General features: G+C 65.7%; 39 protein-coding genes. 12 read left to right on the top strand and 27 right to left on the bottom strand.

Going from position 1 to position 41,119, the window contains the following annotated elements; genetic code table 11:
• Together FJ311_06505 and FJ311_06500 are read left to right on the top strand one after the other, a co-directional pair.
• Nucleotides 1-115 (top strand): IS5/IS1182 family transposase (locus tag FJ311_06505; GenBank protein ID MBM3951088.1); only part of this gene is annotated, 115 nt, incomplete at its 5' end.
• Nucleotides 116-160: 45 nt separating this feature from the next.
• Entirely contained in the window at nt 161-1,288 is a 1,128-nt protein-coding gene (locus FJ311_06500) for an MFS transporter (protein ID MBM3951087.1), read from the top strand.
• On the opposite strand, the gene FJ311_06495 is transcribed toward FJ311_06500, so the two are convergent.
• From FJ311_06495 to FJ311_06480, 4 genes are read right to left on the bottom strand one after another with little or no spacing between them, the layout of a single operon-like run.
• A complete protein-coding gene (locus FJ311_06495; protein ID MBM3951086.1) occupies nt 1,285-1,485 on the bottom strand; it encodes a heavy-metal-associated domain-containing protein in 201 nt (66 codons plus the stop codon). The two genes, FJ311_06500 and FJ311_06495, sit on opposite strands and share 4 nt — an antisense overlap.
• A gap of 27 nt (nt 1,486-1,512) precedes the next feature.
• The gene (locus tag FJ311_06490; protein MBM3951085.1) at nt 1,513-2,601 is read right to left on the bottom strand and encodes a divergent polysaccharide deacetylase family protein; all 1,089 of its coding nucleotides are present in this window, start codon (nt 2,599-2,601) and stop codon (nt 1,513-1,515) included.
• Nucleotides 2,598-3,020 (bottom strand): Cu(I)-responsive transcriptional regulator, encoded by a 423-nt coding sequence (gene cueR / locus FJ311_06485; GenBank protein ID MBM3951084.1) that lies wholly within the window; start codon nt 3,018-3,020, stop codon nt 2,598-2,600. The genes FJ311_06490 and cueR overlap by 4 nt, the downstream gene beginning before the upstream one ends.
• Nucleotides 3,021-3,033: 13 nt before the next feature.
• On the bottom strand, nt 3,034-5,268 hold the full coding sequence (locus tag FJ311_06480) for a copper-translocating P-type ATPase (GenBank protein MBM3951083.1): 2,235 nt from the start codon (nt 5,266-5,268) through the stop codon (nt 3,034-3,036).
• Between the two features lie 159 nt (nt 5,269-5,427).
• Between FJ311_06480 and FJ311_06475 the strand changes: the two genes are divergently transcribed.
• The 7 genes from FJ311_06475 to lexA all read left to right on the top strand — a co-directional run bounded on the left by FJ311_06475 (nt 5,428) and on the right by lexA (nt 12,463).
• On the top strand, nt 5,428-7,347 hold the full coding sequence (locus FJ311_06475) for a potassium transporter Kup (protein MBM3951082.1): 1,920 nt from the start codon (nt 5,428-5,430) through the stop codon (nt 7,345-7,347).
• Between the two features lie 89 nt (nt 7,348-7,436).
• Entirely contained in the window at nt 7,437-8,021 is a 585-nt protein-coding gene (locus FJ311_06470; protein ID MBM3951081.1) for an aminodeoxychorismate/anthranilate synthase component II, read from the top strand.
• A complete protein-coding gene (gene trpD, locus FJ311_06465; protein ID MBM3951080.1) occupies nt 8,018-9,064 on the top strand; it encodes an anthranilate phosphoribosyltransferase in 1,047 nt (348 codons plus the stop codon). Before FJ311_06470 ends, trpD begins: the two co-directional genes overlap by 4 nt.
• A gap of 8 nt (nt 9,065-9,072) precedes the next feature.
• Entirely contained in the window at nt 9,073-9,894 is an 822-nt protein-coding gene (trpC, locus tag FJ311_06460; GenBank protein ID MBM3951079.1) for an indole-3-glycerol phosphate synthase TrpC, read from the top strand.
• A 4-nt stretch (nt 9,895-9,898) separates the two neighbouring features.
• Entirely contained in the window at nt 9,899-10,378 is a 480-nt protein-coding gene (moaC, locus tag FJ311_06455; protein ID MBM3951078.1) for a cyclic pyranopterin monophosphate synthase MoaC, read from the top strand.
• Nucleotide 10,379: 1 nt separating this feature from the next.
• Nucleotides 10,380-11,582: a molybdopterin molybdotransferase MoeA gene (locus FJ311_06450; protein ID MBM3951077.1), complete on the top strand. Its 1,203-nt coding sequence runs from the start codon at nt 10,380-10,382 to the stop codon at nt 11,580-11,582.
• Between the two features lie 182 nt (nt 11,583-11,764).
• Nucleotides 11,765-12,463: a transcriptional repressor LexA gene (lexA, locus tag FJ311_06445; GenBank protein MBM3951076.1), complete on the top strand. Its 699-nt coding sequence runs from the start codon at nt 11,765-11,767 to the stop codon at nt 12,461-12,463.
• Between the two features lie 348 nt (nt 12,464-12,811).
• Here the strand turns inward: lexA and FJ311_06440 are convergent, their stop codons facing one another.
• Nucleotides 12,812-15,019, bottom strand: a complete 2,208-nt coding sequence (locus FJ311_06440; GenBank protein MBM3951075.1) for a ComEC family competence protein — start codon at nt 15,017-15,019, stop codon at nt 12,812-12,814.
• An 80-nt stretch (nt 15,020-15,099) separates the two neighbouring features.
• On the opposite strand from FJ311_06440, the gene FJ311_06435 reads away from it, so the two are divergent.
• The 3 genes from FJ311_06435 to msrB are packed head-to-tail and all read left to right on the top strand — an operon-like array spanning nt 15,100 to nt 18,373.
• Entirely contained in the window at nt 15,100-16,533 is a 1,434-nt protein-coding gene (locus FJ311_06435) for a glutamate--tRNA ligase (protein MBM3951074.1), read from the top strand.
• A 38-nt stretch (nt 16,534-16,571) separates the two neighbouring features.
• Entirely contained in the window at nt 16,572-17,891 is a 1,320-nt protein-coding gene (gltA, locus tag FJ311_06430) for a citrate (Si)-synthase (protein MBM3951073.1), read from the top strand.
• Between the two features lie 44 nt (nt 17,892-17,935).
• Complete coding sequence (msrB, locus tag FJ311_06425; protein MBM3951072.1) at nt 17,936-18,373, top strand: peptide-methionine (R)-S-oxide reductase MsrB; 438 nt, start codon at nt 17,936-17,938, stop codon at nt 18,371-18,373.
• A 1-nt stretch (nt 18,374) separates the two neighbouring features.
• Here the strand turns inward: msrB and gloA are convergent, their stop codons facing one another.
• The 22 genes from gloA to FJ311_06315 form a co-directional block, all read right to left on the bottom strand.
• A complete protein-coding gene (gloA, locus tag FJ311_06420) occupies nt 18,375-18,782 on the bottom strand; it encodes a lactoylglutathione lyase (protein MBM3951071.1) in 408 nt (135 codons plus the stop codon).
• Nucleotides 18,783-18,792: 10 nt separating this feature from the next.
• Complete coding sequence (locus FJ311_06415) at nt 18,793-20,814, bottom strand: lipid-A-disaccharide synthase (protein ID MBM3951070.1); 2,022 nt, start codon at nt 20,812-20,814, stop codon at nt 18,793-18,795.
• 10 nt (nt 20,815-20,824) lie between these two features.
• Nucleotides 20,825-21,625, bottom strand: coding sequence for an acyl-ACP--UDP-N-acetylglucosamine O-acyltransferase (lpxA, locus tag FJ311_06410; protein ID MBM3951069.1), 801 nt, complete (start codon nt 21,623-21,625; stop codon nt 20,825-20,827).
• Nucleotides 21,622-22,092, bottom strand: coding sequence for a 3-hydroxyacyl-ACP dehydratase FabZ (gene fabZ, locus FJ311_06405; protein ID MBM3951068.1), 471 nt, complete (start codon nt 22,090-22,092; stop codon nt 21,622-21,624). Before fabZ ends, lpxA begins: the two co-directional genes overlap by 4 nt.
• An 18-nt stretch (nt 22,093-22,110) precedes the next feature.
• Nucleotides 22,111-23,124: a UDP-3-O-(3-hydroxymyristoyl)glucosamine N-acyltransferase gene (gene lpxD / locus FJ311_06400; GenBank protein ID MBM3951067.1), complete on the bottom strand. Its 1,014-nt coding sequence runs from the start codon at nt 23,122-23,124 to the stop codon at nt 22,111-22,113.
• 7 nt (nt 23,125-23,131) lie between these two features.
• Nucleotides 23,132-23,761 carry an OmpH family outer membrane protein gene (locus FJ311_06395; protein ID MBM3951066.1) on the bottom strand — a complete coding sequence of 210 codons (630 nt, stop codon included), beginning with the start codon at nt 23,759-23,761 and terminating at the stop codon, nt 23,132-23,134.
• A gap of 15 nt (nt 23,762-23,776) precedes the next feature.
• Nucleotides 23,777-26,050, bottom strand: coding sequence for an outer membrane protein assembly factor BamA (gene bamA, locus FJ311_06390; GenBank protein MBM3951065.1), 2,274 nt, complete (start codon nt 26,048-26,050; stop codon nt 23,777-23,779).
• Nucleotides 26,051-26,067: 17 nt separating this feature from the next.
• Nucleotides 26,068-27,213: an RIP metalloprotease RseP gene (gene rseP / locus FJ311_06385; GenBank protein MBM3951064.1), complete on the bottom strand. Its 1,146-nt coding sequence runs from the start codon at nt 27,211-27,213 to the stop codon at nt 26,068-26,070.
• Nucleotides 27,214-27,229: 16 nt separating this feature from the next.
• Nucleotides 27,230-28,447: a 1-deoxy-D-xylulose-5-phosphate reductoisomerase gene (locus FJ311_06380; protein MBM3951063.1), complete on the bottom strand. Its 1,218-nt coding sequence runs from the start codon at nt 28,445-28,447 to the stop codon at nt 27,230-27,232.
• On the bottom strand, nt 28,441-29,289 hold the full coding sequence (locus FJ311_06375; GenBank protein MBM3951062.1) for a phosphatidate cytidylyltransferase: 849 nt from the start codon (nt 29,287-29,289) through the stop codon (nt 28,441-28,443). Before FJ311_06375 ends, FJ311_06380 begins: the two co-directional genes overlap by 7 nt.
• The gene (locus FJ311_06370; GenBank protein MBM3951061.1) at nt 29,252-29,989 is read right to left on the bottom strand and encodes an isoprenyl transferase; all 738 of its coding nucleotides are present in this window, start codon (nt 29,987-29,989) and stop codon (nt 29,252-29,254) included. The genes FJ311_06375 and FJ311_06370 overlap by 38 nt, the downstream gene beginning before the upstream one ends.
• 4 nt (nt 29,990-29,993) lie before the next feature.
• Nucleotides 29,994-30,563 carry a ribosome recycling factor gene (locus FJ311_06365; protein MBM3951060.1) on the bottom strand — a complete coding sequence of 190 codons (570 nt, stop codon included), beginning with the start codon at nt 30,561-30,563 and terminating at the stop codon, nt 29,994-29,996.
• Nucleotides 30,564-30,588: 25 nt separating this feature from the next.
• Nucleotides 30,589-31,305 carry a UMP kinase gene (locus tag FJ311_06360; protein ID MBM3951059.1) on the bottom strand — a complete coding sequence of 239 codons (717 nt, stop codon included), beginning with the start codon at nt 31,303-31,305 and terminating at the stop codon, nt 30,589-30,591.
• A 202-nt stretch (nt 31,306-31,507) separates the two neighbouring features.
• Complete coding sequence (locus tag FJ311_06355; GenBank protein MBM3951058.1) at nt 31,508-32,434, bottom strand: elongation factor Ts; 927 nt, start codon at nt 32,432-32,434, stop codon at nt 31,508-31,510.
• Nucleotides 32,435-32,449: 15 nt separating this feature from the next.
• Nucleotides 32,450-33,256 carry a 30S ribosomal protein S2 gene (gene rpsB / locus FJ311_06350; GenBank protein ID MBM3951057.1) on the bottom strand — a complete coding sequence of 269 codons (807 nt, stop codon included), beginning with the start codon at nt 33,254-33,256 and terminating at the stop codon, nt 32,450-32,452.
• Nucleotides 33,257-33,483: 227 nt separating this feature from the next.
• Complete coding sequence (gene dnaE, locus FJ311_06345) at nt 33,484-36,996, bottom strand: DNA polymerase III subunit alpha (GenBank protein ID MBM3951056.1); 3,513 nt, start codon at nt 36,994-36,996, stop codon at nt 33,484-33,486.
• Between the two features lie 48 nt (nt 36,997-37,044).
• A complete protein-coding gene (locus FJ311_06340) occupies nt 37,045-37,725 on the bottom strand; it encodes an ABC transporter ATP-binding protein (protein MBM3951055.1) in 681 nt (226 codons plus the stop codon).
• Nucleotides 37,718-38,962 carry a lipoprotein-releasing ABC transporter permease subunit gene (locus FJ311_06335; GenBank protein ID MBM3951054.1) on the bottom strand — a complete coding sequence of 415 codons (1,245 nt, stop codon included), beginning with the start codon at nt 38,960-38,962 and terminating at the stop codon, nt 37,718-37,720. Before FJ311_06335 ends, FJ311_06340 begins: the two co-directional genes overlap by 8 nt.
• Before the next feature lie 20 nt (nt 38,963-38,982).
• Nucleotides 38,983-40,299 (bottom strand): proline--tRNA ligase, encoded by a 1,317-nt coding sequence (locus FJ311_06330; protein ID MBM3951053.1) that lies wholly within the window; start codon nt 40,297-40,299, stop codon nt 38,983-38,985.
• A gap of 3 nt (nt 40,300-40,302) precedes the next feature.
• Nucleotides 40,303-40,725 (bottom strand): hypothetical protein, encoded by a 423-nt coding sequence (locus FJ311_06325; protein MBM3951052.1) that lies wholly within the window; start codon nt 40,723-40,725, stop codon nt 40,303-40,305.
• 47 nt (nt 40,726-40,772) lie between these two features.
• Entirely contained in the window at nt 40,773-41,012 is a 240-nt protein-coding gene (locus FJ311_06320) for a DUF1467 family protein (GenBank protein ID MBM3951051.1), read from the bottom strand.
• 6 nt (nt 41,013-41,018) lie between these two features.
• A partial coding sequence (locus FJ311_06315) for a methylmalonyl-CoA epimerase (protein ID MBM3951050.1) occupies nt 41,019-41,119 on the bottom strand: 101 nt, incomplete at its 5' end.

Raw genomic sequence — 41,119 nt, 5'->3', positions numbered from 1 at the left:
CATGTTCTGTCGTCTCAAGGACTTCCGGCGGATCGCCACCCGTTACGACAAACGCGCCGACGTCTTCCTCTCCGGCGTGTTCTTGGCCGCCGCCGTAGTATGGTGGGCCAATTGAGTCCGGACCCTAGGGCTCACCCAGATCATCGGCTGGGGCACCACCATGTATGCCCCGGCGATCCTGGCGACGCCGATCGTCGCCGATACCGGCTGGGGGCGGACCGAAGTGTTCGCCGCATTTTCCGCGAGTCTGGTGATCGGCGCTCTGGTCGCCCGCCCGGCCGGGAAGCTGATCGACCGGACGGGCGGCCGCGCCGCATTGGCCACCGGTTCGGGTCTGGCCGCGCTTGGGCTCGGGGGCGCGGCGCTGGCGCCGACGCTGCCGCTCTATTTTTTGGCGTGGGCGGTACTCGGCTTCGCCATGCGCTTCATGCTCTACGAGGCCGCGTTCGCGACGCTCGCCTCGGCCGGCGGCGCGGACGCGCGACGCGCGATTTCGGTGCTGACGCTCTACGGCGGCCTCGCCACCACGGTGTTTTGGCCATTGGGGGCTGAACTGCTCGCCGCCTTCGGCTGGCGCGCGACCTTCGGGATCTACGCCGCGCTCAATTTGTTCGTCTGCCTGCCGCTGCACGCGCTCTTTCTGCCAAAGTCGGCTCCGACGGTCGCGATGTCCGAAAAGACCGCCGCTGCGGCCGATAGCGGAGCCGGTCTGCTGGTCGGGCGTGAGCGTACGGTCGCGGTGATCGGGCTGACGCTCGCCTTCGTGCTGCTGATGTACGTCAATTCGGCGCTATCGGCCCACGCCGTCGATATCTTGATCGCGTTCGGGCTCTCCCACGACGCGGCGGTCATGGCCGCGTCCTTGAAAGGTATCGGTCAGGTGACGGGCCGGGTATGGGAAATCGTTTTCGGCGGCGCGCTGCATCCGCTGACGCTGACCATGATCGCTATCGGGCTCACGCCGCTGGCCCTGGTCGCGGTGTTGCTGCCGTTCGGGCTTGTCGCCGGTTTCGCGTTCGCGTTCGGCCAGGGCGCTTCCAACGGCCTCGTCACCATCGCGCGCGGGGTGGCGCCGCTGGTGCTGTTCGGCGCGGCCGGCTACGGCGCGCTGATCGGCGCCATGACCGTGCCGGTGCTGATGGCGATCGCGCTCGCGCCCGCGCTCTATGCCGTAATCGTCGAAGCGTGGGGGCACGAAGCCGCCATGCTCTCCAACATCGTCGCTGCGACGGTGGGGTTCGCGATCGTCGTCTGGTTGGCGCGCCGGGTACGGCGGCGAACCGGCTAGGCCTTGCCGACGTAGGTGAACCCGGCCCCCTGCACCGCGACACGCACGGCGTCGACGGCGACGACGTCATCGACCGTCACCGTCTTGGCGGCGAGGTCGACCGCGACTTTGGCTTTTGGCGCGGCGGCCTGAATCGCCTTGGTCACGGCGTTGGCGCAACCCTGGCAGGTCATGCCGTCGATTCGGTAAGTGGACATGGGCGTTTCTCCTTTGCTGTGTTCGGTTCAACGTTGGACCGTACGCGCGCCTTCTGGGGCGCGGGCAACCGCGCTCGCGGGTACGAGAACCAAGCCCTTGGCGTCGAGGGTCGGCAGCCACGCGGCGAGCGCGTCCAAGGTCCGGTCCTTGGGATGTCCGATGGCAATGGCTTGGCCGTGGCGGCGCGCGAGGGTTTCCAGTTCCTTGAGCCGGGCCTCCGCCTCGCCCGCGCGGTCCTCGGCATCGAGGAAAACATTGCGCTCCTCGAACGGCACGCGATGGCGCTGGGCCAAGTCGGCGGCGACAGTCTTGCCCGAGGTGCGGGAATCCAGGAACAGCAACCCCCGCCGTCCCACTTCCTCCATCACCACATTCATGCCGTCGATGTCGCGGGTGAAGCGGCTGCCCATGTGGTTGTTGATGCCGACGTAGCCTTCGAAACGGCCGAAGCCCCAGATCAGGCTCTTGCGGATTTCCTCGGCGCTCTGGCCGACGAGCAGGACATTGGGGCCGGGATCGACGGACTTGTCGTTGGGCTCCATCGCCACGTGCAGCATCAGCTCGTGGCCGTTGGCGCGGGCGGCACGGGTCTGTTCGGGGAGATCCTGGGCATAGGTGAGAAAAGAGAGCGTGAGCGGCCCGGGCAGGAGCGCGGCGCGGGCCGAGCGCGCGCGGTCTATACCCAAGTCGTCGATGACCACGACCACGCGCGGCTTGCCGTGGGCCTCGGGTGCCGGTTGGGCGTAACGTCGCCACGGCGGCAGTGACGGATCGTCGGGCACGGCCGGGAGCGCGCGCGCCGCCGGTCGTGATGTCGGCACATAGGTGCGCCGCACCTCGCGCGCAAGCGCTTCTTCGTAGGCGTGTCCCTTTTCGCGCACGCCGTCGTCGTCGGGCAGGATCGGCTTGTCCGGCGCCGTCACCAGCATCGAGGGCGGCCGCTGGGTCAGATACCAAGGCACCGGCCGCGCGCCCGCGTCGGCGCGCACCGGTTCGGGCTCGGGGCGCGCTTGTTGCCACAGCCACGCCGCGCCGGCCACGATCGCGAGCGCGGCGGCGGCCAACGCCCACCGCGTTAGGCGGCGCGAACCGGATTTGCGCCGCAATGTGTTCATGTCTTCTCCGGTGCGGACGCGATGTCGGCGAGGATCGGGCAATCGGGCCGGTGGTCGCCGTGGCAGCGCGCGGCGAGCGCCAGGATCGTTTCGCGCATGGTCTTCAGCTTCGCGATCCGTTCGTCGAGCGCCTGCGCGTGTTCAAGGGCGAGCGCCTTCACGTCGGCGCTGGCCCGGTTCTTGTCCCGCCAGAGCGCGAGCAGCTTGGCGACCTCGTCGAGCGAAAAACCGAGATCGCGGGCGCGGCGGACGAAGCGCAAAGTCTCGATCTCCTTTTCGCCGTAGCGGCGGTAACCGTTGTCGGCGCGCGGCGCCGGCGGCAGGATGCCGATGCTCTCATAATAACGAATGGTCTTGGCGGGCACGCCGGTCGCTTGGGCGCACGCGCCGATATCGAGAGGCGTTGCGAGCGTATCCATCGTCTGTCCTTTCCTAGCGTTGCGGGCGCCAGCGGCGCAGCAACAGCGAACTGACGACCACCGAAACGCTGCTCATGGCCATCGCCGCTCCGGCGATCACCGGTGTCAGCAGCCCGAGCGCGGCGGCCGGGATGGCGACGATGTTGTAAATAAATGCCCAGAACAAGTTCCAGCGGATTCGCGACGAGGTCGCGCGCGAGATGTCGATCGCGTCCGCCACCAGCCGGGGATCGCCGCGCATCAGGGTCACGCCGGCGGCGTGCATGGCGACATCGGTGCCCGAACCCATGGCGATGCCGACATCGGCGGCGGCAAGCGCGGGCGCGTCATTGACACCGTCGCCGACCATGGCCACCGCGTTCCCCCCGGCGCGAATCTTCGCCACTTCGTTCGCCTTGTCGCCGGGCAAGACCTCCGCGCGCAACGATTCAATTCCGATCCGTCCGGCGACGGCGCGTGCGGTACGCGCATTGTCGCCGGTCAGCATGACAGGCTCGATTCCCTTCGCCTTGAGCCGGATAACGGCCTCGGCGGCGGTTTCGCGCGGCGCGTCGCCAATGCCGATCAGACCGAGCGCGCGCGACGAGTGGGTATCGGCGATCCAGATGGCGGTGCGGCCCTCGGTCTCGATCGTTTGGGCCGCCGGCTCGAGCGCGTCGATGGCGACGCCCAGTTCGTTCATCAGCCGGCGGCTGCCGATGGCAATGGCGCGCCCGGCGACAGTGGCGCGCAGGCCCCGGCCGGGAAGAGCGACAAAATCCTTGGGCTCGGCCAGCGCCAGTCTCGCCTCGACTGCTTTCGCCACTACGGCGCGGCCGAGGGGGTGTTCGCTGCCGCGCTGGGCCGAAGCGGCCAAGTGCAGCAGCGCGTCCGGGTCTTCGCCGCCGGCGGGAACGATTTCGAAAACCTTAGGCTTGCCTTCGGTCAGGGTTCCGGTCTTGTCGAAGACGACCGTGCCGATTGCCTTTGCCCGTTCCAACGCTTCGGCGTCCTTGATCAAAATGCCACGACGCGCGGCGAGCCCGGTTCCGACCATGATCGCGGTCGGCGTCGCCAAGCCGAGCGCGCACGGGCACGCGATTACCAGCACGGCGACGGCATTCAAAATCGCCGCTTCGATTCCGGCTCCGGCCATCAGCCAACCAACCGTCGTAACGGCCGCGATGACGACGACTATGGGCACAAAGATCGCCGCGACCCGATCGACGAACCGCTGGATCGGCGCCTTGCTTGCCTGCGCGTTCTGAATCAGGGCGATAATACGCGCGATGGTCGATTGCACGCCGACCTTGGTCGCGCGCACCCGCAGCAATCCGCTGCCGTTGATCGACCCGCCGGTAACTTTGTCGTCCGGGTTTTTGGCGACAGGCAGACTTTCGCCGGTTATCAGGGATTCGTCGATTTCGCTGACGCCCTCGATCACCACGCCATCGACCGGCAAGCGTTCGCCCGGGCGGACGACGACAACCTCGCCGCTCGCGACCGACGCGGCGGGCACCTCAACCTCGATTCCATCCCGAACAACCCTCGCCGTTTCCGGTCGAAGCTTCATCAGGGCGCGCACCGCCGCGGTGGTCGAATGCATGGCGCGGGTTTCAAGGAACTTGCCGAGCAGGATCAGGGTGATGACCACCGTCGCGGCCTCGAAATAAAGTTCCTCGGGTCCTGCCGGTTCGGGCCGGAACATCAGCCAGACGCTGAGGCCGTAGGCGGCGAGCGTCCCCAGCACCACCAGCAAGTCCATGTTGCCGGTTCCGGCGCGCAGCGACCGCCACGCGGGACCATAAAAACGCGCTCCGGCGCCGAACTGGACGACGCTGGCGAGGCCAAGCTGCACCCAAGCGGGAAACAAAAACAGGTGCGTGTCGGTGACGGCGCCGATCATGTGCGCGACGAACGGAACGGTAAGGATCGCGGCGAGCATGAAGGTCCACCCTTCCCGCCGCACCCGTTCGCGCACTTTCGATTCGTCGTCGGCGACATCGATCTGCGCGGGTGCGACGGTGGCGCCGTAGCCTGCCTTGACAACCGCTTGCAGCAGGTCGGCGACGGCGGCGTCGTTTTGGACCGCGACGCGGGCCTCATTGGTCGCCAGATTGACCTCGGCGCGGCGGACGCCGGGAACGGCGCCCAACGCCTTCTCGACCCGGGCGACGCAGGAGGCACAAGTCATCCCTTCGATCGCGAGCGTATAAAGACTCGCCTCGGCGGGTTCAAAGAGGTCCTTTTGGGTCACGGCGTCGGGCATGGCGGTAAACCTTACAGTTAACTGTAACGTTGATATGGCCCCTCCGGGGTACCCCGGTCAAGGGGTGAAAAATGCGATTCCGCCTGATTTTTGCTTTCCCCGGCTTGCCCTGCGGGGGGTATCAACCCACCGGCACGTCCCCCGCCCTGTACGCACCGCATGTCCGCACCCGCGCCCGCCGCTTCCGGCGACGGCTTGGCCGCACCCGCCAGGATCGCGTCTTCCGGCGTCGGCGCGCTCATGTTCACGGCGCTCGGCGTCGTGTTCGGCGATATCGGAACCAGCCCGCTCTACGCCATCAAGGAAACGTTCGCCGGCGCGCACCCTTTGCCTATCGATCGCATGCACGTGCTGGGGGTGCTCTCGCTCGTCTTCTGGTCCGTCACCTGCGTCGTCTCGATCAAGTACGCGATCGTCCTGATGCGCGCCGACAACCGCGGCGAAGGCGGCAGCGTGGCACTGCTCGCGCTGGTGACCCAGGCGGCGGCGGCGCGTCCGATCCTGACGCGCGTCGTCGGCACCCTCGGCATTTTCGCGGCGGCGTTGTTTTACGGCGACGCCATGCTGACACCGGCGATTTCGGTGCTAAGCGCAGTCGAAGGTCTCAACGTCATGGGCCCGTGGTTCGAGCCGGTTGTCCTGCCGTTGACCGCGATCATTCTGTTCCTGTTGTTCCTGATCCAGCGCCAAGGCACCGCCAAGGTCGGCGCGCTTTTCGGTTCCGTGGTTTTGGTTTGGTTCGTGGTGCTGGCGATCCTCGGGGTCAAGAACATCGCGGCCTATCCCAAGGTACTGTCGGCTTTGTCGCCGCACTATGCGGTTTTGTTTTTGTGGAACGACGGGTTGACTGGATTTCTGGCGCTCGGCTCGGTGGTGCTCGCCGTAACCGGCGCCGAAGCGCTTTATGCCAATATGGGGCATTTCGGGCGCCTGCCGATCCGGCTCGCCTGGTATCTGGTCGTGCTGCCCGGCTTGCTGCTTAATTATTTTGGCCAGGGGGCACTGTTGCTCGTCCGTCCCGGCGCCATCGAAAACCCGTTCTTCCGGATGTCGCCCGAATGGGCGCTGGCACCGATGATCGTGTTGGCGACACTGGCGACCGTGATCGCCTCGCAGGCGACGATCTCGGGTGCGTTTTCCGTCACCCAGCAGGCGATCCAACTCGGCTACATCCCGCGCATGAAGATCCCGCACACCTCGGCCCGCGAGATCGGCCAAGTCTACATCCCCTTCGTCAATTGGCTGCTGATGATTTGCGTGCTGGCGCTCGTATTCGGATTCCGGAGCTCGAGCAATTTGGCGGCAGCCTATGGCGTCGCGGTCACCAGCACCATGATGATCGAAACGCTGCTGATCGGTGCGGTCATGCTGGCGTTGTGGCGATGGAGCTGGCGCAAGATCGCGCTTGCCCTCGCCGTGTTTCTGCTGCTCGACGTCGCGTTTTTTGGCGCGACCGTCACCAAGGTCACTCACGGCGGCTGGTTCCCGCTCGCGATCGGATTCGTGATGTTCCTCGTCCTCACCACCTGGAAGCGAGGTCGCGGCTTGCTGCTGGCGCGGCGTACTCAGGCGGCTCTGTCGATCGACGAATTCAAGAAAAGCCTTTCGGGCGTGGCGCGTGTGCCAGGCACGGCGATCTTTCTCACCCGGGCGGCGGAAGGCGTGCCAACCGCGCTATTGCACAACCTCAAGCACAACAAGGTCCTGCACGAGCGGGTGGTGCTGCTGACGGTGGCGATCGAGGAAGTGCCCTCTGTGTCCGCCGAGCGGCGCGTGACCCACAAGGATTTCGGCGACAACATCAGCCAGGTCGTTCTCCATTTCGGGTTCATGGACACGCCCGATATTCCGAAGACGTTGGCCAACGCCTCCCTCGCCCAACTCGGTTTTTTCTACGACGTGTTCCAGATCACCTATTTCGTCAGCCGGGAAACCGTAATTCCGGTCGATACCCCGGACATGGTTATCTGGCGCAAGCATCTTTACGCCTGGATGACGCGCAACGCGTCCGGCGCGGCGGAATTCTTCCAACTGCCCCGCAATCGGGTGGTCGAGCTCGGCGCCCAGGTCGAGGTCTAAGAAGTCGTTTTCGGCCGGTAGCGCGAACTTTCATTATCGGGAGGGGGGCGGTATGATCCGCCCCCGGCTTTTTTATTCTGGCTCGATCCATGCTGCTGCTCATCGATAATTACGACAGTTTCACCTACAACCTGCGCCATTACCTGGGCGAACTCGGCGCCGAGGTTCTGGTCAAGCGCAACGACGCGCTCACGCCCGACGAGGCCCTGGCGCTGGCGCCCGAAGGAATCGTGATTTCCCCCGGGCCGTGCGATCCGGACAAGGCGGGCATCTGCCTCGATCTCATCCGCGGGAACGCCGGGCGGATTCCGCTGCTCGGCGTCTGTCTCGGCCACCAGGCCATCGGCCAGGCCTACGGCGGGCGCGTGGTGCGGGCGCCCAAGCCGATGCACGGCAAGGTCAGCGAAATCCGCCACAACGGGCGCGGCCTGTTCGCCGGCATTCCGTCGCCCTTGCACGCGACGCGTTACCATTCGCTCACGGTCGCGCGCGAGGGATTGCCCGACATTCTCGAAATCACCGCCGAAAGCGACGACGGCGTGATCCAGGGCCTTTCCCATCGCACCCAGTCGGTGCATGGCGTCCAGTTCCATCCCGAAAGTATCCATTCGGAACACGGGCACGCGATCCTGCGCAATTTCCTGGCAATCGCCCGCGCGCGGAAAGCGGCATGAGCGAGCATCCCCCTTCCCCCCGTTCGTTGAAGCCGCTGCTCGCCAAGGTGGCGGACGGCAAGGCGCTGAGCGAAGCGGAAGCGGCGGCGGCGTTCGACATCATCATGTCGGGCGAAGCGACGGCGGCGCAGATCGGCGGGTTCCTGATGGGCTTGCGCGTGCGCGGCGAAACGGTCGAGGAAATCGCGGGCGCGGTCACGGTCATGCGCGAAAAGATGACGCGCATCACGGCGCCGCCCGGAGCCATCGACGTGGTCGGCACCGGCGGCGACGCGCAGGGCACGTATAACATTTCCACGGCGGCGGCGTTGATCGTCGCCGGCGCGGGCGTGCCGGTCGCAAAGCACGGCAACCGCGCCGTATCTTCCAAATCGGGCGCGGCCGACGTGCTCAAGGCCCTCGGCGTCAATCTCGATTGCGATTTCGCCCTGGTCGAGCGCGCCCTCAAGGAAGCCGGCATCGCGTTCCTGATGGCGCCGCGCCATCACGGCGCCATGCGCCACGTCGGCCCGGCGCGCGGCGAGCTGGGCGTGCGCACGATCTTCAACATCCTCGGGCCGCTCTCCAACCCGGCCGGCGTCAAGCGCCAGATGACCGGATGCTTTTCGCGCGCCTGGATCGAGCCGATGGCCGCCGTGCTCGGTCGGCTCGGCTGCGAGCGCGCCTGGGTGGTGCACGGCAGCGACGGCCTCGACGAATTGACCACCACCGGGCCCTCCTTCGTCGCCGAATGGAAAGACGGCCGCGTGCATACTTTCGAGGTGTCGCCCGAGGACGTCGGCCTCGCCCGCGTCAATCCGGCGCTGCTCAAGGGCGGCGACGCGGAAGTCAACGCGCGCGCCATCCGCGAGATATTGGACGGAAAATCAAATCCTTTCCGCGACATCGCCGAATTCAACGCCGGCGCCGCGCTGCTGGTCGCCGGCAAGGCGAAGAACCTAGCCGACGGCGTCAGGCTCGCCGCCCAATCGGTCAACCAGGGCCGCGCCAAGGCGGCGCTCGATGCCCTGGTGCGGATCACCAACTCGGACGCGGCGCAGTGAGCGCCCCGATGGCGAACGACATTCTCGCGAAAATCTGCGCCGACAAACGTCGTCACGTGGCGGCGCGCAAACAGGCCGTGCCCGAAAGCGAACTGCGCGTCCGCGCCCAAGCGGCCGAACCACCGCGCGGCTTTCATAAGGCGCTTGCCGCCGCTCGGGCCGCCGGGCGTTTCGCCCTGATCGCCGAAATCAAGCGCGCCTCGCCTTCGGCCGGGCTGATCCGCGCCGATTTCGACGTTGCTTGCCTGGCCCGCGCCTACGCCGAGGGCGGCGCCGCGTGCCTCTCCGTGCTGACCGACGCGCCCTATTTCCAGGGTGCGGACGAATTCGTGGCCGAGGCGCGGCAGGCGGCGCCGCTGCCGGTGCTGCGCAAGGACTTCATGCTCGATCCCTATCAGATCGTCGAATCCCGCGCGATCGGAGCCGATGCCGTGCTGCTGATCCTGGCGGCGCTGACGGACGCCGAAGCGGCGGCATTGGAAAGCGAGGCGCTTCGCCTCGGCATGGACGTAATGGTCGAAGTCCACGACGACGCCGAACTCGATCGTGCCCTCAAGCTGAAATCGTCCCTGATCGGAGTCAACAACCGCGACCTCAAATCCTTGAAGGTCGATCTGGCGACCGGCGAGCGCCTGATCCCGCGCATTCCCGCCGGCCGTTTTTCCGTCGCCGAAAGCGGGCTCGCGGCCCCGGCCGATCTCGCGCGCATGGCGGCCGCCGGCGCGGGCGGATTCCTGGTCGGGGAATCGCTGATGCGGGCGAAAGACGTCGCCGCCGCGACCCGCGCGTTGCTTGCGCCTCCTGCCGCAAAGCGCGCGGCGAAAGGATAGCCCCATGGCGCGTAGGCTCACCCACATCGACGCCAAGGGCAACGCGGTGATGGTCGACGTCGGCGCCAAGCCCTCCACCGCGCGCGTCGCCACCGCCAAGGGCAGCGTCTACATGCAGGCCGCGACCTTGAAGCGGATCATGCAAGGCGGCGTCAAGAAGGGCGACGTGCTGACCGTCGCCCAACTCGCCGGCATCATGGGCGCCAAGCGCACGCCCGACCTGATCCCGCTTTGCCATCCGCTCGGGCTCACCTCGGTCACGGTCGAATTGACGTGCGATCCGAAACGCACGGCGGTCGATATCGCCGCCACTTGCGCCGTTACCGGGCAAACCGGTGTCGAGATGGAAGCGATCACCGCCGTCGCCGTCGCCGCGCTCACCGTTTACGACATGTGCAAGGCGATCGACCGCGCCATGCGGATTTCCGACATCCGGCTCGTCTACAAGGCGGGCGGCAAGTCGGGCGTGTTCCGGGGAAAATAAGATGATTTCGGTCGACGAAGCGCTGGCCAAGGTGCTGGCCGGAGTCGAGACCGTTCCGGCGGAAACGGTCGGGCTGTCCGCCGCGCTCGGGCGCGTGCTCGCGGCCGACGTTGCCGCCCGCGTCTCCCATCCGCCCAAGGCGGTTTCGTCCATGGACGGCTACGCGGTGCGCGCGGCCGATACGGCAACGGTGCCAACGACATTGCGGGTGGTCGGCGAATCCGCCGCCGGCGCGGGATTCACAGGAACGGTCGAGTCCGGAACAGGCGCGCGCATTTTTACCGGCGCGCCGGTACCCGATGGCGCCGACGCCATTGTTATCCAGGAGGACACCGCGCGCGACGGCGACAAGGTGACCATCCGGGTCTCGGCCAAGCCGGGCGAATGGATCAGGCCCCAGGGCCTCGATTTCCGCGCGGGCGAGGTGTTGCTCAAGGCCGGCACGCGGTTGACCGCACGCGATTTAGGCTTGGCGGCGTCCATGAATGTACCTTGGCTCCAGGTCCGGCGCCGGCCACGTATCGCGCTCCTCGCGACCGGCAACGAGGTGGTGTGGCCGGGCGATCCGCTCGGACCCGACCAGATCGTCAGTTCGAACAGCATCGCGCTCGCCGGGTATGTGCGCGAAATGGGCGGCGAGCCGATCAATCTCGGCATCGCGCCGGACGAACCGAAGGCGCTGCTTTCCATGATCGAAGCCGCGCGCGGCGCCGATCTGTTGGTCACCAGCGGCGGCGCCTCGGTCGGCGATTACGACTTGGTGCGCGAGGCGTTGGGGCGCTCCGGTTTCGATCTCGGCTTCTACAAGGTCGCCATGCGGCCGGGCAAACCGCTGATCTTCGGGCGGCTCTCCGGCATTTCCGTGCTGGGGCTTCCCGGCAACCCGGTCTCGGCCGGGGTATGCGCGGCCGTGTACCTGAAACCGGCGATGGCAAAAATGCTCGGACTTACCCACGGCGCTGGGCCCGAGCCGACCGCGATCCTGGGGCGCGATCTTCCCGCCAACGATCACCGCGAGGACTATCTGCGCTCGGCGCTCGCCTTCAACGGCGCGGGCGAGGAAGTGGCGACGCCGTTCGAGCGCCAGGATTCTTCGATGATGGCCAACTTCGCCCGCGCCGATTGCCTGGTGATTCGTCCCGCCAAGGCGCCCGCGATCCGAAAAGGCGAGCGGGTGCGCATTCTGCGTCTGCGCGGGGATTGAGCGGCGAGCAGCCGGAATTACCGAAAAAAGGCCGTGAAACCCTAATGTGGGTCTGATCCCAATGGGGTCTGACCATTATAATTGTTGACACGTATAGTGAACCAAACTAGAACAATGGCGAACGTACCGCCTTTGTTCCATATCTTGTGCCATCGCCGTCCCGATGGCTCCGGAGGGCAAGCATGTTAACCCGAAAGCAGCACGAGCTGTTGGTGTTCATCGACCGGCGGTTGAAGGAAACGGGCGTTTCGCCGTCCTTCGACGAAATGAAGGAAGCGCTCGATTTGAAATCCAAGTCGGGCATCCATCGCTTGATCACCGGGCTCGAGGAGCGCGGCTTCATCCGCCGCTTGGCCCACCGCGCCCGCGCGCTGGAAGTTCTGCGCCTGCCGGAAAACATGGAAGGAGCGCCCGCGCAAGGCGCCGGGTTCGCGCCCAAGCTGATCAAAGGCGATTTCCGCCTTCCCCCGGCGGCGCAAGCGGCCGCCGCGCGCAACGCCATGCAGATTCCCATGTACGGGCGCATCGCCGCCGGCACGCCGATCGAGGCGCTGCGCGACACCGCGACCGTCGAGGTGCCCGCCGCGCTGCTCGGCGCGGGCGAGCACTACGCCCTCGAGGTTCAGGGCGATTCGATGATCGAAGCCGGGATTTTCGACGGCGATACCGCCGTCATCCGCCGCTGCGACACCGCCGATAACGGCGCCATCGTGGTGGCGCTGATCGAGGGCGACAACGAAGTCACCTTGAAGCGAATCCGCCGCCGCGGCGCCTCGATCGCGCTGGAACCCGCCAACCGTACCTACGAAACCCGCATCTTCGGACCCGACCAGATCAAGGTGCAGGGCCGCCTGGTCGGCTTGCTCCGGAAGTACGACTGAACTAGGCTTTGTCCATGAAACGCGAGCCGTGTAAATCGATATACTTTCTTCGCACCAGCACACGCGTTGACTTCTTCGATTCTTTTGAGGAAGCCGCAAATGCGGGCATGGGCGACGAAACAGCTTTAATTGAGAGATATTCGTCGCACCCTTTGATACCGATTCGAACTTGGCGTTATGATTCCGAAGTTAATAGTTTGGTCGAGTGCGCATAGAAATTTTCTTACGTCTTCCGTTCTGATGGTCCCCCCACCCTGTCCCTCCCCCGCAAGGGGGGAGGGAAATCCAAATTTATCCCCTCCCCCTTGATGGGGGAGGGTTAGGGTGGGGGTGAACTGATATTTCTATTCACTCATTTTCGTCTTCTTCAGTCTCCGGCAGCGGCGCGTCGGTCGCCCGAACACGCCCCGGCCTTTGCACCCACGGCCGGTTCCCGCGCCCATCGTTGACCGCCTCAACCTTGATTCCTTCCGCGCGGATCCAGATCGCGTGCGCGCCCTTGGCGCGGAGATCATTGCGGTCGATCAGCGACGTCCCCGCGCATAGGCGCCGGGCCGGGATTGCGCTCACCACCAGATCGGCCCGGCCGCAATCCTCGATCAGCGCGCCGCGTTCGCGTACCAAGGCTACGGCGCGCCCCCGCGCGCGCACCACGCAGCCCATGGAATCGCATCCCAGGCGATCGGCGCTTTCCGCTTCTCCCGGGCGCGGCCAGGGGGAGGCCTCGCCCTCCTCCACGCCCGCGAGCCGTAGCCACGCTTCGCGGCTCAGGCGATTGCCGCGCGGGGCCGAGAGCGCGAGCCCGCCCGCCTCGGTGCGCACGGCGAGCAGTCGGCCTTCGCCGTCGATCAGGATATCGGGCGGCGTAGTAACAAGCGCGCTCGCGAGGCCGACGGCCGCGACCGGAACTCCGGCCAGCCGCCGTTTCCCGCGCATCAGACACAGCCATAGGCCGCCCAGGGTCGCGAGCACCAGACCCCACGTCGGCATGGTGGGCGCGAGGATGCCGGCGCCGGGCCAGGCGGCGACCGTTTCGGCGATGGCGATCAAGAATTCGGTGCCGAGGCCCATGGGCGCGAGCGCCGCCGCCTCGAGCCCGAACGGCATCAGCGCGAACGCCAATACCGCCCACGGCATGATCCAGAAGCTGGTCAACGGTACCGCGACCATGTTGGCGGCGATGCCGTACACGGCGAAGCGGTTGAAGTGGTAGACGGCGTAAGGCGTGGTGGCGAGGGTGGCAACGAGCGAGGTCACCGCAATGGCGGCGAACATGCCGGCGGCGCCGCGAATCCATCCGCCTCGCTCGGACGGCGCGCCGTTCTCGCCCTTCCATTCGTAGGCGGCGATCAGGGCGGCGACCGCCGCGAACGACATCTGGAATCCGGGGTTGAGCAGGCTTTCCGGTTGCACCAGCAGGATTGCCGCCGCGGCCCAGGCGAGCGTGCGCATGGTCAGCGCGCGCCGGTCGACCAGCACTGCGATCATCACCAGGCCGACCATGATCATGGAGCGCTGGGTCGGTGCCGCCATGCCGGCGAGCGCGGCATACGCCAGCGTGCCGGGGATCGCCGCCGCCGCCGTCCATTTCTTGATCGGAAAATTGAGCGCAATCGGCGGTATCAGCGCGAGCACGGCGCGCAAGCCGACGAACAGGATCGCCGCGACCAATCCGACGTGCAGGCCGGAAATGGAAAGCAAATGGACGAGGCCGGAATCGCGCATCGCCGCGTTGACCGGCGCCGGAATCGCCGAACGATCTCCGGTCATCAGCGCCGCGGCGACCGCCCCGCCCGCGCCCGGGAGGGCAGCCTGAACGCGACCGGTCAAGTCCTGGCGCAGCCGTTCGAGGCCGCGCCAGAAAGCGCCCTCGCCGCTTGCGTTTTCCTCGGCGCGCGCGGTGCGCGTCATGCCGCCGACGGTGAAACCGACTGCGCCGAGCGACCGGAAATAGGCGTGACGCTGAAAATCGTATGCGCCGGGCGCCGCCGGCGCGGGCGGCGGGGCGAGCACGGCCCGCGTCGCGACCCAGTCGCCGGGCACCAGCGGTTCCGGCGGGAGTTTCCTCAAACGGAGACGAATGAACTCCGGCGTGCGTTCCGGCGCCAGTTGGCTGGCGCGGACGCGATCAAGAGTGACGCGCGCCCCCTCTCCCGCCGGCAGGATTTCGACCTGCACGATCCGTCCTTGAACGCTGACCGGACCGATTTTCGATTCCAGGACCGGCGCGGCGACCACGATTGTGCGCACTTGCGCCGCCATAAATCCCGCTGCGATGGCAACCAGCGCGCCCGCCGCGACGCGGCCGAGGCTCGCTGGCGTCGGCCGACGCAATCCGGCGAGAAGTCCGACGCTCAAGGCCAGCGCCAAGACACCGACCCACCACGCGGGTTCGGCCGACAGCACGAAATAGAGTCCGACCCCGGCGCCGAGGCATACCGGCAACCAGAGGGCGAGTCGATCCTGCTCCTCGGCCACCAGCCGCTCCAGACACGCGCGGCTTTCGACAAAAGGGTTAACGCCGGATCGCGAGGGAATAATACGGGTTTCCCCCATGCTGCATGTGCTAAGAAGTTATGATATGCATTGTCGGACTGCTGGGCCCCGATTTTAACCGAGAATTGCCTCCGCGCGCCATGAAGGTCGTGACCCGTTTCGCGCCGTCGCCCACCGGATTCCTGCACATCGGCGGGGCCCGGACGGCGTTGTTCAACTGGTTGTTCGCCCAACACCAGCGGCGTTACGGCGAGGGCGGCACCTTTTTGCTCCGCATCGAAGATACCGACCGGGCGCGCTCGACGCCGGAAGCGGTCGCCGCCATCATCGACGGCCTGAAGTGGCTCGGGCTCGATTGGGATGGCGAACCGATCTCCCAGTTCGCGCGGCGCGAGCGCCACGCCGAAGCCGCGCGCGAGCTGCTCGCGGCCGGGCGCGCGTACCGCTGCTACTGCACCCCGGCCGAGTTGGAGGAGATGCGCGAAAAAGCCCGGCGCGAAGGCCGCCCGATCCGCTACGACGGACGCTGGCGCGACCGCGACCCAGCCGAGGCGCCCGTCGGCGTCGATGCCGTGATCCGGCTCAGGGCGCCGACCGAGAGCGACACGGTGGTGGAAGATCTCGTGCAGGGCGAAGTGCGTGTCGCCAATGCGCAACTCGACGACATGGTGCTGCTGCGCAGCGACGGCACGCCGACCTACATGCTGGCGGTGGTGGTGGACGACCACGACATGGGTATCACCCATGTGGTGCGCGGCGATGATCATCTCACCAACACCTTCCGCCAGGTGCAGCTTTATCGCGCCTTCGGTTGGGAGCCGCCGCGCTTCGCCCACATTCCGCTAATTCACGGGCCCGACGGGGCCAAGCTCTCCAAGCGCCACGGCGCGCTCGGCATCGAGGCCTATCGCGACATGGGCTACCTGCCGGAAGCCTTGCGTAATTATCTGCTGCGCCTCGGCTGGGGCCACGGCGACGCCGAGATCATCGACGATCATCAGGCGATCGAATGGTTCGATCTTTCCGGCATCGGCCGCTCGCCCGCGCGCTTCGATTTTGCCAAGCTCGATTCGCTCAACGGCCATTACCTGCGCCAAACGGACGACGCGCGGCTTGTGGAGCTGGTCGCGCCGTTGGTCGAAAAGATTGTCGGCGCGTCGCTCGCGCCCGAGGCGCGCGCCCGGCTCGCGCGCGGCATGGGCGGGCTCAAGGAGCGCGCCAAAACGCTCCGCGACCTCGCCGCCGGCGCCGCGTTCTACGCCCGTCGCCGGCCGTTGCCGATCTCGGCCAAGGCCACGGAGATTCTCGATGGCGCCGAGGAACGGTTGCGCCGCCTCGCCGCCGTGCTGCGCGACGAAACCGATTGGTCCGGTGCCGCGCTCGAAGCCGCCGTGCGCCGTTTCGCCGAAGCCGAGAACGCCAAGCTCGGCCAGGTGGCGCAACCCTTGCGCGCCGCACTTACCGGCGAAGGGATCTCGCCGCCGATTTTCGAGGTGATGTCCGTGCTCGGGCGCGACGAAACCCTCGGCCGCATCGAGGATGCGCTCGACAGGAAACACGCCGCCGTCGCCTGATTTTCCGCTTTCACCGATCGTTGCAAAGGAGTCGATCCATGAACGAAGCAACCAGCAAGGCCAAGTCGGACACCATCACGGTGACCGACAACCGGACCGGGAAGTCGTTCGATTTTCCCATCCTCAAGGGCAGCGTCGGGCCGGACGTGTTCGACATCCGCAAGCTCTATGGGCAAACCGGGTGCTTCACTTACGATCCGAGCTTTACCTCGACCGCCAGCACCGAATCGAAGATCACTTTCATCGACGGGGACCAGGGCGTTTTGCTTTATCGAGGCTACCCGATCGACCAGCTGGCCGAGAATTCGGATTTCATGGAGGTCTGCTACCTCCTGCTCAACGGCGAACTGCCCAACGCCGCGCAGAAGAAGGAATTCGTGCATCACATCACCTACCACTCGATGATCCACGAGCAGGTGAACTACTTTTTCCGCGGGTTCCGGCGGGACTCGCACCCGATGGCGGTGATGTGCGGCGTGGTCGGCGCGCTCGCGGCGTTTTATCACGACAATCTCGACATCAACGATCCGCGCCATCGCGAGATATCGTCGCACCGATTGATCGCCAAGATGCCGACCATCGCGGCGGCGGCCTACAAGTATTCGATCGGCCAGCCGTTCGTGTACCCGCGCAACACGCTCGGCTACGCCGAGAATTTCATCCACATGCTGTTCTCGACGCCGTGCGAGGAATACAAGGTGAGCCCGGTGCTGGCCAAGGCGATGGACCGGATTCTGATCCTGCACGCCGATCACGAGCAGAACGCCTCGACCTCGACCGTGCGGCTCGCGGGATCGAGCGGCGCCAACCCGTTCGCCTGCATCGCCGCCGGCATCGCCTCGCTGTGGGGCCCGGCGCATGGCGGCGCCAACGAGGCGGTGCTGACCATGCTCGCCGAGATCGGCAACAAGAAGAACATCCCCGAGTTCATCAAGCGCGCCAAGGACCCCAAGGATAACGTTCGTCTGATGGGCTTCGGCCACCGGGTCTACAAGAACTACGACCCGCGCGCCAAGATTATGCAGAAGACCTGCCATGAGGTCTTGGGCGAGCTCGGCATCAAGAACTCTCCCGACCTGGAGATGGCGGTCGAACTCGAGCGCATCGCCCTCGAGGACGATTATTTCGTGCAGCGCAAGCTCTACCCCAATGTCGACTTCTATTCCGGCATCATCTTCCGGGCGATGGGGATTCCGACCGCGCTGTTCACCGCGCTGTTCGCGGTTGCGCGCACAGTCGGTTGGATGGCGCAGTGGGACGAGATGATCGGCGACCCGGCCCAGCGCATCGGCCGGCCGCGCCAGCTCTACACCGGCGCGACCGAACGCAAGTTCGTGCCGCTCGATAAACGGAAGTGACGAATACGCCCTTTCTCACGTTACAAGCCGAAACAAGGCGCCCCATGTGGCCCAAGAAACCGGCCGACCACGAAGCGTCTGGGGAAAATTTCGCGGTGACCAAGACCGACGCCGAGTGGCGAAAGACGCTCACTCCGGCGCAATATGAGGTGCTGCGCCAGCACGGCACCGAGCGCCCGCGTTCGAGCCCGCTCGATAAGCAATATGGCCCCGGCCGCTATCATTGCGCCGGTTGCGATCAGCCTTTGTTCGATTCATCGGCCAAGTTCGACAGCGGCACCGGCTGGCCGAGTTTCCACACCCCGCTTACGGGCGCGGTCGGCAGCCGCGAAGACACGTCCTTCTTCATGCGCCGCACCGAGGTCCATTGCGCGCGCTGCGGCGGGCATCTGGGGCACGTGTTCCCCGACGGCCCGGCGCCCACCGGGCAGCGCTATTGCCTGAACGGCGTCTCGCTCCGCTTCGCGCCCAAAGAAACGTGAATTACTTCCGCTCGATCAATTCGATCTTGTAGCCGTCCGGGTCCTCGACGAAGGCGATCACCGTGGTGCCGTGCTTCATCGGCCCCGGCGGGCGGGTGATCTTGGCGCCGGCGGCCTTGAGGGCGTCGCAGGTGGCGTAGATGTCGGTAACGCCGAGGGCGATGTGCCCGTAGCCGGTGCCGATCTGGTAGGGCTCCTTCTGGTCCCAGTTGTAGGTGAGCTCGATCGCCGCCATCTCCTCTTCCGGCCCATAGCCGACGAAGGTATTGGTGAATCGCCCTTCCGGGTACTCCTTCTGGCGAAGCACGCGCATGCCCAGCACGCGGGTGTAGAAGTCGAGCGAGCGTTTCAGGTCGAACACCCGGATCATGGTGTGCAGCATCCGGGGTTGAGGTGCGGTGGCAGTCATGGCGTTCTCCTTAAGGCGTTCGAGAATACTCGGCGATGGCCTCCAGCACCACCTCCGCCGCGCGCTCCGATGGTATTCCCTGTTCTTGGCCGAGGCGGCGGAGGGCTTCGGTGAAAGCGTCCGTTTGCGTCTTGCGCGCGTCCTTATCACGCAAGAGTCTCAATGCGGTTTCGGCGAGCCGCTCGCCGGTGCAGTCCTCCTGCAGCAATTCCGGCACTGCCGCACGCTCTAAAACCAAATTGACCAGGTTGACGAAGCGCACCCGGATCAGGCGCCGCGCGATCCACGCGGTTATCGGATTGACCTTGTAGGCGATCGCGTGCGGGAGCCCGGCCATCGCCAGTTCGAGCGAAACGGTGCCGGACGCCGCGAGGGCGGCGTCGGCGGCGGCGAACGCGTCGTACTTCTCGTGTTCTCCCTCGACGACCCGAATGCCCGGCCACGCGGCGGTGGCCGTGCGCACGTCGTCGGCGACCGTCGAAAGAGTCGGCACGATCACGCGCAGGCCCTCGACGTCGCGAGCGACGCGCCGGACCGCGACGCCCATCGGCGCGAGCAAGGCGCGGACCTCCGAACGGCGGCTTCCCGGCAGCACGCACAACACCGGCGCGTCGGTCGGAATGTCGTGACGCGCGCGGAACCCCTTGCCGTCGCCCGTTCCCGCTCCGCTTTCCAGGACCGGATGGCCGACGAAGGTGCAGGCCAGCCCCTCGCGCTCGAAATAAGGCGGCTCGAAAGGCAACAGCGCGATCAGGCGGTCGAGGAAGCGGGCGATCTTTCGCGCGCGTCCCGGCCGCCATGCCCACACGGTCGGTGCGACGTAGTGGATAAGCGGAAAGTCGAGGCCCTTGAGGCGCCGGGCGACGCGGAAACTGAAATCGGGCGAATCGATGGTGACGACCGCGTCGGGATTGTAATGCTCGGCGCGTTCGACGGTTTCATCGATACGGGCGAGGATATTGGGTATCCGCGGCAGGACCTCGAGCAGGCCCATCACCGCGATTTCGCGCATGGGAAAGAGGCTGACCAGGCCCTCGGCCGCCATTTTTTCCCCGCCGACGCCGGCGAAGCGGACGCGGCTTCCGGTTTTGCTCTTGAGCGCGGCCATCAGGCGCGCGCCGAGGGCGTCGCCTGAGGGCTCGCCCGCGACCAGGAAGATCAGCGGGCCTTCCGGTGGCGGCGGCGGGCGGATCGGATGCGCCGGGGGGTGCGTCACGCGCATCCCGGTGACGAAAACCCCGCTCTCATCGGCGGCGCGAGCGAGTTCGTCCGGCTCGACCACCAGGGCGCCGCCTGCCTCGATGACGATGCCGCTGAGGCCCGCGCGGGCCGCGAGACGCACGGTTTCCGGCCCGATGGTCGGCAGGTCGATGCGCGCTTCCTGGCCGGGTTTCTTGACCTTCGCCAGGACCCCCTTGGGCTGGGCCGGCGGCGGCTCTTCGGCCAGCCGGGCCAGCATGGCGTCGGTGCCGTCGGCGTGTTCGAGGGTGACGACGTAGCCGTCGCGCGCGACCGCCGCTTGGCCCTGGTCGCGCGCGCCGAGATCGAGGGCGGCGGCGATCGCGGCGGCGATGTCGGCGTGATCCTCAGGCGTGGGCGCGAGGCGGCCGTAGGCGCCTTCGCGCGCGAGCAATTCGGGAACGATGGTTTCGGGGGCGACGACGCGAAACCCTTCCTCCCGTTCGAGGGCGCCTGCGAGCGCCGCGAGCAGCCCGTCGTCGCCGAGCGCGAACGCGCCGGTACGGGCGAGAAACCAGGCGGTCCAGCCGTCCGGGCGAAGATCGGCGAGCGAGGGCCGGCGTACTGAACCCGCGAACACCAGTTCGGCGCACCCTTCGGCGCGCAGACGCGCGATCGCCTCGCCCGCGGCGCCGAGGCGGACCCAAGCGTGCGGCGCATCGGCGACGACCGCCGGATCGGCTTGGCCTTCGAGGGCGACGACGAAAAACGGCCGATCGGACGCGCGGCAGGAATCGATCAGGCGCTTGGGCAGCGTTCCGCCGCCGGCGACGATGCCGAGGCGCGCGGCCACCGCTTCCCCCTCACGCCGCGTCGTCGAGGGCCGGGTGGCAGATCGCGCGCGAAGAATCCGCCTGGATGAACGTGACGATATCCATCACCGGCTCGTTGTCATGGAACATTTCGGCCACGTCGGCGAGCCGTTCGGCCATGGTGCCTTCCTGGGCGAACAGCAGCCGATAAGCGTTGCGCAGCGCGTGGATGGTGTCGCGCGAGAAGCTGCGCCGCTTGAGCCCGACGATGTTGAGGCCCTGCAGGCGCGCGCGATTGCCGGTAACCGAGCCGTAGGGGATGACGTCGTTTTCCACGCCCGACATGCCGCCGACCATGGCGTGCTTGCCGATGCGCACGAACTGGTGCACCGCCGAAAGCCCTCCCAGGATCGCCCAATCCTCGACGTGGACATGCCCGGCGAGGGTGGCGTTGTTGACCAGGATGACGTGATCGCCGATCCGGCAATCGTGCGCGACGTGGGCGCCGACCATGAACAGGCAGTCGTCGCCGGTCTGGGTCAGCATGCCGCCGCCCTCGGTGCCGGGATTCATGGTGACGTGTTCGCGGATGACGTTGCGCCGGCCGATGGCGAGGCGCGATTTCTCGCCCTTATATTTCAAGTCCTGGGGCGGATGGCCGATGGACGCGAAAGGATAGATGACGCTTCCTTCGCCGACCGTGGTCAGGCCCATGACCACCGCGTGCGATACGAGGCGGACATTGTCCTTCAGCTCCACGTCGGGGCCGACGCAGCAATAAGGGCCGATCGCCACGCCTTTGCCCAGGCGGGCCTTGCCGTCGACGACGGCGGTGGGATGAATATCGGTCATTTCGGCTCCACGATCATGGCGGTGAACACGGCCTCGGCGTTCAAAACGTCGCCGACTTTGGCTTGGCCCTCGAATTTCCAGACGGCGCCGCGATGCTGGCGCTTGGCGACATGGATGCGGAGCGTGTCGCCGGGCACCACCGGCTTGCGGAAGCGCGCCTCGTCGACCGACATGAAATAGACGACCAAGCCCTCGTCGGCGGTGCGTTTCAGGGTTTCCATCACCATCACCGCCGCGGTCTGGGCCATGGCCTCGACGATCATCACGCCGGGCATGATCGGATGGCCGGGAAAGTGCCCCTGAAAGAACGGCTCGTTGTAGGTGACGTTCTTGATGCCGGTGGCGCTGACGTCGGGGACCAGGTCGGTGACCTTGTCGATCAGCAGAAACGGATAGCGGTGCGGAATCAACCGCATGATGCGGTTGATGTCGATGACCGTTCCGGCGGCGCTGGATTGTTCGTTCATGCTCGGTGTCTCCTGGCCTCAGTCCTTACGCGTCATCCGTTCGATCATGGCGACGCTTTTGAGCCATTGCCGCTGCGGCACGGCGGGCGAGCCGCCGACGGTGACGCCGGGCTCGATATCCCGCATCACGCCCGCTTGGGCCGCGACCTTGGCGCCGTCGCCGATCTCGAGATGCCCGGTTAGGCCGGCCTGGCCGCCGAGCATGACGAAATCGCCAATCCGGGTGCTGCCCGAAATGCCGACCTGGGCGACGATCACGCAGCCGCGGCCGATGCGGACATTATGGGCGATCTGGACGAGATTATCGATCTTGGTTCCGTCGCCGACGACCGTATCGGGCCCGGCGCCGCGATCGATGGTGGTATTGGCGCCGATTTCCACATCGTCGCCGATCAGGACTCGGCCGAGCTGCGGCACCTTGAGATGGCCTTGCGGACCGAGGGCGAAACCGAATCCGTCCTGGCCGATGCGCGCTCCGCCGTGCACGATCACGCGGGCGCCGAGAACGGCGTGGGATATCGAGGCGCCGGGGCCGATCCAGCCGTCGTCGCCGATGGCCACGCCCTCGCCGATCACGGCATTGGCGGCGATATGGCAACGCCGGCCGACTTCGGCGCGCTCGCCGATTACCGCACCGGCTTCGATCCGGCAACCCTCGCCGATCCGCGCCCCGTCGCCGATGTGGGCGGCGGGGTGGATGCCGGGTTCGAACGCGCGCGGCGGATGGAACGCGGCCGCGACCTTGGCGTAGGCGCGATACGGGTCCTTGGCGATCAAAAGACTCATGCCCGCGGGCGCGGCTTTGGCGGCGTCGGGCGCGACCAAACAGGCGCCGGCGCGGCTTTGACGAAACGCGTCGAGGTAGCGCCGATTGTCGAGGAAACTGATCTCGTCCGGCCCGGCCGTGCCGAGCGGCGCGACATCGACGAAGCGTCGCGTTTCGTCGCCGCCCGCGATTTCCGCGCTCGCGATCGTCGCCAATTCCCGAAGCGTGAAAGGCCCGGCGGCGGCGAAAAATCGCGGGTCGGCCATGCCGAGGCTATTGCTTTTTCTTCGCCGGCTCGGCCTTGGCCTTGGCGGGTCCCTTGGCCTTGGCCGCGCCCTTGAGGCTCGCCGGCTCGGCGATCTTGATGGACGGAAGTTTCTTGTTGAGCCGCTCCAGCACCATCTTGGTGATGAGAAACGGTTCGGCCGCAAACACCGCTTGATCGAGGCGCAGAATCAGGGAATAGCCTTGTTCCTGGGCGATTTCAATGACCACTTCGGCCATCGCCTCGTTCATCCGGCGCATCACGTCGTTTTGGAGATCGTCGAGCTCCTGGCGGCGTTCCTGCACCTTGCGCTGGACTTCGACCAGGCGCGTCTCGAACTTGCGCCGTTCCTCGTTGAAGGCTTCGGGGGCGAGCACGGTACGCTGGCGGGCGAGTTCTTGGTTGGCTTGGCGCAGCTCGTTCTCTTCCTTCTGGATTTCCGTCTGGACCATGTTGTGGAAGCCGGTGATCTGGTTGCGGGCGTCCTGAACCGCGGTCGCCTCGCGTCGGATCTGTTCGATGTCGATGACACCGATCTTGAGTACCGGGGCGGCCGCGGGCGCGGGTTGTTGCGCGAAGGCGGTGCCGGCGAAGACAGCGGTAGCCAACAGCGCGAAAAAGATAACCCTCGGGTGCATTTTCAAAACGATCTCCTAGAATTTTGTGCCGAAGTTGACGCGAACGAGCTCGGTCTTGTCGAAGCTTTCCTTGAGAACCGGGACGCCGAAATCGATGCCGATCGGCCCGAACGGGGACGCCCAGTTGATGCCGGCGCCGACGGAGGCGCGCAGGCTGCCGGTGTCCCGGACCGTGGCGCTGGTCGGGTCTATTTTGCCGGCGCTGCCTAGGTCGGTGAACATCTTGCCCTTGACGCCGAACTCGGGCGGCAGGCCGAGCGGGAACAGGACTTCGGCGGTGCCGGCGTACATCCATTCGCCGCCGAGGGTGTCGCCGGTGCTGTCGCGCGGGCCGATGCCGCCGGTGCGGAACCCGCGGATGTCGTCGCCGCCGACCATGAATCGGTCGCTGATGCGGACGTTCTTGCCGTTATAGGCGGTGATATAACCGCCGGTCGCGCGTAGCCCCAGGACCCAGTCGTCCTGCAAAGGGAAGTATTTGCCGCCGCTCAACTTGTTGCGGACGTGGAACACGTCGCCGCCAAGCCCGGCAATATCGTTGTTCATGCGCACGAAGTAGCCGCTGGTCGGGCTAACGGTGCTATCAAGGCGGTCGTAGCCGAGGGTATGACCGACTTCGGACGATATGAAGGTCGGATCTTCGGCCCGGATGAGCGGCGAAATGCCGGTGCGGAAGTTCTGCAACTCGGCGCTACGCAGAGTGTAGCGCCAGCCCTGGCTCAGACGTTCGGTGATAAGGTAGCCGAAGCGCACGCCGCCGCCGGTCGACTTAAATTTATAGCCGCTGATGTCGACCAAGTCGCGGGTAACGTGGAACGCATCGAATCCCGCGCTCAGTTCGCGATCGAGGAATGCGGGCTCGGTGAAGCCGAAATCGATCTGGGTACCGCGCTGGGCGACGCGGCCGCCGATGCGCACGTCCTGGCCGCGGCCGAGGAAATTGCGCTCGCGCAACGTGACGTCGGTGAGCGCGCCGTTGGAGGTCGAGTACCCGACGCCGAGCGAGATCGAGCCGGTCGACTTCTCCTCGACCTCGGTCTTGAGGATGGTCTTATCCGGGGCGCTGCCGGGAAGCTGTTCGACGTTCAACTTTTCGAAATAGTCGAGGTTCTTGATGCGCTCGCGCGAACGTTTGAGTTTAGCGGCATTGAAGGCATCGCCCTCGGCCAGCCGGAATTGGCGCCGAATGACCCGGTCCTGGGTTCGCACGTTGCCGACGATTTCGATGCGCTCGACAAACATGCGCGGTCCTTCGCCGATTTCGAAAGCGACGTTGATGACGCGCTTCTCGCGGTCGCGGTCGATGCGCGGCCGAACGTCGACGAACGGATGGCCCATGCCCGAAACGCGCAGGATCAAATTGTCGACGGCGTTCTCCAGTTCCTTGCCGCTGTACCAATCGCCTTGTTCGACTTCGATCGCGTCGGCGATATCGGCGGGTGTCACGCCGCGCAAGACGCTTTCGATCTCAATCTTGCCGAAGCGGTAACGCGCGCCCTCGTCGATCGTGAAGGTGATGAAGAAATCGTTGCGGTCGGGCGTCAGTTCGGCGACCGCCGACAGGACGCGGAAGTCGGCGAATCCCTTGCTGAGATAATATTGGCGCAGAAGCTCACGATCGAGCGTCAGGCGGTCCGGATCGTAAGTGTCGTCCGACGACAGGAATCGGTACCAGCGGGTTTCCTTGGTGCGAATCACATCGCGCAACTTGCCGTCGCCGAATTCCTTGTTGCCGACGAAGCGGATGCGTTGCACGGCGGTCGGCGCGCCCTCGTCGATCTCAAACACCACATCGACGCGGTTCTGCGGCAGGCGGATGACCTTGGGCTCGACGGTCGCCGCGAAGCGGCCGTTGCGGCGATAGAGCGTAAGAATGCGCTGCACGTCATTCTGGATCTTGGTGCGGGTGTAAATATTGCGTGGACGCAGCGTCGTTTCGGCGGTCAGGGTCTCGTCCGACAGCTTCTTGTTGTTCTCGAAGGCGATGCGGTTGACGACCGGATTCTCCACCACCGCCACGATCACGTTGGCGCCTTGACGCCGGATGGTCACGTCGGCGAACAAGCCGGTGGCGAACAAGGTTTTGATCGAGCTATCGACGCGCGCCGGATCGTAAGACTCGCCGCGCTGGAAGGTCAGGTAGGAACGGACCGTCTCGGGCTCGATGCGTTGGGTGCCTTCGACATGAATCTCGCGCACGATGTCGCCTGCGCCGCTTTGCGCGCGCGCGAGCCCGCCCGGCGCGAGGAGCGCGAGCAGGAGCGCGAGTGCGGGCGCAAAGCGGCGCATGGCGTCGTTCATCCTCCTCATGTGATCAACTGTCGGAGAAACTCGATGACCTTGAGGTTCACCAAGTCGTTCCAGGTCGCGAACACCGTCAGCATAAGTACCAAGGCCAACCCGAAGCGGAAACCGTATTCTTGGGCCCGCGGCGACAGCGGCCGGCCACGCAATGCCTCGGCGGCATAGAACAAGAGATGTCCCCCGTCGAGCATGGGGATCGGAAACAGGTTGATCAGGCCCAGGTTGACCGACAGTACGGCGGTGAACAGCAGCAGGCTGACCAAGCCACCGTCCTGGGCAACCTCGCCCGACATCTGGGCAATCCTGAGCGGCCCGCCCAGGTCACGGGCATCCTGGCGTCCGGCAATGATTTGGCCGAGATAGGATAAGATTTGTCCGGTGAGCGACACGGTTCGCTCCGCCCCCATCCACAACGCGGTCAACGGATTTTGACGCTCATAGGCGACTTCGGTCGCGTCCGGCTTGATACCGATGCGTCCGATCCTGGCGCCGTTCTTGGCGTCGGCGACGGGTGCGGACTGGGGGGTGGCGACGACGACGATTTCGGCGTTGTCCCGGGCGATGCGCAGACGCACCGGTACGTCGGGATGCGCGCCGATGATGCGCCGCACGTCCTCGAACGTGGTCACTGTTTCGGATTCGATCGCGAGAATTTTGTCGCCCGGGCGAATATCGGCGGAGGCCGCGGGCGTGCCGGGCACCACTTCGCCCACCACGGCAAGCGGGACCGGATTGCCGAATACCGAAAAGACCGCGGCAAACACAAAAACGGCGAACAGGAAATTGGCGATCGGCCCGGCCGCGACGATGGCGGAACGTTGGCCGAGGCGCTTGTGGGTGAAGGATTCGGCTTTTTCTTCGGGCGTCAATGGGCGTTCGTTCGCGCCCTCGCCCTCGCCTTCCCCGGGCATGATTTCGCCGAACATCTTAACGTAGCCGCCGAGCGGAATCGCGCACACCTTCCAGCGCGTACCGTGACGGTCCGTGCGGCCCCATAGTTCCGGGCCGAAACCGATGGAAAAAACCTCGACCCGGACCCTGTTCCGGCGCGCGACCCAATAATGGCCGAACTCGTGCACGTAGATCAGCACCGACAGAACGGCGAGGAAGGTCAGCACGTAGTACCAGGTAAATCCGAGAATGGTCATGGACTGTCGATTCCGTTCACGTTTTTTTGGCGGTCATGCGCCGAACGGCGGCTTGGGCGGCGCGCCGTCCCTCGGCGTCGGCGTCATGGACCGCGGCGAGGTCGACGAGCGAACGTGCCGGCACTTGGGCGAGAGCATCTTCCACTACCGCCGCAATATCAAGGAAGCCGATGGCGCGATCGAGGAACGCGGCGACGGCGATTTCGTTGGCGGCGTTCAGCACCGCGGGTGCGGAGCCGCCGGCGGCGAGCGCCGCGCGCGCGAGCCGAAGGGCGGGAAAACGGTTCTCGTCCGGCGTTTCGAAGGTCAGCGACCCGACGCGCACCAGGTCGAGCCGTTCGACCGGCGCCGCCATGCGGCGCGGCCAGGCGAGCGTGAAGGCGATCGGCGTGCGCATGTCGGGCGTGCCCATTTGCGCCAGCACCGAGCCGTCCGCGTACGCAACCATGCTGTGCACGACCGATTGCGGATGCACCACCACGTCGAGTTGATGCTTTTCGATCGGAAACAGATGGTACGCCTCGATCGTTTCCAGCCCCTTGTTCATCATGGTGGCGGAATCGACCGAAATTTTCGCGCCCATGCTCCAATTGGGATGCGCCACCGCTTGTTCGGGGGTGGCTTGAGCCATGCGCGCCTTGGTCCAGGTGCGGAACGGTCCGCCCGAGGCGGTCAACACCACGCGTTCGACCGATTCGGCGCGTTCGAATTCGAACACCTGGAAAATCGCGCTGTGCTCGGAATCGACCGGCAGCAGGGTGCCGTGGTGAGCGCGCACCTCGGCGACCATGAGATCGCCCGCGCACACCAGGCATTCCTTGTTGGCGAGCGCGACCACCGCGCCGCGCCGGATCGCGCCGAGCGTCGGCTTCAATCCGGCCGCTCCGACGATCGCCGCCATGACCCATTCGGCCGGGCGGGCGGCGGCTTCGGCCACCGCCTCGGGGCCCGCGGCCGCCAGCACGTCGCTGCCGGCGAGCGCGTCGCGCAACTCGCCGTAGAGCGCCGGGTCGGCGACCACGGCGACACGGGCGCGCAAGCTCCGCGCCTGTTCGGCCAGCAGCGCCACGTTGCGGTTGCCGGTAATAGCCTCGACCACGAAACGGTCGGGCGCGCGGCCAATCAAGTCGACAGTGTTGCGTCCGACCGAGCCGGTCGACCCGAGAATGGTCACCCGCTTCGGCGACGGATCGGTGTCGGCGACCGGCACCAGGCGGGGCGCGGGTATCACCATGTCGTTCCTCCCGTCCAACCGGCCGCGCGCGCCGCCGCGGCGAGAACCACGACGGCCATGAACGCATCCAGACGATCGAACAGGCCGCCATGGCCGGGAATGATCCGGCTCGTGTCCTTGACGCCGAAGCGGCGCTTGATGGCGGATTCCATCAAATCGCCGCCTTGTCCGACCAAACCGAATAGCGCGGCCATAAGGGCGAAGCCGGCAGCGTCGTCGGCGCCGAAGGCCAGGGCGCAAAAGCCTCCGCCTGCCGCCGCACCGATTACCGCGCCAGCCAATCCGGACCAGGTTTTCTTCGGGCTAATCGAGGGAGCAAGTTTTGGCCCGCCAAAGGTGCGCCCGAACACGTAGGCGACCGTGTCCGAGGCCCACACCACGATCAGGAGCCAAGCGACCAATTCGCGGCCATGCGGGGCGAGGCGCAGCCATTCGAGCGCCGCCACCGGCACAGCGATATAGACCACGCCGATCGCCATCCACGCGCGCTTGCCCTTCCCTTCGGCGGCGTCGCCTTCGAGCGCGGCCGCGGCCAGCGTCCCGGCTCCGATGGCGATAACGGCGGGCCACATCTCGTCCGTCGCGACCAACAGGACGGCGGCGGCGGCCACGAGCGTCAGCAACGCACGCATGAGCGACGCACGATGGCTTCCGCACAAGGCCGTCCATTCCCACGCCAGCACGCCGGCGACGGCGATCAGTGCCGCCTCGAACACGGGCGGCCCGACATACGCGACCGCCAGCGCCAGCGGCGCGAGCACCGCCGCCGAGGCGAGCCGGGGCCACAAATCCCCGCTGCCGGAATTAAGCGCCGGTAGCGCCATAACGCCTGTCGCGGCCATGGTACTCCTTGATCGCGCGTGCAAAGTCTTCCTCGGAGAAATCGGGCCATAGGGTGTCGAGGAACACGAATTCGGTATATGCCAACTGCCACAGCAGGAAGTTGCTGATGCGTTGCTCGCCGCTGGTGCGGATCAGCAGATCGGGATCCGGTACGCCAACCGTGAACAAGCGGCCGGCGAGCGTCGCCTCGTCGATCTCATAGGGGCGAATGCGGCCGGCGACGGCATCCTCGGCCAGTTGTCGGGCAGCGTTGGCGATCTCGGCGCGGCTGCCGTAGCTCAAGGCGATGAGCAGCGTGAGAGTCGCGTTGTTCGCGGTCAGGCGTTCGGCATCCTCGATCAGGTTGACGATATCGGGCGCCAAGCGGGACCGGTCGCCGATGACGCGGAGCCGGATGCCTTCCTTGTGCAGATCGGCGATCTCACTGCGGAGATAGAAGCGCAGCAGCCCCATCAGTTCCTCGACTTCATCCGCCGGGCGTTTCCAGTTCTCGGAGGAAAAGCCGTAGAGCGTCAGGTAACGCACGCCGTGGGCGGCCGCTGCGCGCACGGCGATGCGGGCGGCATCGGCGCCGCGCCGATGGCCGGCGGTGCGCGGCAATCCGCGCCGCTGCGCCCAGCGGCCGTTGCCGTCCATGATGATGGCGACGTGGGCGGGTACCGAACCGCGACGCGAAGATTCGAAGGAAATGTCGGTCATGGCCTCAGACTTGCTTGATCTCTTGATCCTTGTGGGCGAGCGTGTCGTCGATTTTCTTGATGTATTCGTCGGTTAGCTTCTGTACCTGGGACGAGTAATCGCGGTGTTCGTCCTCGGAAATCTTGTGGTCCTTCTCGAGCTTTTTCAGTTCGTCCATGCAATGGCGGCGAACGTTGCGGATGGCGACGCGGCCTTCCTCGGCATACTTGGCGGCGATCTTCGCCAACTCCTGGCGCCGCTCGGCGGTGAGGGCCGGGATCGGGATGCGAATCAGTTGCCCGTCCGATTGCGGATTGAGACCAAGGTTGGCTTCGCGGATCGCCTTCTCCACCGATTTGATCAAACCGCGATCCCACACCTGCACCGTCAACAGGCGCGGTTCGGGCACGCCGATGGTGCCGACCTGGTTGATCGGCATTTTGCCGCCGTAGGCATCGACCATGACCGGCTCCAACAGACTGGTCGAAGCACGGCCGGTTCTCAGCCCCGAGAATTCCTTATGCAGGACGGTGAGCGTTCCATCCATGCGGTGTTTGGCGTCGTTCTTCATCGTGTTGAAGTTGGTCCAGGCCATGGCGCGCTCCTTCGGGCGGCGACGATCAATTGACGACGGTGTGACGCTCGGTGCCGGCGATCACGCGCGCCAGCGCTCCGGGCTTGTGAATCGAGAACACGACGATCGGGATGCGATTATCACGCGCGAGCGCCACCGCCGCAGCATCCATTACCTTGAGGTTGCCGGCGAGAACCTCATCGTAGCCGAGACGGTCGTGGCGCTTGGCGCCGCGCACTTTCTTCGGATCCGCGCTGTAGACGCCGTCCACCTGCGTGCCTTTGAACAAGGCGTCGCAACCCATCTCGCTCGCGCGCAGCGCGGCGGCCGTGTCGGTGGTGAAAAACGGATTGCCGGTGCCGGCGGCGAAGATCACCACCTCGCCCGCCTCCAGATGAGCGAGCGCACGGCGGCGGGTATAGGGTTCGCACACCGGATTCATCGGGATCGCCGACATCACCCGTGCCTTGCATCGGGCACGGCGAAAGACGGCCTGGAGGGCGAGCGCGTTCATGACGGTGGCAAGCATGCCCATGTAATCGGCGTTGGCGCGCTCGATCCCCAACTCTTCGCCTTCCGTGCCGCGAAAGAAGTTTCCGCCGCCGACGACCAGGGCGACCTGCGTGCCCGCCTTGACGAGACGAGCAACCTCGGACGCGAGGCGATCCATCGTCTTGGGATCGAAGCCCTGCGGGCGCCGGCCCATGAGACCCTCGCCCGACAGCTTGAGCAGGATGCGGCGGTATTTGACGGCTTTGGCCATGATGTTCCGTTCTTCTATTTAGGCCACGCGCAAACCCCTCGCGCCGGAGCGCAAAATCGCGACCGATTTGCGATCCCGGTGCGGGAAACCCAGATATTCCGCCAGTTTATACCAGGAAATCCCGCAGGGTCTTGGTAAATTTAAGGTTTCGACCCAAGCGCTGTAGGGCTTTGACCAGCGCGAAACCGCCGAAATCGAGCCATTAGTGGCCTGCGGCGGCGGCCACCTCGGCGGCGAAGTCGGTCTGGCCCTTCTCGATCCCTTCGCCGAGAGCGAATCGGGCGAAGCCCTTGACCGTGATCGGCTGGCCGGCAGCCTTGGCCGCCCGCTCGATCGCCTGAGCGACCCGGCTTTCGCCGTCGATGACGAACACTTGGTCGACCAGGCAGACTTCCTCGTAAAACTTGCGCAAGCGCCCTTCGACCATCTTGGCGACGATGTCTTCGGACTTGCCCGAGGCGCGGGCCTGATCGGCGAGAACGGCGCGCTCGCGCTCGATTGCCGCTGCGTCCAGTCCTTCCCGGCTCACGGCCTGGGGATTGGCGGCGGCGACGTGCATGGCGAGCTGCTTGGCGATGCCGTCGAGTTTATCCGCCGGGGCGGCGGACTCGATCGCGACGAGAACACCGATCTTGCCGAGACCGGGCGCTGCGGCGCTGTGGATGTAGGAGCCGATTATGCCGCGCGGCGATTCCAGGATTGCGACCCGGCGGAGATTCATGTTTTCGCCGATGGTCGAAATCAGATGGGTCAATTCGTCGGCCACGGTGCGTCCCGTGCCGGGATAGGCGGCGGCCTTGAGCTTTTCCAGATCGCCGTCGGACTTGAGCGCGAGTTTGGCGACGTTGGCGGCAAACGACTGAAAAACTTCGTTGCGGGCCACGAAATCGGTTTCGCTGTTGACTTCGACCAGGGCGCCGCGACCGCTTTCGACGGCGAGCGCGACCAGGCCTTCGGCGGCGACGCGGCCCGCCTTCTTGGCGGCGGCGGCGAGGCCCTTTTTGCGCAGCCAATCGACGGCGGCTTCGAGATTGCCGCCGGTTTCGGCGAGCGCCTTCTTGCAATCCATCATCCCTGCACCGGATTTTTCGCGCAGTTCCTTGACGAGAGCGGCGGAGATTTCGGCCATGATCGCGGGCTCCGCTCAGGCGCTCGGTGCCGCCGGGGTTTCCGGCGCATTCGCGGTTCCGACGGGCAACGCTTCGGCCGGCGGCGTGTCCATGGCGCCGATATCCTTGCCTTTGCCGGGCGCGGACAGTTCCGCCTGGATGCCGTCGAGGACCGAGCCGACCATCAGATCGCAATAGAGGGTCACGGCGCGCAACGCGTCGTCATTGCCGGGGACCGGATGGGTGATGCCCTCGGGATCGCTGTTGGAATCGATGATCGCGACCACCGGAATGCCGAGCTTGCGCGCCTCGGCAATGGCGATCTGTTCCTTGTTGGTGTCGATAACGAACAGGATATCGGGCAGTCCGCCCATTTCCTTGATGCCGCCAAGCGCGCGTTCGAGCTTGTCGCGCTCGCGCTGGAGATTGAGCTGCTCCTTCTTGGTCAGGCCGGTGACCGCCTCGGGCTTTTCGAGTTTCTGGTCGAGATCGCGCAGGCGCTTGATCGAGTTGGAGATCGTGCGCCAGTTGGTGAGCATGCCGCCGAGCCAGCGGTGGTTGACGTAATGCTGGCCGCAGCGCTTGGCCGCTTCCGCGATCTTGTCGGAAGCTTGGCGCTTGGTGCCGACGAACAGCACGCGCCCGCCGGCGGCGACCACGTCACGCACCGCGACCATCGCCTGATGGAGCAGAGGCACCGTCTGGCCGAGATCGATAACATGAATGCCGTTACGGACCCCGAACAGGTAGGGGGCCATCTTCGGGTTCCAGCGGCGGGTGTTGTGGCCGAAATGGACGCCAGCTTCCAAAAGCTGACGCATCGTGAACGCGGGGAGCGCCATCGTTTCAGTCCTTCTCCGGTTGTGCCTCCGCAGGCTTGCGTCCCGATCCGGGACACCGGAGCGGCGTTACCAGGGTCACCCCCGACGCCGCGAGCCCGCGTGCGGATTTAGCGGGCGGTTAGATACCCGCCCCTGCCCGGCGTGGCAAGCCCGAACCATCCGTTGGTAGCCCTTTGTTATTTATTGTTTTACGTCAATACATTAAGTTGTGACGTTGACGTTTGGGGTTAGATTTCGCTCGCCTCCAACACCCCGGTGACATTGCGCACCGCGGCCAGCGCCGCCGGGTTCAGACGATATTCGCCGAGGTCGAATTCGACCTCATGGCCGGTATCGAGCCGGGACACCAGTTTGACCCGTCCCTTGCGCCCATTGCCGTTACCGTTTCCTCCCCGCCTGCCGGCGATGATCTCGCCGATTGGGGCGATCGCGTTCGGGGTGGCAACCACGATGCGGATACCGGCGGCGGTGCGGGCCGCGACCTCCTCCAGGGACTCCAGGCCCTGGACCGTGAGCCGGAAGCTTTCCCCTTCTACCTGGACGGCGGCACGCACCAGCAGCGAGCGGCCGACCTCCAGAAGCCCGCGTGACGCGGCCAGGGTTTCGGCGAACACCACCGCTTCGAACACCCCGGTCATGTCGGAAAATTGGACGAAAGCGTAGCGGTTACCCTTGGCCGAGGTGCGCTCTTTCTTACCGATCACCGTGCCGGCAAGCCGGACCGGGCCCGGTTCGGGATCGGCGGCGACTTCGGCGATGGGGCGGACCGAAAGCCGCGCCAGCGTGCGGCGGTAGGCGTCGAGCGGATGGGCGGAAAGGTAAAACCCAATCGCCTCGAATTCGTGGCCGAGGCGGTCCATGGGCGGCCAATCGGCGACGTCGGGCAGTACGATCTTGGCCCGAGCCATATCTCCGCCCCCGCCGAAGAGCGAGATTTGCGAACTGGCCCGCTCCTCGTTGGCGGCGTGGGCGTGGCGCAGGATCTCCTCGATCCCTTCGAAGGTCTGGCGTCGGTTGGGGTTGAGGCCATCGAACGCCCCGGCGCGGGCGAGGTTTTCGAGCGCGCGCTTGTTGGCGACCTTGGGATCGAGTCGCCGGGCGAAATCGGCTAGGTCGCGGAACGGCCCATTGGCGCGGCGTTCGGCGACGAGCGCGTCCATGGCTGCCGCGCCGACGTTGCGCACCGCCGCGAGCGCGTAGCGGATCGCCGGGTTGCCATCGGCGTCGCGCCCGACCGAGAAACGCGTCTCGGAAGCGTTCACATCCGGCGGCAGCAAGCGAATTCCCATGCGATCCACTTCCTGGCGGAAGACGTTGAGCTTGTCGGTATTGGCCATGTCGTGGGTCATGGACGCGGCCAGGAATTCGACCGGGTGATGGGCCTTGAGGTAGGCGGTCTGATAGGCGACCAGCGCGTAAGTTGCGGCGTGGGATTTGTTGAATCCGTAGTCGGCGAACTTGGCGACCAGGTCGAAGATGTCGCGCGCGCGCGCCTCGGGCACGTTTCGGTTGCGGGCGCCCTCGACGAACGCCTCGCGCTGCTTGTCCATCTCCGACTTGATCTTCTTGCCCATGGCGCGGCGGATCAGGTCGGCATGGCCGAGGGAGAAACCGGCTAATTCCTGGGCGATCTGCATCACCTGTTCCTGGTAGATGATGATGCCGAAGGTTTCCTTCAGGATCCCTTCCAGGGTCGGATAGAGGTAGTCGGGCTTCTCCTGGCCGTGCTTGCGGCGGATGTAGCTCGGGATGTTGCCCATAGGACCCGGGCGGTAGAGAGCGACGACAGCGATGATGTCCTCGAAGGTATCGGCCTTGAGGTTGCGCAGCACGTCGCGCATTCCCGCGCTTTCCAGCTGGAACACCCCGGTGGTATCGGCCCTGGCGAGCATGGCGAAGGTCGCTTCGTCGTCGAGCGGGAGGTTGGCGAGGTCGATTTTGGTTCCGCTTTCCTTTTCCGCTAGCTTGGCCGCGTCGGCGAGTACGGTGAGCGTCTTAAGCCCGAGGAAGTCGAATTTGATCAGGCCGGCTTCCTCGACGTATTTCATATTGAATCCGGTCACCAGTCGGTCGGACTTGGGATCGCGATAAAGCGGGATCAATTCGTCGAGCGGGCGGTCGCCGATCACCACGCCCCCGGCATGGGTTGACGCGTGGCGGTAAAGCCCCTCCAGTTGGCGGGCGATGGTGAACAGCCGCTCGACCGCGGGGTCCTCGTCAATGGCATTCTGCAACAGCGGTTCCTTGGCGACCGCCTGGTCGAGGGTCACGGGCTTGGCCGGGTCGTGCGGCACCATCTTGCAGAGCTTGTCGACTTGGCCGTAGGGCATTTCCAGCACCCGGCCGACGTCGCGCAGCACGGCGCGGGCCTGGAGCTTGCCGAAGGTGATGATCTGCGCCACTCGGTCGCGGCCGTAGCGTTCCTGGACGTAGTGGATCACCTCGTCGCGGCGGTCCTGGCAGAAGTCGATGTCGAAGTCGGGCATCGACACGCGCTCGGGGTTGAGGAAGCGTTCGAACAAAAGCCCGAAGCGCAACGGGTCGAGGTCGGTGATGGTCAACGCCCAAGCGACGACCGAGCCCGCGCCCGAGCCGCGCCCAGGCCCGACCGGAATTCCTTGCGTCTTGGCCCAGCGGATGAAGTCGGCGACGATCAGGAAGTAGCCGGCATAGCCCATCTTGGCGATGACGCCGAGTTCATAGTCAAGCCGCTCCCGGTAAGGGCGCGCGACCGCCTCCTTCGTCGCTTCGTCCATGCCCGGTTTCCAGACGCTCGCCTTGAGGCGCGCTTCGAGGCCGGCGTGAGATTGGATCTTGAGCCCTTCCGTTTCGCTCACGCCCGGGCCGCAATCGAATGGGGGAAGGATTGGCGCCACCTTCTCGACCATGAAGGCGCAGCGTTTGGCGATGATGAGCGTGTTGTCCACGGCTTCCGGCACGTCGGCGAAGAGCGCCCGCATTTCGTCCGGGGATTTGAGATAGTGTTCGGCCGTCACCCGCCGTCGCTCGGTCGCCGAAAGGGTTGCGCCTGCGGCGATGCAGAGAAGCGCATCGTGGGCTTCATACATGCGGCGTTCGGGAAAAAACGCTTCGTTGGTCGCAACCAGGGGCAGGCCGTGCCGGTAGGCGAGTTCGAGAAAACCCGCCTCGGTCGCTTTTTCTTCCGGCGTGCCGTGGCGCATCAACTCGACATAGAGCCGGCCGGGAAACGCCTTGGCGAGGCGCAGCAACAGCGCTTCGGCGGCGGGTACTTGTCCGGCGGCGAGCAGGCGGCCGACCGGTCCCGCCGCGCCGCCGGCGAGCAGAATGAGTCCTTCGCCGTAACGGACGAGATCGTCGAGACCGACTTGCGGGTTAAGCGGGGCTTCGCCCCCTTCCCGTCCGAATTGGGCGATGCGCACAAGCTTGAGCAGGTTACGATAACCGGCGGCGCTTTGCACCAGTAGCACCAACGGGTCGGCATCGGGGCCGCTCGCGCTTGCCGGAGCGAAACCGGGGCGCGCGCCGGCCGGATCCTCGCGCGTCAAGTTGAGTTGACAGCCGATGATCGGTTGCACGCCCGCATCGCGCGCGTAATGGGAGAATTCGAGCGCTCCGAACAGGTTGTTGGTGTCGGTGACCGCGACCGCCGGCATGTCGAGTTGACGGCAGCGTTTCACCAGCGCGTCGATGCGGATCGCGCCTTCGGACAGGGAATAGGCGGAATGAACGCGGAGGTGGACGAACGAAGCGTGCGGCATGGGGCGGAAAGGATTTCACACCCTGCGCGCGAAGTCACCCGAATCGATCTAATTATCCACAAGCACGCCGTCGTGCAGGCGAATCGTTCGGTCCATGCGTCGGGCGAGATCGACGTTGTGGGTGGCGATCAAGGCGGCAAGATTCGCGCCGCGCGCGAGTTTGAGCAAGAGACCGAACACCTCGTCGGCGGTATGCGGATCGAGGTTGCCGGTCGGCTCGTCGGCGAGCAGGACGGCGGGCGCGTTGGCGAGTGCGCGGGCGATGGCGACGCGCTGCTGCTCGCCGCCCGACAGGCGCGCCGGACGATGGTTGGCGCGCTCAGCAAGGCCAAGCGTGACCAACAGTTCGCGCGCGCGGGACTCCGCCTCGGCGCGCGGCAGTCCGGCGATGGCCTGGGGCACGATCACGTTTTCCAGCGCCGAAAACTCGGGCAGCAGGTGGTGGTACTGGTAGACAAAGCCCAGGTTGGCGCGGCGCAGCCGGGTGCGCTCGTCGTCGTCGAGGGCGCCGCAGGCGAGGTCGGCGATGATCACTTCGCCCTCGTCCGGTTTTTCCAAAAGCCCGGCGATGTGCAGCAGCGTCGATTTGCCCGCGCCCGAGGGACCGACCAGGGCGACGATCTCGCCCGCGCGAAGCGACAGGTTGGCGCCCTTCAACACCGCGAGCGAATCGCGGCCTTGGCGGAACACACGCACGACCTCGGCGAGCTGCAAGACGGTCTTACTCATAACGAAGGGCCTCGGCCGGATCGATGGTTGCGGCGCGCCAGGACGGATAGATGGTGGCAAGGAACGAAAGCCCGAGCCCCATCAGCACCACCGCCGTCACCTCCGACCAGTCGATGCGCGCCGGCAGCTTGGAGAGGAAATAAATTTCGGCGGCGAACAGCTCGCCGCCGGTCAGCCCCTGGATCGCCTGGCGGATCGCTTCGATGTTGAGGGCGAACGCGACGCCGAGCACGAATCCGGCGAGCGTGCCGATGACGCCGATGCTGGCCCCGCTCATGAAAAAGATGCGCATAATCGAGCCGCGTGTCGCGCCCATGGTGCGCAGAATGGCTATGTCGCGGCCCTTGTCCTTGACCAGCATGATCATGCTGGAAACGATGTTGAACGCCGCGACCAGTATGATCAGGGTCAGGATCAGGAACATGACGTTGCGTTCAACCTGGACCGCGTTGAAGAAGCTGGAGTTGGCCTGCTGCCAGTCGTGGATGCGGACCTTGCCTTGCAGGGCGCCCAAGATGTGCGCGCCGACGCGCGGCGCATCGTCGGGATCAGTGACGAACACTTCCAGGTTGGTGACCGCCTCGGGCACGCGGAAGTAGATTTGCGCGGCTTTCAGCGGCATGAAAACATAGCTGGAATCATACTCGAACATGCCGACGTTGAAGGTGGCGACGATCCGGTACGCGCGCATGCGCGGCACGGTGCCGAGCGCAGTCGCCGTGCTCTGCGGCGAAATGAGCGTGACGCGGTCACCGACCGCTAGGCCGAGCCGGTCGGCGAGCCGGGCGCCAACCACGACCGCATCCTCCCCCTCGAACTGGGCGAGCCCGCCGCCGACGATGCTGCGGGCGACCAGGCTTTGCTTGGCGAGGTCGTCGGGTCGGATACCGCGCACCAGGGCACCCCGCGCCGCACCGCGCGCGGTCGCCATCACTTGGCCCTCGACGATGGGTGTGGCGGAGACGACGCCTGGCACCTTGCGCACGGCGAGCGCCATGGCATCGAAATCGGTCAGCGGCGCGCTTAGGCCATAGACGCCGAGATGGCCGTTGAGGCCGAGGATGCGCGACAGCAGTTCATGGCGGAATCCGTTCATCACCGACATGACGATGATGAGCGTGGCGACGCCGAGGGCGATGCCGAGCAACGAGAACCAAGCGATGACGGAGATGAATCCTTCTTGGCGCCGCGCGCGCAGGTAGCGCATGGCGACCGACCATTCGAAGCGGGTGAACACGCGCCGTTCCCTTCCCCGCCTCAGTCGCCGACGAGACGGGCGAGCGCGGACTCGCGGCTCAATTCCTGGCGTTCGCCGCTCTTGCGGTTCTTGAATTCGACCACGCCGCTTTTCACCCCGCGCGGGCCGACCACCAGCTGCCACGGCAGGCCGATCAGGTCCATGTCGGCGAACTTGACGCCCGCGCGCTGGTCGCGGTCGTCGTAGAGCGTCGCCACGCCGCGCTCGCCGAGGGTGCGGTAAATCTCCTCGCACGCCCGGTCGCAATCGGGATCGCCGTTCTTGAGGTTGATCAGCCCGACACGGAACGGCGCGACGGATTCGGGCCAGACGATTCCGGCCAGATCGTGGGACGCCTCGATGATCGCGCCGACGAGACGCGAAACACCGATGCCGTAGGAACCCATTTCAACCATGATTTCCTCGCCTTTGGGTCCGGCGACCATCGCCTTCATCGGCTTCGAGTACTTGGTGCCGAAATAGAAGATATGCCCGACCTCGATGCCGCGCGCGGTGACCAGATCAGCCCCCAGAGCGGCGCCCTTGGCCGGATCGTGCTTCTCGTCGCTCGCGGCGTAGACCGAGGTCCAGCGGTCGACCAGGGCTTGCAAGTCCTTGGGATCGTCCGGCACCGCGTTGGGTAAGGCGAAATCGAGCAGCTGGCGATGGCAGAATACCTGCGATTCGCCGGTTTCAGCGAGGATCAAGAATTCATGGCTGAGGTCGCCGCCGATCGGGCCGGTGTCGGCGGCGAGCGGAATCGCCTTGAGCCCGAGCCGCTGGAACGTGCGCAGGTAGCACGCGAACATCTTGTTGTAGGAAGTGCGCGCGCCGGCGTAATCGAGATCGAACGAATAGGCGTCCTTCATCAGGAACTCGCGCCCGCGCATCACGCCGAAGCGGGGGCGGATTTCGTCGCGGAACTTCCACTGCACGTGATAGAGCAGCTTGGGCAGATCCCGATACGACTTGATCGAGCCGCGGAAGATGTCGGTAATTTGCTCCTCGTTGGTCGGGCCGTAGAGCATGTCGCGCTCGTGGCGGTCGCGGATACGCAGCATTTCGGGCCCATAGGCATCGTAGCGGTCGCTTTCGCGCCAGAGATCCGCGGGCTGGATGGTCGGCATCAGCAACTGCTGGCAGCCGATGGCGTCTTGTTCCTGTTCGACGATGCGCTGGATGTTGGCGAGCACGCGAAAGCCGAGCGGCAGCCATGAATAGATGCCGGCGCTCGACTGGCGGATCATCCCCGCCCGCAGCATCAGGCGGTGGGAGACGATCTGGGCTTCGGACGGATTTTCCTTGAGGGTGGGCAAAAAGTATCGGGATAGGCGCATCGGTTATTTTTTCGTCCCGTAGGTTTGCCGGCAGGCTTCGGCGATAGCGGCTTGGTCGCGCTGATCGAGCGGCTTGTCGTTCCAGTACACCTTGTCGCCCTTGACCGTGACCTTACCGATCACGCTTTCGCCCGTGTATTTGCCGCCCGAACCGAGGCCGTATTTCTTGTCGAGGTCGAATCCGATATCGATGGAAATGGTTTCGGGAAGCTTGATCGGGCTGCCGCCGGGCAGATCGGCTTCCTTGACTTTTTTGCCGCGCGCGTCGGTGCCAGGCTTGTATTCGGCGCTCGACTGGTGCTTGACGATGCGGCTGCATTCGCTGCGGCTCAATTTGACTGACGAGCCCTTGGCCGACGCCGCGAACACCCCGGCGGCGGGCGCAAACAAGGACAGAATCGCGGCGGAGGCAATGAGCGTGCGCATGAAGCGATCATATCTCCGGAAGGGCCGGCGGTACAAGCCGAGTTGGCTCAACGACGGATCGATATCAGATCGGAAACGTAGGCCCAATAGCCGATCGCGAACACAACCGCCGCCACGATCGACGTGAGCGCGAACTTGATCAGGATGCGCGGACGCTCGGGCGAACCCGCGGCGTGGCCCTTGGCCACGTCCTCGGTCGCGATCGGGCGATTGCCCCAAGGCAGCACCATGAACAGAACCAGCCACCAGATGACGGTGTAAATCGCAAGCGCCGTGTACCATTTCATCGCCGCTCACGCCTCTTCCAATTCGATCAAGGTACCGAGGAAATCCTTGGGATGCAGGAACAGCACCGGCTTGCCGTGCGCGCCGATCTTCGGCTCGCCGTCGCCGA

It is taken from the genome of Rhodospirillales bacterium (assembly GCA_016872535.1).
GTDB lineage: Bacteria > Pseudomonadota > Alphaproteobacteria > Rhodospirillales > 2-12-FULL-67-15 > 2-12-FULL-67-15.
This window is presented reverse-complemented; position numbering and strand designations above follow the sequence as displayed.

What these genes read in the sequence shown, in the direction of transcription:
- FJ311_06500 (MBM3951087.1), top strand. Translation starts at nt 161, where the DNA reads ATGTATGCCCCGGCGATCCTGGCGACGCCGATCGTCGCCGATACCGGC.
- FJ311_06495 (MBM3951086.1), bottom strand. Translation starts at nt 1,485, where the DNA reads ATGTCCACTTACCGAATCGACGGCATGACCTGCCAGGGTTGCGCCAAC.
- FJ311_06490 (MBM3951085.1), bottom strand. Translation starts at nt 2,601, where the DNA reads ATGAACACATTGCGGCGCAAATCCGGTTCGCGCCGCCTAACGCGGTGG.
- cueR (MBM3951084.1), bottom strand. Translation starts at nt 3,020, where the DNA reads ATGGATACGCTCGCAACGCCTCTCGATATCGGCGCGTGCGCCCAAGCG.
- FJ311_06480 (MBM3951083.1), bottom strand. Translation starts at nt 5,268, where the DNA reads ATGCCCGACGCCGTGACCCAAAAGGACCTCTTTGAACCCGCCGAGGCG.
- FJ311_06475 (MBM3951082.1), top strand. Translation starts at nt 5,428, where the DNA reads ATGTCCGCACCCGCGCCCGCCGCTTCCGGCGACGGCTTGGCCGCACCC.
- FJ311_06470 (MBM3951081.1), top strand. Translation starts at nt 7,437, where the DNA reads ATGCTGCTGCTCATCGATAATTACGACAGTTTCACCTACAACCTGCGC.
- trpD (MBM3951080.1), top strand. Translation starts at nt 8,018, where the DNA reads ATGAGCGAGCATCCCCCTTCCCCCCGTTCGTTGAAGCCGCTGCTCGCC.
- trpC (MBM3951079.1), top strand. Translation starts at nt 9,073, where the DNA reads ATGGCGAACGACATTCTCGCGAAAATCTGCGCCGACAAACGTCGTCAC.
- moaC (MBM3951078.1), top strand. Translation starts at nt 9,899, where the DNA reads ATGGCGCGTAGGCTCACCCACATCGACGCCAAGGGCAACGCGGTGATG.
- FJ311_06450 (MBM3951077.1), top strand. Translation starts at nt 10,380, where the DNA reads ATGATTTCGGTCGACGAAGCGCTGGCCAAGGTGCTGGCCGGAGTCGAG.
- lexA (MBM3951076.1), top strand. Translation starts at nt 11,765, where the DNA reads ATGTTAACCCGAAAGCAGCACGAGCTGTTGGTGTTCATCGACCGGCGG.
- FJ311_06440 (MBM3951075.1), bottom strand. Translation starts at nt 15,019, where the DNA reads ATGGGGGAAACCCGTATTATTCCCTCGCGATCCGGCGTTAACCCTTTT.
- FJ311_06435 (MBM3951074.1), top strand. Translation starts at nt 15,100, where the DNA reads ATGAAGGTCGTGACCCGTTTCGCGCCGTCGCCCACCGGATTCCTGCAC.
- gltA (MBM3951073.1), top strand. Translation starts at nt 16,572, where the DNA reads ATGAACGAAGCAACCAGCAAGGCCAAGTCGGACACCATCACGGTGACC.
- msrB (MBM3951072.1), top strand. Translation starts at nt 17,936, where the DNA reads ATGTGGCCCAAGAAACCGGCCGACCACGAAGCGTCTGGGGAAAATTTC.
- gloA (MBM3951071.1), bottom strand. Translation starts at nt 18,782, where the DNA reads ATGACTGCCACCGCACCTCAACCCCGGATGCTGCACACCATGATCCGG.
- lpxA (MBM3951069.1), bottom strand. Translation starts at nt 21,625, where the DNA reads ATGACCGATATTCATCCCACCGCCGTCGTCGACGGCAAGGCCCGCCTG.
- fabZ (MBM3951068.1), bottom strand. Translation starts at nt 22,092, where the DNA reads ATGAACGAACAATCCAGCGCCGCCGGAACGGTCATCGACATCAACCGC.
- lpxD (MBM3951067.1), bottom strand. Translation starts at nt 23,124, where the DNA reads ATGGCCGACCCGCGATTTTTCGCCGCCGCCGGGCCTTTCACGCTTCGG.
- FJ311_06395 (MBM3951066.1), bottom strand. Translation starts at nt 23,761, where the DNA reads ATGCACCCGAGGGTTATCTTTTTCGCGCTGTTGGCTACCGCTGTCTTC.
- bamA (MBM3951065.1), bottom strand. Translation starts at nt 26,050, where the DNA reads ATGCGCCGCTTTGCGCCCGCACTCGCGCTCCTGCTCGCGCTCCTCGCG.
- rseP (MBM3951064.1), bottom strand. Translation starts at nt 27,213, where the DNA reads ATGACCATTCTCGGATTTACCTGGTACTACGTGCTGACCTTCCTCGCC.
- FJ311_06380 (MBM3951063.1), bottom strand. Translation starts at nt 28,447, where the DNA reads ATGGTGATACCCGCGCCCCGCCTGGTGCCGGTCGCCGACACCGATCCG.
- FJ311_06375 (MBM3951062.1), bottom strand. Translation starts at nt 29,289, where the DNA reads ATGGCCGCGACAGGCGTTATGGCGCTACCGGCGCTTAATTCCGGCAGC.
- FJ311_06370 (MBM3951061.1), bottom strand. Translation starts at nt 29,989, where the DNA reads ATGACCGACATTTCCTTCGAATCTTCGCGTCGCGGTTCGGTACCCGCC.
- FJ311_06365 (MBM3951060.1), bottom strand. Translation starts at nt 30,563, where the DNA reads ATGGCCTGGACCAACTTCAACACGATGAAGAACGACGCCAAACACCGC.
- FJ311_06360 (MBM3951059.1), bottom strand. Translation starts at nt 31,305, where the DNA reads ATGGCCAAAGCCGTCAAATACCGCCGCATCCTGCTCAAGCTGTCGGGC.
- FJ311_06355 (MBM3951058.1), bottom strand. Translation starts at nt 32,434, where the DNA reads ATGGCCGAAATCTCCGCCGCTCTCGTCAAGGAACTGCGCGAAAAATCC.
- rpsB (MBM3951057.1), bottom strand. Translation starts at nt 33,256, where the DNA reads ATGGCGCTCCCCGCGTTCACGATGCGTCAGCTTTTGGAAGCTGGCGTC.
- dnaE (MBM3951056.1), bottom strand. Translation starts at nt 36,996, where the DNA reads ATGCCGCACGCTTCGTTCGTCCACCTCCGCGTTCATTCCGCCTATTCC.
- FJ311_06340 (MBM3951055.1), bottom strand. Translation starts at nt 37,725, where the DNA reads ATGAGTAAGACCGTCTTGCAGCTCGCCGAGGTCGTGCGTGTGTTCCGC.
- FJ311_06330 (MBM3951053.1), bottom strand. Translation starts at nt 40,299, where the DNA reads ATGCGCCTATCCCGATACTTTTTGCCCACCCTCAAGGAAAATCCGTCC.
- FJ311_06325 (MBM3951052.1), bottom strand. Translation starts at nt 40,725, where the DNA reads ATGCGCACGCTCATTGCCTCCGCCGCGATTCTGTCCTTGTTTGCGCCC.
- FJ311_06320 (MBM3951051.1), bottom strand. Translation starts at nt 41,012, where the DNA reads ATGAAATGGTACACGGCGCTTGCGATTTACACCGTCATCTGGTGGCTG.